The 54092-nt window shown below is 74.5% G+C and carries 57 protein-coding genes and 2 pseudogenes (1 of these 59 running past the window's edge); 36 read left to right on the forward strand and 23 right to left on the reverse strand.

Going from position 1 to position 54092, the window contains the following annotated elements:
* Together ADL22_RS34570 and gcl are read right to left on the reverse strand one after the other, a co-directional pair.
* Positions 1-95 (reverse strand): annotated as a pseudogene (locus ADL22_RS34570) (hydroxypyruvate isomerase); the annotation flags it as partial.
* A 137-nt stretch (positions 96-232) separates the two neighbouring features.
* A complete protein-coding gene (gene gcl / locus ADL22_RS07885) occupies positions 233-2014 on the reverse strand; it encodes a glyoxylate carboligase (RefSeq protein ID WP_107116246.1) in 1782 nt (593 codons plus the stop codon).
* A gap of 340 nt (positions 2015-2354) precedes the next feature.
* On the opposite strand from gcl, the gene ADL22_RS35680 reads away from it, so the two are divergent.
* Positions 2355-2528 (forward strand): hypothetical protein, encoded by a 174-nt coding sequence (locus ADL22_RS35680; RefSeq protein WP_199836243.1) that lies wholly within the window; start codon positions 2355-2357, stop codon positions 2526-2528.
* 87 nt (positions 2529-2615) lie between these two features.
* On the opposite strand, the gene ADL22_RS07890 is transcribed toward ADL22_RS35680, so the two are convergent.
* Positions 2616-3839: an acyl-CoA dehydrogenase family protein gene (locus ADL22_RS07890; RefSeq protein WP_066975136.1), complete on the reverse strand. Its 1224-nt coding sequence runs from the start codon at positions 3837-3839 to the stop codon at positions 2616-2618.
* Between the two features lie 187 nt (positions 3840-4026).
* Here ADL22_RS07890 and ADL22_RS07895 point away from each other — a divergent pair, with 187 nt between their 5' ends.
* On the forward strand, positions 4027-4725 hold the full coding sequence (locus tag ADL22_RS07895) for a TetR family transcriptional regulator (protein WP_066975138.1): 699 nt from the start codon (positions 4027-4029) through the stop codon (positions 4723-4725).
* Between the two features lie 15 nt (positions 4726-4740).
* Here the strand turns inward: ADL22_RS07895 and def are convergent, their stop codons facing one another.
* Positions 4741-5334 (reverse strand): peptide deformylase, encoded by a 594-nt coding sequence (gene def / locus ADL22_RS07900; RefSeq protein WP_066975140.1) that lies wholly within the window; start codon positions 5332-5334, stop codon positions 4741-4743.
* Positions 5335-5520: 186 nt separating this feature from the next.
* Here def and ADL22_RS07905 point away from each other — a divergent pair, with 186 nt between their 5' ends.
* From ADL22_RS07905 to ADL22_RS35685, 5 genes are all read left to right on the forward strand, one after another.
* On the forward strand, positions 5521-6759 hold the full coding sequence (locus ADL22_RS07905) for a MurT ligase domain-containing protein (RefSeq protein WP_066975142.1): 1239 nt from the start codon (positions 5521-5523) through the stop codon (positions 6757-6759).
* A gap of 39 nt (positions 6760-6798) precedes the next feature.
* Entirely contained in the window at positions 6799-7527 is a 729-nt protein-coding gene (locus ADL22_RS07910; RefSeq protein WP_066975144.1) for a type 1 glutamine amidotransferase, read from the forward strand.
* Between the two features lie 182 nt (positions 7528-7709).
* Positions 7710-8735, forward strand: coding sequence for a 6-phosphofructokinase (locus tag ADL22_RS07915; RefSeq protein ID WP_066975146.1), 1026 nt, complete (start codon positions 7710-7712; stop codon positions 8733-8735).
* A gap of 117 nt (positions 8736-8852) precedes the next feature.
* Positions 8853-9812, forward strand: coding sequence for a cytochrome c oxidase assembly protein (locus ADL22_RS07920; protein WP_066975148.1), 960 nt, complete (start codon positions 8853-8855; stop codon positions 9810-9812).
* 143 nt (positions 9813-9955) lie between these two features.
* Positions 9956-10114, forward strand: a complete 159-nt coding sequence (locus ADL22_RS35685; protein WP_199836244.1) for a hypothetical protein — start codon at positions 9956-9958, stop codon at positions 10112-10114.
* 31 nt (positions 10115-10145) lie between these two features.
* Here the strand turns inward: ADL22_RS35685 and ADL22_RS07925 are convergent, their stop codons facing one another.
* Positions 10146-10550 carry an SSI family serine proteinase inhibitor gene (locus tag ADL22_RS07925; protein ID WP_066975150.1) on the reverse strand — a complete coding sequence of 135 codons (405 nt, stop codon included), beginning with the start codon at positions 10548-10550 and terminating at the stop codon, positions 10146-10148.
* A gap of 213 nt (positions 10551-10763) precedes the next feature.
* Positions 10764-12371 (reverse strand): alpha/beta hydrolase, encoded by a 1608-nt coding sequence (locus ADL22_RS07930; protein ID WP_079063930.1) that lies wholly within the window; start codon positions 12369-12371, stop codon positions 10764-10766.
* A gap of 412 nt (positions 12372-12783) precedes the next feature.
* Between ADL22_RS07930 and ADL22_RS07935 the strand changes: the two genes are divergently transcribed.
* The 4 genes from ADL22_RS07935 (at position 12784) to ADL22_RS07950 (ending at position 14970) form a co-directional block, all read left to right on the forward strand.
* The gene (locus ADL22_RS07935; protein ID WP_066975154.1) at positions 12784-13167 is read left to right on the forward strand and encodes a hypothetical protein; all 384 of its coding nucleotides are present in this window, start codon (positions 12784-12786) and stop codon (positions 13165-13167) included.
* Positions 13168-13176: 9 nt separating this feature from the next.
* Positions 13177-14040: a hypothetical protein gene (locus ADL22_RS07940; protein ID WP_066975156.1), complete on the forward strand. Its 864-nt coding sequence runs from the start codon at positions 13177-13179 to the stop codon at positions 14038-14040.
* 70 nt (positions 14041-14110) lie between these two features.
* Complete coding sequence (locus tag ADL22_RS07945; RefSeq protein WP_066975158.1) at positions 14111-14512, forward strand: roadblock/LC7 domain-containing protein; 402 nt, start codon at positions 14111-14113, stop codon at positions 14510-14512.
* Positions 14513-14595: 83 nt separating this feature from the next.
* Positions 14596-14970: a hypothetical protein gene (locus ADL22_RS07950; protein ID WP_066975160.1), complete on the forward strand. Its 375-nt coding sequence runs from the start codon at positions 14596-14598 to the stop codon at positions 14968-14970.
* A gap of 16 nt (positions 14971-14986) precedes the next feature.
* On the opposite strand, the gene ADL22_RS07955 is transcribed toward ADL22_RS07950, so the two are convergent.
* The 6 genes from ADL22_RS07955 to ADL22_RS07980 form a co-directional block, all read right to left on the reverse strand.
* Positions 14987-15808: an urease accessory protein UreD gene (locus tag ADL22_RS07955; protein WP_066975162.1), complete on the reverse strand. Its 822-nt coding sequence runs from the start codon at positions 15806-15808 to the stop codon at positions 14987-14989.
* Positions 15805-16500 (reverse strand): urease accessory protein UreG, encoded by a 696-nt coding sequence (gene ureG / locus ADL22_RS07960; protein WP_066975164.1) that lies wholly within the window; start codon positions 16498-16500, stop codon positions 15805-15807. Before ureG ends, ADL22_RS07955 begins: the two co-directional genes overlap by 4 nt.
* Before the next feature lie 61 nt (positions 16501-16561).
* Positions 16562-17236: an urease accessory protein UreF gene (locus tag ADL22_RS07965; protein ID WP_066975166.1), complete on the reverse strand. Its 675-nt coding sequence runs from the start codon at positions 17234-17236 to the stop codon at positions 16562-16564.
* Positions 17237-17269: 33 nt separating this feature from the next.
* The gene (locus tag ADL22_RS07970; protein ID WP_066975168.1) at positions 17270-18991 is read right to left on the reverse strand and encodes an urease subunit alpha; all 1722 of its coding nucleotides are present in this window, start codon (positions 18989-18991) and stop codon (positions 17270-17272) included.
* The gene (locus ADL22_RS07975; protein ID WP_066975170.1) at positions 18984-19295 is read right to left on the reverse strand and encodes an urease subunit beta; all 312 of its coding nucleotides are present in this window, start codon (positions 19293-19295) and stop codon (positions 18984-18986) included. The genes ADL22_RS07970 and ADL22_RS07975 overlap by 8 nt, the downstream gene beginning before the upstream one ends.
* A gap of 17 nt (positions 19296-19312) precedes the next feature.
* The gene (locus ADL22_RS07980) at positions 19313-19615 is read right to left on the reverse strand and encodes an urease subunit gamma (RefSeq protein ID WP_026248132.1); all 303 of its coding nucleotides are present in this window, start codon (positions 19613-19615) and stop codon (positions 19313-19315) included.
* Between the two features lie 533 nt (positions 19616-20148).
* On the opposite strand from ADL22_RS07980, the gene ADL22_RS07985 reads away from it, so the two are divergent.
* A complete protein-coding gene (locus ADL22_RS07985) occupies positions 20149-21084 on the forward strand; it encodes a M28 family metallopeptidase (protein ID WP_066975172.1) in 936 nt (311 codons plus the stop codon).
* 61 nt (positions 21085-21145) lie between these two features.
* Here ADL22_RS07985 and ADL22_RS07990 read toward each other — a convergent pair whose 3' ends face one another.
* A complete protein-coding gene (locus ADL22_RS07990) occupies positions 21146-21460 on the reverse strand; it encodes a type II toxin-antitoxin system Phd/YefM family antitoxin (protein ID WP_066975174.1) in 315 nt (104 codons plus the stop codon).
* A 58-nt stretch (positions 21461-21518) separates the two neighbouring features.
* Between ADL22_RS07990 and ADL22_RS07995 the strand changes: the two genes are divergently transcribed.
* From ADL22_RS07995 to ADL22_RS08010, 4 genes are all read left to right on the forward strand, one after another.
* Entirely contained in the window at positions 21519-22154 is a 636-nt protein-coding gene (locus ADL22_RS07995) for an ATP-dependent Clp protease proteolytic subunit (protein ID WP_066975176.1), read from the forward strand.
* Between the two features lie 5 nt (positions 22155-22159).
* Positions 22160-22468 (forward strand): hypothetical protein, encoded by a 309-nt coding sequence (locus ADL22_RS08000; protein ID WP_066975178.1) that lies wholly within the window; start codon positions 22160-22162, stop codon positions 22466-22468.
* A 414-nt stretch (positions 22469-22882) separates the two neighbouring features.
* Positions 22883-23356, forward strand: coding sequence for a C40 family peptidase (locus ADL22_RS08005; protein ID WP_066975180.1), 474 nt, complete (start codon positions 22883-22885; stop codon positions 23354-23356).
* 145 nt (positions 23357-23501) lie between these two features.
* On the forward strand, positions 23502-24140 hold the full coding sequence (locus tag ADL22_RS08010) for a GNAT family N-acetyltransferase (RefSeq protein WP_066975182.1): 639 nt from the start codon (positions 23502-23504) through the stop codon (positions 24138-24140).
* A 97-nt stretch (positions 24141-24237) separates the two neighbouring features.
* Here ADL22_RS08010 and ADL22_RS08015 read toward each other — a convergent pair whose 3' ends face one another.
* Entirely contained in the window at positions 24238-25497 is a 1260-nt protein-coding gene (locus ADL22_RS08015) for an 8-amino-7-oxononanoate synthase (protein WP_079063931.1), read from the reverse strand.
* A gap of 256 nt (positions 25498-25753) precedes the next feature.
* On the opposite strand from ADL22_RS08015, the gene bioB reads away from it, so the two are divergent.
* The 4 genes from bioB to ADL22_RS08035 all read left to right on the forward strand — a co-directional run bounded on the left by bioB (position 25754) and on the right by ADL22_RS08035 (position 29863).
* On the forward strand, positions 25754-26935 hold the full coding sequence (gene bioB, locus ADL22_RS08020; RefSeq protein ID WP_066975184.1) for a biotin synthase BioB: 1182 nt from the start codon (positions 25754-25756) through the stop codon (positions 26933-26935).
* Positions 26928-28232: an adenosylmethionine--8-amino-7-oxononanoate transaminase gene (locus tag ADL22_RS08025; RefSeq protein WP_066975186.1), complete on the forward strand. Its 1305-nt coding sequence runs from the start codon at positions 26928-26930 to the stop codon at positions 28230-28232. Before bioB ends, ADL22_RS08025 begins: the two co-directional genes overlap by 8 nt.
* Positions 28233-28302: 70 nt before the next feature.
* Positions 28303-29016 (forward strand): dethiobiotin synthase, encoded by a 714-nt coding sequence (gene bioD, locus ADL22_RS08030; RefSeq protein WP_066975188.1) that lies wholly within the window; start codon positions 28303-28305, stop codon positions 29014-29016.
* Positions 29017-29101: 85 nt separating this feature from the next.
* Positions 29102-29863, forward strand: a complete 762-nt coding sequence (locus ADL22_RS08035) for a class I SAM-dependent methyltransferase (protein ID WP_066975189.1) — start codon at positions 29102-29104, stop codon at positions 29861-29863.
* Between the two features lie 37 nt (positions 29864-29900).
* Here the strand turns inward: ADL22_RS08035 and ADL22_RS08040 are convergent, their stop codons facing one another.
* From ADL22_RS08040 to ADL22_RS08050, 3 genes are read right to left on the reverse strand one after another with little or no spacing between them, the layout of a single operon-like run.
* Positions 29901-30272, reverse strand: a complete 372-nt coding sequence (locus ADL22_RS08040; RefSeq protein WP_066975192.1) for a fic family toxin-antitoxin system, toxin component — start codon at positions 30270-30272, stop codon at positions 29901-29903.
* A complete protein-coding gene (locus ADL22_RS08045; protein WP_066975290.1) occupies positions 30269-30550 on the reverse strand; it encodes a toxin-antitoxin system, antitoxin component in 282 nt (93 codons plus the stop codon). Before ADL22_RS08045 ends, ADL22_RS08040 begins: the two co-directional genes overlap by 4 nt.
* A 24-nt stretch (positions 30551-30574) precedes the next feature.
* Positions 30575-31534, reverse strand: a complete 960-nt coding sequence (locus tag ADL22_RS08050; protein WP_066975194.1) for a LysR family transcriptional regulator — start codon at positions 31532-31534, stop codon at positions 30575-30577.
* A gap of 273 nt (positions 31535-31807) precedes the next feature.
* On the opposite strand from ADL22_RS08050, the gene ADL22_RS08055 reads away from it, so the two are divergent.
* Positions 31808-33289 carry an APC family permease gene (locus ADL22_RS08055; RefSeq protein ID WP_066975197.1) on the forward strand — a complete coding sequence of 494 codons (1482 nt, stop codon included), beginning with the start codon at positions 31808-31810 and terminating at the stop codon, positions 33287-33289.
* Positions 33290-33298: 9 nt separating this feature from the next.
* On the opposite strand, the pseudogene ADL22_RS36010 reads toward ADL22_RS08055, so the two are convergent.
* Positions 33299-34195: pseudogene (locus ADL22_RS36010) on the reverse strand (multidrug resistance efflux transporter family protein); the annotation flags it as partial.
* Positions 34196-34258: 63 nt separating this feature from the next.
* On the opposite strand from ADL22_RS36010, the gene ADL22_RS08060 reads away from it, so the two are divergent.
* The 6 genes from ADL22_RS08060 to ADL22_RS08085 all read left to right on the forward strand — a co-directional run bounded on the left by ADL22_RS08060 (position 34259) and on the right by ADL22_RS08085 (position 40499).
* A complete protein-coding gene (locus tag ADL22_RS08060; protein ID WP_079063932.1) occupies positions 34259-34987 on the forward strand; it encodes a GntR family transcriptional regulator in 729 nt (242 codons plus the stop codon).
* A gap of 109 nt (positions 34988-35096) precedes the next feature.
* A complete protein-coding gene (locus ADL22_RS08065) occupies positions 35097-35987 on the forward strand; it encodes a TIGR03621 family F420-dependent LLM class oxidoreductase (RefSeq protein ID WP_066975198.1) in 891 nt (296 codons plus the stop codon).
* Positions 35988-36058: 71 nt separating this feature from the next.
* Positions 36059-36484, forward strand: coding sequence for a GNAT family N-acetyltransferase (locus ADL22_RS08070; protein WP_066975200.1), 426 nt, complete (start codon positions 36059-36061; stop codon positions 36482-36484).
* A gap of 218 nt (positions 36485-36702) precedes the next feature.
* A complete protein-coding gene (locus ADL22_RS08075) occupies positions 36703-38040 on the forward strand; it encodes a hemolysin family protein (protein ID WP_066975202.1) in 1338 nt (445 codons plus the stop codon).
* The gene (locus ADL22_RS08080) at positions 38037-39056 is read left to right on the forward strand and encodes a hemolysin family protein (RefSeq protein ID WP_066975204.1); all 1020 of its coding nucleotides are present in this window, start codon (positions 38037-38039) and stop codon (positions 39054-39056) included. The genes ADL22_RS08075 and ADL22_RS08080 overlap by 4 nt, the downstream gene beginning before the upstream one ends.
* 201 nt (positions 39057-39257) lie before the next feature.
* Positions 39258-40499 (forward strand): FAD-dependent oxidoreductase, encoded by a 1242-nt coding sequence (locus ADL22_RS08085; RefSeq protein ID WP_079063933.1) that lies wholly within the window; start codon positions 39258-39260, stop codon positions 40497-40499.
* On the opposite strand, the gene ADL22_RS08090 is transcribed toward ADL22_RS08085, so the two are convergent.
* Complete coding sequence (locus tag ADL22_RS08090) at positions 40474-41097, reverse strand: TetR/AcrR family transcriptional regulator (protein ID WP_066975206.1); 624 nt, start codon at positions 41095-41097, stop codon at positions 40474-40476. The genes ADL22_RS08085 and ADL22_RS08090 overlap by 26 nt on opposite strands.
* An 89-nt stretch (positions 41098-41186) precedes the next feature.
* Between ADL22_RS08090 and ADL22_RS08095 the strand changes: the two genes are divergently transcribed.
* Positions 41187-42047, forward strand: coding sequence for an SGNH/GDSL hydrolase family protein (locus tag ADL22_RS08095; protein WP_066975208.1), 861 nt, complete (start codon positions 41187-41189; stop codon positions 42045-42047).
* A gap of 38 nt (positions 42048-42085) precedes the next feature.
* Here ADL22_RS08095 and ADL22_RS08100 read toward each other — a convergent pair whose 3' ends face one another.
* Positions 42086-42781, reverse strand: a complete 696-nt coding sequence (locus tag ADL22_RS08100) for a TetR/AcrR family transcriptional regulator (RefSeq protein WP_079063934.1) — start codon at positions 42779-42781, stop codon at positions 42086-42088.
* A 159-nt stretch (positions 42782-42940) separates the two neighbouring features.
* Between ADL22_RS08100 and ADL22_RS08105 the strand changes: the two genes are divergently transcribed.
* From ADL22_RS08105 to mug, 6 genes are all read left to right on the forward strand, one after another.
* Positions 42941-43879: a hypothetical protein gene (locus ADL22_RS08105; protein WP_079063935.1), complete on the forward strand. Its 939-nt coding sequence runs from the start codon at positions 42941-42943 to the stop codon at positions 43877-43879.
* Positions 43876-45222 (forward strand): methyltransferase family protein, encoded by a 1347-nt coding sequence (locus ADL22_RS08110; protein WP_066975210.1) that lies wholly within the window; start codon positions 43876-43878, stop codon positions 45220-45222. Before ADL22_RS08105 ends, ADL22_RS08110 begins: the two co-directional genes overlap by 4 nt.
* Positions 45223-45454: 232 nt before the next feature.
* Positions 45455-46156 carry a hypothetical protein gene (locus ADL22_RS08115; RefSeq protein WP_234430589.1) on the forward strand — a complete coding sequence of 234 codons (702 nt, stop codon included), beginning with the start codon at positions 45455-45457 and terminating at the stop codon, positions 46154-46156.
* 709 nt (positions 46157-46865) lie between these two features.
* Positions 46866-47036, forward strand: coding sequence for a hypothetical protein (locus ADL22_RS35690; protein WP_199836245.1), 171 nt, complete (start codon positions 46866-46868; stop codon positions 47034-47036).
* Between the two features lie 124 nt (positions 47037-47160).
* Complete coding sequence (purB, locus tag ADL22_RS08120) at positions 47161-48594, forward strand: adenylosuccinate lyase (RefSeq protein ID WP_066975212.1); 1434 nt, start codon at positions 47161-47163, stop codon at positions 48592-48594.
* Positions 48595-48621: 27 nt separating this feature from the next.
* On the forward strand, positions 48622-49179 hold the full coding sequence (gene mug, locus ADL22_RS08125) for a G/U mismatch-specific DNA glycosylase (RefSeq protein ID WP_066975214.1): 558 nt from the start codon (positions 48622-48624) through the stop codon (positions 49177-49179).
* A 49-nt stretch (positions 49180-49228) separates the two neighbouring features.
* Here mug and ADL22_RS34580 read toward each other — a convergent pair whose 3' ends face one another.
* On the reverse strand, positions 49229-49903 hold the full coding sequence (locus ADL22_RS34580) for a hypothetical protein (protein ID WP_066975216.1): 675 nt from the start codon (positions 49901-49903) through the stop codon (positions 49229-49231).
* A gap of 217 nt (positions 49904-50120) precedes the next feature.
* Between ADL22_RS34580 and ADL22_RS08135 the strand changes: the two genes are divergently transcribed.
* Positions 50121-51278 carry an ROK family transcriptional regulator gene (locus ADL22_RS08135; RefSeq protein ID WP_079063938.1) on the forward strand — a complete coding sequence of 386 codons (1158 nt, stop codon included), beginning with the start codon at positions 50121-50123 and terminating at the stop codon, positions 51276-51278.
* Positions 51279-51436: 158 nt separating this feature from the next.
* On the opposite strand, the gene ADL22_RS08140 is transcribed toward ADL22_RS08135, so the two are convergent.
* Positions 51437-52192, reverse strand: coding sequence for a GntR family transcriptional regulator (locus tag ADL22_RS08140; RefSeq protein WP_066975219.1), 756 nt, complete (start codon positions 52190-52192; stop codon positions 51437-51439).
* Between the two features lie 338 nt (positions 52193-52530).
* Between ADL22_RS08140 and ADL22_RS08145 the strand changes: the two genes are divergently transcribed.
* Positions 52531-53181, forward strand: a complete 651-nt coding sequence (locus ADL22_RS08145) for an aspartate/glutamate racemase family protein (protein WP_066975221.1) — start codon at positions 52531-52533, stop codon at positions 53179-53181.
* 100 nt (positions 53182-53281) lie between these two features.
* Here the strand turns inward: ADL22_RS08145 and ADL22_RS08150 are convergent, their stop codons facing one another.
* Positions 53282-54092, reverse strand: the 3' portion of a protein-coding gene (locus ADL22_RS08150) for a DMT family transporter (protein WP_079063939.1). 242 nt of this gene lie beyond the right edge of the window; the window shows 811 of its 1053 coding nt (coding positions 243-1053); the start codon falls outside the window, past its right edge; it ends in the stop codon at positions 53282-53284.

Below are 54092 nucleotides of genomic sequence, written 5' to 3' on the forward strand. Positions count from 1 at the left end.
CCCGCCGCCTTCGCGGCCGCCGGCCGCTCCAGCAACGGAAGCTCGGTGAACAGGATCGACAGGTTGACGTTGAAGCGCGTGTCCGTGAAACCCATAGGGCCCGGCGCTCCTTCCGGATAGCGGATTTCGGTTTTTGCTTTACGGGATGGTGCGGGCGCCGGACGCGGCGGTCAAGCCGCGCCCGGCATCTGGCCGGAACGGGGCCGGAAACCGGCCCCGCCCGGCGCGGGCGTCAGACCTTCAGCGGCTTGATCGCGGTGGGGGCGTGGCCGGGCTCGGTGGCGAGCTCCTCCCACTCGTTGACCTTGTCGATCTCCGCGGCGGCCATCGAGATGTTGGTGATCCGCTCCAGGATCGCCTCGACGACGACCGGGACGCGGTGCTCGGCGGCCAGCTTCTTGGCCTCCTCGAAGGCCGCGCCCAGCTGGCTGGGGTCGGTGACCCGGATCGCCTTGCAGCCCAGGCCCTCGGCGACCTTGACGTGGTCCACGCCGTAGACGCCCAGCTCCGGCGAGTTGATGTTCTCGAACTCCAGGTTGACCTGGAAGTTGATGTCGAAGTTGCGCTGCGCCTGGCGGATCAGGCCCAGGTACGCGTTGTTCACCAGCACGTGGACGTAGGGGATCTTGTGCTGGGCGCCGACCGCCAGCTCCTCGATCATGAACTGGAAGTCGTAGTCGCCGGAGAGCGCGACGACCGGGGTCTCCGGGTCGGCCTTGGCGACGCCCAGGGCGGCCGGGATGGTCCAGCCGAGCGGGCCGGCCTGGCCGCAGTTGATCCAGTGGCGCGGCTTGTAGACGTGCAGCATCTGCGCGCCGGCGATCTGGGAGAGGCCGATGGTGGTGACGTAGCGGGTCTCCGGGCCGAACGCCTTGTTCATCTCCTCGTAGACGCGCTGCGGCTTCATCGGGATGTTGTCGAAGTGCGTACGGCGCTGGAGCTGGGCCTTGCGCTCCTGGGTGGAGGCGGCCCAGTCGCTGCGGTCGGGCAGCTTGCCGGCGGCCTTGAGCTCCTTGGCGACCTCGACGAACAGCTCCAGCGCCGCCTTGGCGTCGGAGGCGATGCCGTAGTCCGGGGCGAAGATCTTGCCGATCTGGGTCGGCTCGATGTCGACGTGGACGAACTTCCGGCCCTTGGTGTAGAGGTCCAGCTTGCCGGTGTGGCGGTTGGCCCAGCGGTTGCCGATACCGAGGACGAAGTCGGACTCCAGGAAGTTGGCGTTGCCGTAGCGGTGCGAGGTCTGCAGACCGACCATGCCGGCGTTCAGCTCGTGGTCGTCCGGGACGATGCCCCAGCCCATCAGGGTCGGGATGACCGGGGTGCCGGTCAGCTCGGCGAACTCGACCAGCAGGTCGGCGGCGTCGGCGTTGATGATGCCGCCGCCGGCCACGATCAGCGGCCGCTCGGACTCGTTGAGGAGCGTGATCGCCTTCTCGATCTGGGCGCGGGTGGCGGCCGGCTTGAAGGCGGGCAGCGGCGCGTAGGTCTCCGGGTCGAAGTCGATCTCGGTGAGCTGGACGTCGATCGGGAGGTCGATCAGGACCGGGCCGGGGCGGCCGGAGCGCATCAGGTGGAACGCCTGCTGGAAGACGCCGGGGACCTGGGCGGCCTCCATGACCGTGGTGGCGGCCTTGGTGACCGGCTTGGCGATCGAGGCGATGTCGACGGCCTGGAAGTCCTCCTTCTGCATCACCGCGGTCGGGGCCTGGCCGGTGATGCAGAGGATCGGGATCGAGTCGCCGGTGGCGGAGTAGAGGCCGGTGATCATGTCGGTGCCGGCCGGGCCGGAGGTGCCGATGCAGACGCCGATGTTGCCCGGGTGGGTCCGGGTGTAGCCCTCGGCCATGTGCGAGGCGCCCTCGACGTGGCGCGCCAGCGTGTGGTCGATCCCGCCCGCGGCCTTGAGCGCCGCGTAGAAGGGGTTGATGGCCGCGCCCGGCACTCCGAAGGCGTTGGTCACGCCCTCGCGCTTGAGGATCTCCACCGCAGCGCGGGCGGCTGTCATTCGAGGCATCGGTACTCCTGCGTCGACCTGTCACGGGCAAGTCCGGCCGAAGAGGCCGGGACCATCAATTCCGCATCATGGAATTAATGTTTTGCTTTATGGAAGGAACGTAGAGCGAGTCGTCCGACCCGTCAAGAGGTGTCCTGGCCAGTGGGCGGGTGGCGCTTGAAACGCGCGGAGGCGGAGGGATGCCGGGCGACCGGGCGGCGTCTCACCATGTGGACGTGGAACTGATCACATACGGGGCCTGGCATGGGCGGGTCATGATTGGGTAGTCGGGCGCGCGGCGGCGCGCGCCACCCGCTGGCCGCCGCCGCCGGCACAGACCGAAATTCTTCAGGAGTCCTCCATGCCCGCCCCCGTCCCAGCCCCCGCGCCCGCCCCGGCGAGCGGTTCACCGATCTACGAGAGCCTCGTCTCGGAACACGGCGACGTGCTCGCCGAGAGCCGCCGCGCCGCCCAGGAGACCCAGCGCGAGGCCGACCGGCTGCTGCACTTCGCCCCGCGCGACGGCAAGGACTGACGCCCGGCACGCGAAAGGGCGGGGGCGGGCTCTCGCCCTGCCCCCGCCCTCCGGCGCGGTGTCCTCGCGTTCCTTGACTTCCTTGCGTCAGCGGATCGGCATCCCCGACAGCGCGCGGGCGATGACCAGCCGCTGGATCTCGCTGGTGCCCTCGAAGATGGTGTAGATCGCCGCGTCGCGGTGCATCCGCTCGACCGGGTACTCCCGCGTGAAGCCGTTGCCGCCGAGGATCTGGATCGCCTGCGCGGTGACCTTCTTGGCGGTCTCACTGGCGAACAGCTTCGACATCGAGCCCTCGGCGTGCTCGAACTTCTTGCCCGTGGTGGCCATCCAGGACGCGCGCCACACCAGGAGCCGCGCGGCGTCGATCTGCGTGCGCATATCGGCCAGTTGGAAGGCCACGCCCTGGTTGTCGATGATCGGGCGGCCGAACTGCTCACGCGTCCTGGCGTACTCCAGCGCCTCCTCGTACGCCGCGCGGGCGGTGCCCACGGCCATCGCGCCGACGGCCGGCCGGGACGCCTCGAACGTCGCCATCGCGGCGTTCTTCACGCGCTCCCCGCCCTTGGCGCGCTCGCGGGCCCGGGCCAGCCGCTCGTCCAGCTTGTCCTTGCCGCCCAGCAGGCAGTGGCCGGGGACCCGGACGTCCTCCAGGACGACCTCGGCGGTGTGCGAGGCGCGGATGCCGTGCTTCTTGAACTTCTGGCCCTGGGAGAGGCCGGGGGTGCCCGGCGGGACGATGAACGAGGCGTGGCCCTTGGAGCCCAGCTCCGGGTCCACCACGGCGACCACGACGTGGACGTTGGCGATCCCGCCGTTGGTGGCCCAGGTCTTGGTGCCGTTGAGCACCCACTCGTCCTTGGCCTCGTCGTAGACCGCGCGGGTGCGCATCGCGGCGACGTCGGAGCCGGCGTCCGGCTCGGACGAGCAGAACGCGGCGACCTTGACGTCACTGGCGTCGCCGTACATCTGCGGGACCCAGGTGCCGATCTGCTCCTCCGTGCCGTTGGCTAGGACGCCGACGGCGGCCAGGCCGGTGCCCACGATGGACAGCGCGATCCCGGCGTCGCCCCAGAACAGCTCCTCCATGGTCATCGGGATGCCCAGGCCGGTGGGGTCGAAGAACTGCTGGGCGTAGAAGTCCAGGGAGTACAGGCCGATCTTGGCGGCCTCCTGGATGACCGGCCAGGGGGTCTCCTCGCGCTCGTCCCATTCGGCGGCGGCGGGGCGTATGACGTCCGCGGCGAAACCGTGGATCCAGTCGCGGACGTCCCTCTGCTCGTCGTTGAGCTCCATGGTGAACTCGGCCATGTCCCCTCCAGTGGTGCGTACAGCCAGCGATTACTTGCGGTAACACGCGCGGTGGCCCGAGTCTGTTACCCGCCAGTAAGGGATGTCAACTCCACCCGGGCCCGATCGCGCCGCGCGGTTCGGGAGACACCGAGCGGGGGTGTTACGTTGCGCGAGCGCCACGCATTCACAAGGGGGCACCACGAGCATGGACAGCATCGACCGCACCGGGCGGACCACCGGGCAGGCCGGCACCGAGCGGCACGGCACGGAAGGCGGCGACCGGCAGCGGTCCGCGACCGAGCGCAGACGGCGGGAGCTGCTGGAGGCAGCCGAACGCATCGTGCTGCGCGACGGCCCGGGCGCGTCGATGAACGCGATCGCCGCCGAGGCCGGGATCACCAAGCCGATCCTCTACCGGCACTTCGGCGACAAGGGCGGCCTCTACCGCGCGCTGGCCGTACGCCACACCGACGCCCTGCTGGCCAACCTCCGGGCCGCCCTGGACGGCCACCGGGTGCGCCGGGACCGGGTCGAGGCCACCCTCGACGCCTACCTGGCCGCCATCGAGGCCCGGCCCCAGGTCTACCGCTTCCTGATGCACCCGGCCGACGAGGACGTCCCCGCGGAGTCCGGTTTCGACGTGGGCCGGCACTCCGCCCCGCTGCTCCGCCGGCTCGGCGAGGAGCTGGCCGAGGTCATCTCCGAACGGCTCGACCTCGGGCCGGACGGCGCGGAGCGGGCCCGGGTGTGGGGGCACGGCATCGTCGGCATGATGCACGCGGCCGGCGACTGGTGGCTGCGCGAACGCCCCTGCTCCCGCGAGCAGTTGGTGCGCCATCTGACCGATCTGCTGTGGGGCCAGCTGGCCACCGTCAAGGACCTGGCGGGCGGTCCCGGCTTCTGACGCCGGGCGGCCGGGTCAGGCCGGCGCCGCGGCGCCGTCGGCGTCGTGCACGGCCTGGGCGTCCGGCCGGCCCGCCGCCCACGGGGCCCGGGCCGCCGCGCGCAGCGCCCGGCGGCGCCGCAGTCCGGTGAGGCGGTCGACGTACAGACCGCCTTCGAGGTGGTCGCACTCGTGCTGGAGGCAGCGGGCGAAGAAGCCGGTGCCGGTCACCGTCACCGGCTCCCCGGTGGCCGTGACGCCCGTCACCACGGCGCGGTCGTGGCGCGGGGTGCCGGCCTCGATACCGGGCAGCGACAGGCACCCCTCGGGGCCGCGGACCACCGGCCCGTCCACCTCCACCAGCCGGGGGTTGACGAGGTGGCCCAGATGCCGGCGGTCCTCGTCGTCGGGGCAGTCGTAGACGAACACCCGCAGCCCGGTGCCGATCTGGTTGGCGGCCAGGCCGACGCCGTTCGCGGCGTACATCGTCGCGAACATGTCCTCGATCAGCGCGGCCAGCTCGCCGTCGAAGGCGGTGACCTCCGCGCACGGGCGGGCCAGCACGGGATCGCCGTACAGACTCAGCGGGCGGGGGCGGCCGGAGCTGCCGGGGAGGGTGCGGTGGCGCATGCGCCCAGCGTACGGGCCGGACGGACCGGATGACGTCACACAGGTGGCGGAGTTCGGGCCGGGCGCCGGATCTCGATAGGCTGCACTCCGACCGAAGCCTCCGGCCGGTCGGCGGCCGCGGAGGAGGCGCTCCCCCGGCGGCCTTCGCGGGCAGGAGCGTGCCGGATGCAAGGAGGATCTAGGACGATGGCAGGCAACACGGAGCCGCTGTCGCCGCGGGCCAAGCTGGCCGTGACGGCCGGCAAGGCCGCGGCAGCGGTGTCGCGCGCGGCGGGACGCGGCAGCGGATCGGTGATCGGTGGCCGGGTGGCGCTCAAGCTCGACCCCGACCTGCTGGCCTCGCTGGCCAGGCACCTCGACGTGGTCCTGGTGTCCGCGACCAACGGCAAGACGACCACCACCCGGCTGATCGCCGAGGCGCTGCGGGCCAGCGGCCCGGTGGTCTCCAACGCGCTGGGCGCCAACATGCCCGCGGGCATCACCTCGGCGCTGGCCGGCGGCTCGGACGCCAAGTACGGCGTCATCGAGGTGGACGAGAAGTACCTGGCGACGGTGGCCCGGGACGTCACCCCCAAGGCCATAGCGCTGCTGAACCTCTCCCGGGACCAGCTCGACCGGGCCGCCGAGACCCGGATGCTGGCCGAGCGCTGGCGCGAGGGCCTGTCCGGCTCCAAGGCGCTGATCGTCGCCAACGCCGACGACCCGCTGATCGTCTGGGCGGCCTCGTCGTCCGCGAACGTGGTGTGGGTCGCGGCCGGCCAGGAGTGGAAGGACGACGCCTGGTCCTGCCCGTCGTGCGGCGGTGTGATGCAGCGGCCGGGCGACGACTGGTTCTGCGCCGAGTGCGGTTTCCGCCGCCCGACGCCGAGCTGGGCGCTCTCCGGCGACCACGTGCTGGACCCGCACGGCAGCGCCTGGCCGATCAAGCTCCAGCTGCCGGGCCGCGCCAACAAGGCCAACGCCACCACCTCCGCCGCGGTCGCGGCCGCCTTCGGGGTGCCGCCGCAGGTCGCCCTGGAGCGGATGTTCGCGGTCCAGGCGGTGGCCGGCCGGTACGACGTGGTGACGTTCCAGGAGCGCGAGCTGCGGCTGCTGCTGGCGAAGAACCCGGCCGGCTGGCTGGAGACCTTCTCGCTGATCGACGGACCGCCCACCCCGGTGATCATGTCGGTGAACGCGCGCGGCGCGGACGGCACCGACACCTCCTGGCTGTGGGACGTGGACTACACCCGGCTCGCCGGGCACCCGCTGTTCGTGCTGGGCGACCGCAAGCTGGACCTGGCCGTGCGCCTGGAGGTCGCCGGACTGGACTTCGAGGTGTGCGACACCCTCGACGACGCGGTGGCGATGGCCCCGCCCGGCCGCATCGAGGTCATCGCCAACTACACGGCCTTCCAGGACCTGCGCCGCCGGGTGGGCAACTGAGTGCGGTCCACCGACAGTCACGGACAAGGACGAGCGAGCATGAGTGACAACAGCCTGCGCGTGGTGTGGGTCTACCCGGACCTGCTCAGCACCTACGGCGACCAGGGCAACGTCCTGGTGGTGGAGCGGCGGGCGCGCCAGCGCCGCCTGGACGTCCAGCGCCTGGACGTCCGCTCCGACCAGCAGATCCCCACCTCCGGGGACATCTACCTGATCGGCGGCGGCGAGGACCGGCCGCAGCGGCTGGCGGCCGAGCGGCTGATCCGCGACGGCGGCCTGGAGCGCGCGGTCTCCAACGGCGCGATCGTCTTCTCGGTGTGCGCCGGCTACCAGATCCTCGGCCACGAGTTCATCAACGACCTCGGCGAGCGGCAGCAGGGCCTGGGGCTGCTGGACGTGGTCAGCACCCGCGGTGAGGGCGCCCGGTGCGTGGGCGACGTACTGGCCGATATCGACCCGCAGTTGGGGCTGCCGCCGCTGACCGGCTTCGAGAACCACCAGGGCGTGACGCACCTGGGCCAGAGCGCCCGGCCGTTCGCCAAGGTGCGGTTCGGCAACGGCAACGGCGTCGGCGACGGCTACGAGGGCGCGTGGAACGACACCGTCTTCGGGACGTACATGCACGGTCCGGTGATGGCCCGCAACCCGCACATCGCGGACCTGCTGATCAAGCTCGCGCTGGACGTCAACGCGCTGCCGCCGGCCGACGACCGGTGGTACGAGGCGCTGCGCCAGGAGCGGATCGCGGCGGCGACCGAGAACGCCTGACGGCCCGTGGGGAACGGCCGGATCCGGGTGCCCAGAGCCCGGATCCGGCCGTTTTCCGTGCGCGCGCGTCCGCACTGCGGGCGCCCGTGTGCCCGGGGGCGGCGCGCTTGTAGGCTGAGCGGCATCCAACCGGACGACGGGGTCCGGGCGTCCGGTTGAGTTTCGATGGGTTTGTACGAGCAATGCGCATTGGTGTCCTCACCTCCGGGGGCGACTGCCCCGGTCTGAACGCCGTCATCCGGTCCGTCGTCCACCGCGCCACCGCCGATCACGGGGATGAGGTGATCGGTTTCCGGGACGGCTGGAAGGGCCTGCTGGAAGGCGATCACCGCAAGCTCGACCTGGACGCCGTCGCCGGCATCCTGGCCCGCGGCGGCACCATCCTCGGGTCGTCCCGGGTGCAGCCGGCCCATCTGCGGGACGGTGTCGAGCGGGCCCGCGGCCACGTCGCCGAGCTGGGCCTGGACGCCGTCATCCCGATCGGCGGCGAGGGCACGCTGAAGGCGGCGCGGCTGCTGTCGGACGCCGGGCTGCCGATCGTCGGTGTGCCGAAGACCATCGACAACGACATCGCGGTCACCGACGTGACGTTCGGCTTCGACACCGCGGTGGGGGTCGCCACCGAGGCGCTGGACCGGCTGAAGACCACCGCCGAGTCGCACCAGCGGGTGATGATCGTCGAGGTGATGGGGCGGCACACCGGCTGGATCGCGCTGCACTCGGGGATGGCGGCCGGCGCGCACGCGATCGTGGTGCCGGAGCGGCCGTTCGACATCGACGAGCTGACCGCGCGGGTCGGCGCGCGGTTCGAGGCCGGCAAGAAGTTCGCGATCGTGGTGGCCGCCGAGGGCGCCAAACCGCGCGCCGGCACCATGCCGTTCGACGAGGGCGGCACGGACGTCTACGGGCACGAGCGGTTCGCCGGGGTGGCCCGGCAGCTGTCGGTGGAACTGGAGCGGCGGCTCGGCAAGGAGGCCCGCCCGGTCATCCTCGGCCACGTCCAGCGCGGCGGCACGCCGACCGCGTACGACCGTGTGCTCGCCACCCGCTTCGGCTGGCACGCGGTGGAGGCCGCGCACCGCGGCGAGTTCGGGATGATGACCGCGCTGCGCGGTACGGAGATCACGCTGGTGCCGCTGGCCGAGGCCGTGGAGAGCCTGAAGACGGTGCCGGCCGAGCGCTACGACGAGGCGGAGTGCGTGCTGTGAGCCGTTCGTAGCTCCCGCGGGACCCCGCGCGCGCGTCAGGCGCCCCCGGCCGATGCCCCGGCCGGGGGCGCCTCTACGCTTGTCGCCGGAGCATTGGTACGAATCAGGAGCGAGCGGATGCATCACAGCGGGCACGGCATGGACGGCATGAACATGGATCTGCCGCCGTTCACGCTGGGGCGGGGCCTCGCGTTCGGTGGTGATGCGTTCTTCCTGGTCGGCTGCGTGCTGGCGCTGGCGCTGTACGGCTGGGCGGTGGTCCGGCTGCGGCGGCGCGGCGACGCGTGGCCGGCGGGCCGGGTCGTGGCGTGGGCGCTGGGCGTGCTGACGGTGGCGGTGTCGATGTGCACCAAGCTGAACGACTACGGCATGGTGATGTTCAGCGTGCACATGGTCCAGCACATGATCGTCAGCATGCTGTCGCCGATCCTGCTGCTGCTCGGGGCGCCGGTGACGCTGGCGCTGCGGGCGCTGCCGGCCGCCGGGCGGGGCCGCAAGGGGCCGCGGGAGCTGCTGGTGGCGCTGCTGCACAGCCGCTACATGCGGGTGATCACGCACCCGGCGTTCACCATCCCGCTGTTCATCGCGAGCCTGTACGCGCTGTACTTCTCCCCGCTGTTCGACTTCCTGATGCAGTCGCGGGCCGGGCACATCGCGATGATGGTGCACTTCCTCGCGGTCGGCCTGGTCTTCTTCTGGCCGATCATGGGCGTGGACCCGGGTCCGCACCGGCCGGGCCACATCATGCGGATCCTGGAGCTCTTCGCGGGCATGCCGTTCCACGCGTTCTTCGGTATCGCGCTGATGATGGCGTCCGAGCCGATGGTCACCACGTTTCTGCACCCGCCGGCCTCGCTGGGCATCGAAGCGCTGGGCGATCAGCAGGCGGCGGGCGGTATCGCCTGGGCGTTCAGCGAGATCCCGTCGGTGGTGGTGCTGATCGCGCTGGTCTTCCAGTGGTACAAGTCCGAGGAGCGGGTCTCGCAGCGCGCCGACCGGGCCGCGGACCGCAACGGCGACAAGGAGCTGGCGGACTACAACGCCTATCTGGCGTCGCTCCACGCGCGGGGGCGGTAGGAAGGGCCCGCGCCGCCGCGGCCGGATCGGGCCGGGCGGTGCGGAAGGTGATCTGGCGGCACGGGCCGCGGCCGGGGACGATGGTCCCAGGCCGCGGCCCGTGGCGTTCGGTGGCGGCGGGCCGCCGTGAGGAGGTTGCGGGTATGCCCGGATCTGCCAGGACGATGGCCGTGTGCACGGTGGGCGCGCTGGTGGCGGCGACCGCCTACACCGTGGTGTTCGGGGGGAACGGCTGGGTGTGGTTCCTGTGGGTGGTGCTGGCGCTGGTGACCGCGGGGGTGGTGGCGGCGCGGCGGGCGTGACGGGGCTGGCCGGAACGGGTCAGAGCACGCGTCAGAAGCGGAAGACCGGTCCGGTGGCGGCGTCCAGGGTGCAGGCGTTGGGGTACTCCCGGTGCCAGTCGACGGGGAGGCCGCGCCAGCTGCCGGAGGCGGTGGCGGTCACCGGGTCGTACTCCCGGGTGCAGAGGTGCGGGTCGCCGGGCAGCGCGTCCGGGTCGCCCTGCGCGCGGGCCAGATCGGCGCAGGCGGCCGCGCCGTGCGGATGGGCGCCGCGGGTGTCCGGGCAGGTCAGCCGTACGCCGCGGAGCCAGCTGTCGCGGGCGCCGGAGACGGTCAGGAAGAGCGCGCCGGCGGGTTCCCCGGCGCGGGCGGCCGGGCCGAGGGCGGCGCACAGGGCCACGGCCGCGCCCGCCGCGGCGGCGGCACGGGAGGTACGGCGTCGGCGGCTCACGGGCATCGGGGCTCCTGGAACGCTCGGGGCGGTGGCGCCGGGGACGGCGCCCGGCGGCCCCAGGCCACTCCCCCGCGCCCCGGCGCACAAGCGGCCACGCCGGGCGGTCGCCCGTACGGACCGGCCGATTCGCGGGTCCGGCGGTACGGGCGGCCGCCCCCGGGTGCCCGTACCGCCGGGGGCGGCCGGAAGGTGCTCCCGGCCGTCCCCGGTGGTGGGTCAGCCGGCGGCCTTGACCGCCTTCTTCTGCGGGACGGGCGTGGCGTGCGGGGCGCAGGTGACGTCCGCCGCGTCCGTGGTGCCCTTCAGGAAGTACGCGTCGACCCGGTCGTTGATGCAGGGGTTGACCAGGCCGGTGACGCCGTGCGAACCGGCGTCCCGCTCGGTGATCAGGCGGGAGCCCGCGAGCCGCTTGTGCAGCTCGACGGCGCCGTCGTACGGGGTCGCCGCGTCACGGGTGCTCTGGACGATGAGCACCGGCGGCAGGCCCTTGCCGGTGCCGACCTCGACCGGGGTCTGCTGCTTGACCGGCCAGCTGGCGCAGGGGAGGTTCATCCAGGCGTTGGACCAGGTCATGAACGGCGCCTGGCGGTTGACCCGGGTGTTGTCGCGGTCCCAGGTCCGCCAGCTGGTGGGCCACTTGGTGTCGGTGCACTCGACGGCGGTGTAGACCGCGTTGCTGTTCTCGGCCTTGATGTTGCCGGCCGTGTCGGCGGGGTGCGGTCCGGCGTTGTCGATCAGCGGCTTGGCGTCGCCGGCCAGGTACGCGCTCCAGACCTGGGCGACCTCGGCCCAGGAGGAGTCGTAGTAGGGGGCGCTCTGGAAGAAGCCGGTCAGCTCGGCCGGGCCGACCACACCGCCGATGGGCTGCTTCTTGGCGGTGGCGCGCAGCTTCTCCCAGGCGGCCTGGACCTTCTCCGGGGTGTCGCCGATGTGGTAGGCCGCGTCGTTCTTGGCGACCCACTTCTTCCAGTCGCCCCAGCGGGTCTCGAAGGCGATGTCCTGGTCGAGGTTGGCCTGGTACCAGATCTTCTCGCGGGAGGGGTTGACGACGCTGTCGACCAGCATCCGGCGGACGTGGTCCGGGAAGAGCGTGGCGTAGACGGCGCCGAGGTAGGTGCCGTAGGAGACGCCGAGGTAGTTGAGCTTCTTCTCGCCGAGCGCGGCGCGGATCACGTCCAGGTCGCGGGCGGTGTTCGCGGTGGTCATCTGCGACAGCACGGTGCGGCCGGTGCGCTCCAGGCAGCCCTGGGCGTACGCGTAGGCGAGCTTGCGCTGGGCGCGCTTGTCGGCCTCGCTGTCCGGCACCGGGTCGGCCTTGGGGGCCTTGGTGAACTCCCGCGGGTCCTGGCAGGAGATGGGCGCCGAGTGGCCCACACCGCGCGGGTCGAAGCCCACGAAGTCGTACGCCTGGGCGGTCTTGGCCCACAGCGGGTTCTTGCCGGTGACGCGGGTCGGGAAGCGCATGCCCGAGCCGCCGGGGCCGCCGGGGTTGTAGACCAGGGCGCCCTGCCGCTGCTGCGGCGTGCCGGTGGCGGCGGCCCGGTCGACGGCGATCTTGAGGGTGCGGCCGTTGGGCTTGGCGTAGTCGACCGGGACGGTGACATAGCCGCACTGGATCGGGGCGGCCAGGCCCCAGTCGGCGGGGCAGTCCTGCCACTTGATGCCGGCCGCGGCGGCCCGGGCGGCGGCGATCGCCACCCCGCGCGCCTCGGTGGTGCCCCCGGGCCGGCGGTCTCCGGCGGCGGCGGGCGTGGCTATCGCGCCGGCGAGGAGCGCGCCGGTCACCAGGGTGCCGGCGGCGCCGAGCGCTGCTGTTCGTCTCACGTGGTTGATCCCCCTGCATGGTGCGCCGCTTGTGGCGGCGATGATCACAGAGCTACAGGGGGATCCTGTCGTGTACGGGCCAGGTTTGACCAGATCGGGCCGTAATTTCTTTATCAATCCGTAGGGTTGGCGCGCCGGCGGCCGGGAAGGAAGGCGGCCGCTCCGGCGCCCGGTAACGGGAGGGCCGGGAGCGCGCCCTGCCCCGGGACGGGCGGTCAACAGAGCGCCGACAACGGGCCGAGGAGAGGCGAGAACAGGTCATTCGGCCCCGGCCGGGCGCATATGCCGGTGCGGTCCGTACCAGCTTCAGTAACCTTCCGCGCAGGCTCTCCCACGCACCGCCATGTGGGGGAGCCTCCGCGTTGTGCCGTGCGCCGCCTGGTGCGGCGCGCCCACCGGAGGGAGATGTCAGGTGCCCGGTATCGACCAGGTGTTGGCCCGCGCGATGGGGATCCCCGGAGTCCTGGGGGCCGGGCTGACCGACTGGACCAGCGGTCTGACCCTGGGGACGGCCGGCCGCGCCCCGCACGGCGACCACGACGCGACCGCCGCGGACACCGCGGAGGTGGTGCAGGCGGTGGCCCGGAACGCCACGTTCGACACCGCCGGCCAGGGCGCCGGGCCGCTGGAGGACCTGATCGTGACGACCGGGGGCGGCTACCACCTGATCCGCCTGGTGCCCACCGCCTTCGACAGCCAGACGTGCCTGCACCTCTGGCTGGACCGCGAGCGGGCCAATCTGGCGCTCGCCCGGCTGCGGCTGCGCGAGCTGGCCGGCGAACTGGCGGGGAGCTGACGGCCCGTCATGACCTCGCTCTCCGCACCCGGCCCGGCCCGTCCGCCGGACGACGCCCCGGATCCCCTGGTCCGGTACGCCGCCGAGCGGGCCACCGGCGCGCTGCGCGGCCCGGACGGCTGCGTCTACCTCCACCAGGGCGCGGTGTACTGCGTCGAGTGCCCGGCGGCCCCGGGGCCCGGCGCCCGGCTCGCCGCGGCCGGGCGGCTGCCGGCGGAGTGCTGGCACCACGCCGAGGAGGCGGCCGGGGCGGACCGGCGGGGCGGGCAGTTCCTCGTCGGCCGGGGCTGGCTGAGCCGCGGCGAGCTGGAGCTGTGCCAGCTGACCGCGATGCTCGACGCGGCCTGCTTCGTGCTGCCGCCGGCGCCCGGCGGCGTGGCGTTCGCCCCGGGCGAGGCGCACTGGCTCGGCGTCGTACGGCCGGTGGGCGCCGGGGCGCTGCTGGCGGCGGTGGCCCGGCGGCGGGCGCAGCTGGACCGACTGGGCGCCTGGGCGGCGGCCGATGGCGCGCCGGTCGTGCCGGTGCCCCCGGAGGAGGCCGGGCGGCGGCCGCTCACCGGGCGGCAGCGGCGGCTGCTGGCGCACGCCGACGGGCGCCGCACACCGGGCCAACTCGCCCTGGCGCTCGGCCAGTCGGCGTTCCTGACCGTCCTGGAGGTGCGGCGGCTGGCCGCGGCCGGCCGGGTGCGGCTGCCCGCGCCGGCGGCGCTCCCCCGGCGGCGCCCGGGAGCGTTCCGGGACGGGCGGCCGGCGGCGGACGCCCCGGTGGGTCCCGCGGTGTGGCGGCTGCCGGACCCGGGCGTGCTGACCACCGCGGATCCGGACACCGCCCTGCTGGTCCGGCTGCGTACCGCACTGGAGGAGAACCTGTGAACCCCTGCGAACCCCGCCCATGAGGCACGTCTTCACCCCGCGTGCCAGGAGAAGGAGCGTCAGAAAGCCGATGACCAGGGAGACCGAGGCGATCGCCGCCGGCGTCCGGGAGGAGCTGCGCGCGCTGCGCGGCCACGTCCGGCAGCTGCACGGCGGGATGGTCGCCAGCGCCGACGGCATGGTGATCGCCCATGACCTGCCGGACATCGAACCGGACGGCCTGGCGGCGCTCACCGCCGCCGCGATCGGGGTGGCCACCCGGCTGACCGACGCGACCGGGCAGGGCGGCTTCGAGGAGTCGCTGACCCGGGGCAGCCGCGGCTATGTCGCGGCGTACGCGGCCGGGAACCGCGCGGTGCTCACCGCCGTGGCGGGCCCGGACACCAACGTCGGCCGGCTGCACCTCCAGGCCCGGCGCACCGCGGCCCGGATCGCGGCGCTGCTGGACACACCGGCCGCGCCGGGCCGCTGACCGCGCCGCGGCCGGACGTACGGGACCTAAAGACCACCGACCACCGCAGGACCACCCACCACCACGGAAAGGCCCCACCCCTCATGACGCAGATGGAAACCGCGCTGGCCGAGGCGATGTCGACGATCGAGGGCGCGATAGGCGTCGCGCTGGTCGACTACACCAGCGGGATGGCGCTGGCCACCCTGGGCGATCCGCAGACCTTCGACCTCAATGTCGCCGCGGCCGGCAACACCGACGTGGTGCGCGCCAAGCTGCGCACGATGGAGATGCTGGAACTCCAGGGGACGATCGAGGACATGCTGATCACCCTGACCTCGCAGTACCACCTCATCCGGCCGGTGACGGGCAAGAACGGCAGCGGCCTGTTCCTGTATCTGGTGCTGGACCGCAAGCGCGCCAACCTCGCGCTGGCGCGCCACCGCCTCGCCCGTCTGGAGACCGATCTGGAGGTGTGAGCCTCCGGCCCCCCGGTCAGCCGGCCGCGGCCTCGTCGAGCAGCCGGCGCAGCGCCAGGCCGTCCGGGGCGACCGCGGTGGCCAGTACGGCGGGTCCGGGGAGCGGCGCCAGGACGCCCTGGCCCCGGGCCGCGTCCTCGCCGGCGGCCGCGCCCAGCAGCCGTACGCCGGCCGGCTTGTCGCCGAACTCCGGCCCGGCGGCCAGGAATTGGCCGACGGCGCGGTGGCCGCCGAGGACGGCGGAGCTGTTCCAGCCCGGTGCGCCGGGGCCGTAGGAGGTCTCCTGGTCGAGCAGCGTCCGCCCGTCCTGACGGATCGTCAGGCGGCTGCGCAGCGCACCGGTCCGCTCGCCGCTGCGGCCCAGGACCTGCTCCTCGCGGAAGACCAGGCGGGCGGTGGGGGCGAGGTCGATGGTGGTGGTCATGCGCAGATCGCTGCCCTCGGCGGAGATCAGCGGTTCCGGCAGCCATTCGAGCCGGGCGCCGTCGCCGACGGTCAGGTGCACGTCGTAGGTGGCCTGGGCGCCGGTGCGGCCGGGCAGCGCGACGGTGGCCGCGGCGGCGGTGATGCGCAGTGAGGCGCCGGCCTCGGCGGTGGCCTCGATGCGCAGCCGGTCGCCGCCGATCGGGGCGCTCATGGCGCCGATCACGCAGACCCGGGCCTGGTCGGCGTGCGCCTGGATGCGGCGGAGCGCGAACGGGCCGGCGCCGTCCAGGACCGGCAGCCGGGTGGTGCCGCCGGCGTCGGCCCGGGCGGTGATACGGGCGGTGGCCCGCAGGCCGCCCGCCGGGAGGGCGGGGGCCTGCGGGGCGCCGGTGCGGAGCAGGGTGCCGGTCATGCCTGGGCCGCGGTCCAGTTCGCGAGCTGCGCCTTGACCCACTCGGCGACCGGCGCCACGCCGCCGGGCTGCTTGAGGGCGGTGAAGGCCACCGGGAGGTCGCCGCGCTGCGCCTTGGCGTCCCGGGCCATGCCCTCCAGGTCGACGCCGACGTAGGGGGCGAGGTCGGTCTTGTTGATGACGAGCAGGTCGGCGGTGGTGACGCCGGGGCCGCCCTTGCGCGGGATGTCGTCGCCGCCGGCGGTGTCGATGACGAAGATCTGGGCGTCCACCAGGCCCTTGGAGAAGGTGGCGGTGAGGTTGTCGCCGCCGGACTCGACCAGCACCAGGTCGAGCGGGCCGACGGTGTCCTCCAGGTCCTCGACGGCTTCGAGGTTGGCGGAGATGTCGTCGCGGATGGCGGTGTGCGGGCAGGCGCCGGTCTCCACCGCGGTGATCCGCTCGGTCGGCAGGACCGCCTCGCGGCGCAGGAACTCGGCGTCCTCGCGGGTGTAGATGTCGTTGGTGACGACGGCGATGGACAGCTCGTCGCGCAGCGCCCGGCACAGCGCGGCGACGGTGGCGGTCTTGCCGGTGCCGACCGGGCCGCCCAGGCCGATGCGCAGCGCGCGCCGGCGGCCGTCGGGGCGGACGGGCGACGCGGCGCTGTAGGTGTGGCGCTCGGGGAAGCCGTCCTGGTGGTCGAGGTGCATGGGTGCCTCCGGTGGGTCGTGCGGCCGCGGGGTGCGCGGCACGGTGGTGCGGGCGGGAAGGTCAGGACGCGAAGAGCCGGACCGGCCAGGCGGCGTGTGCTTCGGCGGCGATGTCGAGCAGCGGCGCGGAGGCGGCGGGCAGGGCGCCGAGTCCTTCGGTGGCGGCGCGTTGCGCGGCGTCGGCGGCCTGCTCGGCGACCTGTTCGAGGTCGCCGGTGAGGTGCGCGAGGACGGCGGTGGCGTCGAAGGGGTCCAGGCTCAGCAGGCGGACCGCGGCGGTGGCCGGGCCGCTGATGTTCTCGTACCCCACGGCGTACGCGGCGTCCAGCGGGGTCAGTCCGGCGGACCGGGCGGCCAGGCCGAGGACGACGGGCTGGTGGGCGCCGCGCGGGCGGGCCGCGGCGAGCGCGTCGAGTTCGGGGCCCGGCCAGGTGGCGCGGGCGGCCCGCATCATCTGCCGGCCGAGCCGGCGGGCGACGGCGCGCAGCGCCGGGACCGGGGTCCGGGCGTCGGCGGCGTCGTCGAGGAGGAGCGGGTCCAGGCCGGCCGCGGCCGCGGCGGCCAGTCCGGCCGCGACCAGTCCCGCGGTGTGCAGCCGCCCCCGGCAGAAGACTTCCAGGGTGGCGGCGTCCTTGATGTGTCCCGCGGTGACGGCCGGTTCGGCGCCGCCCGAGTGGGCGTGCCCTCCGGCGGGAAACCGGCCGTCGGCGAGGACGAGCAGCGCAGCGCGGCTCATCGATGGTGCTCCGGATCTTTCGGTGGCGGTACGTCAGAAGAGGAAGTACCGCTGGGCCATGGGCAGTTCGGTGGCGGGGCTGGGTTCGACCACCTCGCCGTCGATGGTCACCGTGAAGGTGTCCGGATCGACGTGGACGCGCGGCAGGGCATCGTTGTTGATCATGTCGGCCTTCTTGACGCCGCGGGTGGAGCGGATGGCCTCGAAGGACTTGGCCAGCGGGAGGCGCTCGGGGAGGTTGTCCTCGATGGCCTGCTGGGAGACGAAGTTGAACGAGTTGCTGCCCGGGGCCTTGCCGGTGGCGCCGAACATCGGGCGCGGCAGGACCGGCTGCGGGGTGGGGATGGACGCGTTGGCGTCGCCCATCTGCGCGTAGGCGATCTGGCCGCCCTTGATGACCAGCTGCGGCTTGACGCCGAAGAACGCCGGGTCCCACAGGACGAGGTCGGCGAGCTTGCCGCTCTCGACCGAGCCGACGAGGTGGTCGATGCCCTGGGCCAGGGCCGCGTTGATGGTGTACTTCGCGACGTAGCGGCGGGCGCGGTGGTTGTCCGCGCGGCCGTCGCCGGGCAGGGCGCCGCGGCGGCGCTTCATGACGTGGGCGGTCTGCCACGTCCGCATCACGACCTCGCCGATCCGGCCCATGGCCTGGGCGTCGGAGGACATGATCGAGATGGCGCCGAGGTCGTGCAGGATGTCCTCGGCGGCGATGGTGGAGGGCCGGATCCGGGACTCGGCGAAGGCCAGGTCCTCCGGGACGGCGGGGTTGAGGTGGTGGCAGACCATCAGCATGTCGAGGTGCTCCTCGACGGTGTTGACGGTGTGCGGCCGCGTGGGGTTGGTGGACGCGGGGAGCACGTTCGGCTCCGACACCATGGCGATCATGTCGGGGGCGTGGCCGCCGCCGGCGCCCTCGACGTGGAACGCGTGGATGGAGCGGCCGGCGATGGCGGCGACGGTGTCGCCGAGGAAGCCGGCCTCGTTGAGGGTGTCGGTGTGGATCGCGAGCTGGGCGCCGCTCTCCTCGCAGACCGACAGGCAGGCGTCGATGACGGCGGGGGTGGCGCCCCAGTCCTCGTGGATCTTGAAGCCGAGGATGCCGGCCCGCAGCTGGTCGCGCATCGACGGCAGGGACATGGTGTTGCCCTTGCCGAGCAGGCCGACGTTGACCGGGAAGTTGTCCATCCCCTCGAAGAGCCGGGCGACGTGCCAGGCGCCGGGGGTGATGGTGGTGGCCTTGCTGCCCTCGGCGGGGCCGGTGCCGCCGCCGATCATGGTGGTGATGCCCGCGGCCAGCGCCTCGTCCGCCTGCTGGGGGCAGATGAAGTGGACGTGGGTGTCGATACCGCCGGCGGTGAGGATCTTGCCGTTGCCGGCGATGACCTCGGTCTCCGGGCCGATCACCAGGTCGGGGTGGACGCCGTCCATGGTGTCGGGGTTGCCGGCCTTGCCCAGGGCGGTGATCCGGCCGTCGCGGATGCCGACGTCGGCCTTGACGATGCCCCAGTGGTCGATCACCACGGCGCCGGTGATGACGGTGTCCGGGGCGCCCTCGGCGCGGGTGGTCCGCGACTGGCCCATCGACTCGCGGATGACCTTGCCGCCGCCGAAGACGGCCTCGTCACCGGCGCGGCCGGGGCCGCCGGAGAGGTCCTCGGTGATCTCGACGACCAGGTCGGTGTCGGCGAGCCGGATGCGGTCGCCGGCCGTCGGGCCGAAGAGGTCGGCGTACTGCTGGCGGGTCAGTTCAGCCATCGAGGGGACCTCCGGTCTGGCCGCGCAGGCCCACGACGATCCGCTTGCCCCCGATGGGGATCAGCTCGACCTCGGTGGGGATGCCGGGCTCGAAGCGCACGGCGGTGCCGGCCGCGACGTTCAGCCGCTTGCCGTGCGCCGCGGCGCGGTCGAAGTCGAGGCCGGCGTTGGCCTCGGCGAAGTGGTAGTGGGAGCCGACCTGGACGGGGCGGTCGGCGGAGTTGAGGACGGTCATGCGCGTGAGGGGGTGGCCGTCGTTGAGGCGCACCGGCTCGTCGGCGTAGAGGATCTGTCCCGGGATCATGTCTTCTTCTCCCGTGGTCAGTTGATGGGTTCGTGAACGGTGACGAGCTTGGTGCCGTCGGGGAAGGTGGCTTCCACCTGGACGTCGTGGATCATCTCCGGGACGCCTTCCATGACGTCGTCGCGGGTGAGGACCTTCCGCCCGGAGGACATGAGCTCGGCGACGGTGCGGCCGTCCCGGGCCCCTTCGAGGATGTGCACCGTCAGCAGCGCGATGGCTTCGGGGTGGTTGAGCTTCACCCCGCGGGCCCGCCGCTTTTCGGCCACGTCTGCCGCCACATGAATCAACAACCGTTCCTGCTCATGCGGGGTCAGTTGCATACGTTCCACCTCACAGGTTTGCACCCGGGCGCATTTGCCCAGGTCACAGGCATGGACACACCTGTGACGTTAGATGTACCACACAATGTTTAAAGGGCCAGCAAAACAACTTTCAGCACTTGGCCATCAACTGCCCCACGCGCTCAGGCTAGTTCGGCGGGATTTCGACGCCGTTACGGGGGCGGTGTTTTCCGGCGGCCTTGCCGCGCCTGCCGTAACACACCGGAAATCACCGGCTGTTACCGGCCGGCGACCGGAATGGGAGCCTTCGCTTTCCGCTCCCGGCCACCGGGGTTGTACGGAATCGTGGTGGCGAATTCCACACCCTCAATCCCCTTCCGGAATACGGAAAAACGGCCGGGAACCTCCCAACCAAACGGAATATTCGCCATAAACCAGACGGCATTCCGCTGCACGGACGCGAGTGTCCGGTATCCGCTCTTGACACTTTTCAAACACCCTCGCAATCCTCATGCACGCGTCAATAATGTCCGCTCCGGGGCAACCCCCCACAACAGCATCGGAGCCCTTACGTGACCCGCTCCTCGCGTATCCGCCGCGCGGCCCTCGCCGCCGGCGCCTGCACCGCCGTCGCCGCCCTGCTGGGCACCGCGCCGGCCGCGCAGGCCACTCAGGCGGCGCCGGACATCCCGGTGGCCGCCGTCAAGGCGCACCTCGCCCAGCTCCAGTCCATAGCCGACGCCAACGGCGGCAACCGCGCCCACGGGCGGCCCGGCTACCGGGCGTCGGTGGACTACATCAAGGGCAAGCTGGACGCCGCCGGCTTCACCACCAGCCTCCAGCCGTTCACCAGCGGCGGCGCCACGGGCTACAACCTCATCGCCGACTGGCCGGGCGGCGCGGAGGACGCCACCGTCCTGACCGGCTCGCACCTGGACTCCGTCGACGCCGGCCCCGGCATCAACGACAACGGCTCCGGCTCGGCCGGCATCCTGGAGGTCGCGCTGGCCGTCTCGCGGGAGCACCTCAAGCCCGCCAAGCACCTGCGGTTCGCGTGGTGGGGCGACGAGGAGGACGGCATGGTCGGCTCCAGCCACTACGTCGACGCCCTCGGCGCCGACAGCTCCAAGATCTCCGCGTACCTGAACTTCGACATGATCGGCTCGCCGAACCCGGGCTACTTCGTCTACGACGACGACGCGAAGCTGGAGAAGGTCTTCAAGGACTGGTTCGCCGCCAAGAACATCGCCACCGAGCCGGAGACCGAGGGCGACGGCCGCTCCGACCACGCCCCCTTCAAGGACGCCGGCGTCCCGGTCGGCGGGCTCTTCTCCGGGGCGGACTACATCAAGACCGCCGCCCAGGCCAAGGCGTGGGGCGGCACCGCGGGCAAGGCGTTCGACGCCTGCTACCACCGCTCCTGCGACACGTCCCGGAACATCGACGACACCGCGCTGCACAACCACACCGACGCCATCGCCAACGCCGTCTGGCAGCTCAGCTCCTGACGCCCCGGCGGGGCGGGCGGCCGTCCGCCCCGCCCTCGTCCCCGTCTCCGTATCCGTTAGGTCACCTCTCCCGACCCGGTCGCCGATCCCCGGCGGCCGGGTCGCGGTGTTCCGCGGCGATGCCGAAGCGCCGGCGTTCGCCCGGAGCGGACGCCAGGGGGCGCACGGAGGAGACCGTGCTGATCACCTGCTCCTGCTCCGCGGCCTCCTCCTCCCGCCTCAAGTCCTCAAGTCGTTGCAGGTCAGCGGCGGACACCAGCGCCACGAGGGGTTTGCCGTGACGGGTGACGACCACCCGCTCGCCGCCGTAGACGACGCGGTTGATCAACTCCGCGAGCTCGGCCCGGGCTTGCGTCACCGGAATTTCGTAGGCCATGCTCCCATTCTAACGGGACGTACGTCCTGTACATTTTTTACAGAGGAAGGGAGCAGCCATGCTGCGGCCGACGGCGCGCTACGTCCTGCCCGAGTTCACCGAGCGCACCAGCTACGGGACCCGGACCATGGACCCGTACTCCAAGCTCCTCGACGAGCGGATCGTGTTCCTGGGCACGCCCATCGACGACGCGAGCGCCAACGACGTGATGGCGCAGCTCGTCCACCTCGAACACGCCGCGCCGGACCAGGACGTCTCGCTCTACATCAACTCCCCCGGCGGCTCGGTCACCGCGATGTGCGCGATCTACGACACGATGCGCTACATCTCCTGCGACGTGGCGACGGTCTGCCTGGGCCAGGCGGCCTCGGCGGCGGCGGTCCTGCTGGCCGCGGGCGCCCCGGGGAAGCGGATGGCGCTGCCGCACGCGCGGGTGATGATCCATCAGCCCTCGCTCTCCGAACCGGTCCGCGGCCAGGCCGACGACCTGCGGATCCAGGCGGAGGAGGTGCTGCGCACCCGCGATCTCCAGATCGACATGCTGGCCCGGCACACCGGGCAGTCCCCGGAGCGGATCGCCGCGGACAGCGAGCGGGACGCCTTCTTCGACGCGCCCGCCGCCCAGGAGTACGGCCTGATCGACGGGCTCACCCGGGGCCGCAAGCGGTCCGCCGTCCCGGTCGGCGGGCGGTGAGGGGCATGTGGCCGCCCGAACTCCCGCCGCTGCCCGCCCTGACCCGCGCCGAGGGTGAGCTGATCGACCGCTATCTGGAGGCACTTGACCTGCTCGGCCGGATCAACCCGGCCCGCGGCACCAGCACCTACGCCTCGCTGCGCGCCGCCCAGGCCCTGGTCCGCGCCTCCGCGGGACTGCGGGACGCCCTCGCGCTCATGCACAGCCGGGGCGAGAGCGAACTGCACACCGAGACCCTGGGCCGGGCGCTGCGCGTCCTGGACGGCGAGCGCCGGGCCCGGCGGGTGACGGTGCCGCCGCGGGAGGGCGCCTGACAGGCCGGCCGGGGGCTGCGGCCGCCGAACGGGGCCCGGGGCGGGGCGCGTCGCGGGGGTGCGCGCCGGTCCGTCCCGGGACACGTACGGCTCCGGAGTGCACAGACGGCGTAGCGTCCGCGGCTGCGGTAAGGGGGCGAGGAATTGCGCGGGTCGCCGGAGATTCCGGTGGTGCCGGGGTTTCGGCGCTGGTCCCGGCCGCGTGCGCACGCCGTTCACCGGCCCGATCCGGACGAATCCGCCCATTCGGCGCAAACGTGACCAATATCACAGACGGCATTTTCAGCTCGGAAATCGGGTGGGTGGTGCGTGACGATCCCTGGGACGACAAGACCCCGCCACAGCGACGGGGCGGTCCGGACGGACAGCTGCATCCCGCCGTCGTCCGGATCACCGGCTGACGAAGGGTTGCGCATGACCATGCGCGTGCAGATGCCGCATCTGCTGGCGCGTGCCGGCACCGTCTCCGCCCTCACCCTGGTCACCCTGGGAGGGCCCATACCGGCCCACGGGGCCGCCCCCGAGGCCGAATTGGCCTCCGTCTCCGCCAAGGCGCTGCGGATCGCCGCCTCCAAGCAGGGCGCGCCCTACAAGTACGGGGCGCAGGGGCCGAACAGCTTCGACTGCTCGGGGCTGACGCTGTACTCCTTCCGGCGCGCCGGGCGGGCCCTGCCGCGCACCGCGGCGCAGCAGTACCGGCACACCGAGCACGTCTCCCGGTCCGCCCGCAGGGGCGGCGATCTGGTCTTCTTCCATTCCGGCAGCGGCGTCTACCACGTCGGGATCTACGCGGGCGAGGACCGGATCTGGCACGCGCCCAAGGCCGGCGCGGTGGTCCGCCTGGAGCGGATCTGGAGCCGCGCGGTGTGGTACGGGCGGGTGCGGTGACCGGCGGGTTCGCCGCCTGGCGGGTCCGCTGACCGGCGGGCGGGCCGGCGGTACCCGCGGGCCCGCCCGGGGGCCTGTGGACGACGGCGGTCCGCCGGGCTGTGGACAACGGCCGGGTGTCAGTGGCGTTCGGTAACTTGGCGGTATGGACCGGGAACTGAGCAAGCTGCTGGCGGCCGCGGCGCGGGGCGCCTTCCCGCCCGCCGACGGCGCGGTGACGGTGCTGCCCGCACCGTCGCCGCGGGACGCCGGGGTGGTGTCCTTCACCGCCCACTCCGTGGTCTTCGCCGATGTGCCGCCCGCGTGGGTGCGCGAGCGGATACCGCCCGGCGATCTGGCGGCGCCGCTCAACCCGCCGTTCCTCAGCGCGCTGGGCGCCCGCACCGGCCGGGAGATCGGGTGCGTCGACCTCCTCACGGTCGCCGACGCGCTGCCCGGCCCGCCCCCGGTCGCACTGGCCGAGACGGCCGGTGCCGATCACCCGCGCATCGCCCGCGCGCTCCGGCACCGCGACGCGGTGCGCGCCTGGACCACCGGCGACGGCGGCACGGTGGTGATCGGCCGCGGGGTGGCCGGCCGCTGGGAGCTGGCCGTGGAGGTGGCCGACCCTGCCCGGGGCCGCGGCCTCGGCCGGGCCCTGGCCCGCGCCGCCCGCCATCTCATACCGGACGGCGACCTGCTCTGGGCCCAGGTCGCCCCGGGCAACGCCCGCAGCGTACGGGCCCTGTTGGCGGCCGGGTACCGCCCGGTGGGGGCGGAGGCGCTGCTGGTTCCGGCGGGTTGAGGGGTGTGCGTGCCGGTGGGGGCCGGCGTTCCCCGCGGGCGGGCCGGCCGAGCCGTGCCCGGACCGTGCCCCCGGAGCGGCCCGCCGCCCCGGGGCGTCAGCCCGTCAGCGTAGGCGCCGTGGCCACCACCGTGCGGACGGCATCGTTGAGCTGACGGCACGTCAGGTCGGCGCGGGCGGTCAGGCGCAGGCGGGAGACGCCGTCGGGTACGGACGGGGGGCGGAAGCAGCCGACGGCCAGGCCGGCCGCGCGGCAGTCGGCGGCCCAGCGCACGGCCGCGTCCGGCGAGGGCGCGCGGACGGAGATCACCGCGGCGTCCGGGCGGGCCGCGCTCAGGCCGGCCGCGGTGAGCCGGGCGTGCAGGTCCCGCGCCACCCGCCGGACCCGGGCCGCGCGGTACGGTTCCCGGCGCAGCAGCCGGAGCGCGGCGAGCGCGCCGCCGGCCGCGGCCGGCGCCAGCCCGGTGTCGAAGATGAACGACCGGGCGGTGTTGACCAGATGCTCGATGACCCGGGCCGGGCCGAGCACCGCGCCGCCCTGCGCGCCGAGGGACTTGGAGAGCGTCACGGTCGCCACCACATCGGCGTCCCCGGCCAGTCCGGCGGCCCGCAGCGCGCCGCGGCCGCCCTCGCCCAGGACGCCCAGCCCGTGCGCGTCGTCGACCAGCAGCGCCGCGTCCCGGGTGCGGCAGGCGTCGGCGAGGGCGGCCAGCGGCGCGGCGTCGCCGTCGACCGAGAAGACCGCGTCGGTGACCACCAGCGCCCGGCCGCCGTGGCCGGCCAGCGCGGCGCGGACGGCCGCCGGGTCGGCATGCGGGACGACCTCGGTGCGGGCCCGGGAGAGCCGGCAGCCGTCGATGAGCGAGGCGTGGTTGCCGGCGTCGGAGACGACCAGGGTGCCGGGGGCGGTGAGCGCGGTGACCGCGGCGAGGTTGGCGGCGTAGCCGGACGAGAGCACCAGCGCCGCCTCGAAGCCGCAGAACGCGGCCAGTTCGTCCTCCAGCGCGGCGTGGAGTTCGGTGCTGCCGGTGACCAGCCGGGAGCCGGTCGCGCCGGCGCCCCAGCGGTGCGCGGCCGCCGCCGCGCCGCGGGTGACCTCCGGGTGCCGGGCCAGCCCGAGGTAGTCGTTGCCGGCCAGGTCCAGCAGCGGGGAGTCGGCGGGCCGGGGCCGCAGGGTGCGCACCAGGCCGGCCCGCCGGCGCTCGGCACGGGCGGCGTCCAGCCAGTCGAACGCCGCGCCGGAGGCCGGCCGGAGGGCCGCGGCGGGCCGCCCGCCGGACGGCGCGGCGGTCGGCGCGGCGGTCGGCGCAGGCGGGGTGTCGTCGCGCGGCAGCGGCGGGGCGGAGTCCTGCGGCATCGGCGTCCTTCGTCGTCGGGCGGCACCGGGAGCGGTCCCGTACCGGGGCGGGATGCGGTCCCGTACCGGAGTGGCGTACGGTCCCGGGGGCGGCGCTTCCCGGCAACGGGCCCGCGGGGACCGGATTGTGGGCTGTCGATAGACGTTAGCGGTCGTTCCACACGGAGACGGTGTGGTGATGCACACACCCCGATTACCGGGCATTGGAGGATTCCTCCATGGTCGGCGGGGTGCGGCGTACGCGAGGATCAGCGCCATGGACCTGCTGAACACACTGGTGGACAAGGGACTGCGGCGCGAGGTGCCGACCCGCGAGGAAGCGCTCGCCGTCCTGGCGACGTCCGACGACGAACTGCTCGATGTGGTGGCCGCGGCGGGGAAGGTGCGCCGCGCGTGGTTCGGGCGGCGGGTCAAGCTCAACTACCTCGTCAACCTCAAGTCCGGCCTGTGCCCGGAGGACTGCTCGTACTGCTCGCAGCGGCTGGGCTCGAAGGCGGAGATCCTCAAGTACACCTGGCTGAAGCCGGATGACGCCTCGAAGGCGGCCGCGGCCGGGGTGGCCGGCGGCGCCAAGCGGGTCTGCCTGGTGGCCAGCGGCCGCGGCCCGACCGACAAGGACGTGGACCGGGTCTCGGAGACCATCTCCGCCATCAAGGAGCAGAACGAGGGCGTCGAGGTGTGCGCCTGCCTGGGGCTGCTCAGCGAGGGCCAGGCGGAGCGGCTGCGCGCGGCGGGCGCGGACGCCTACAACCACAACCTCAACACCTCGGAAGCCACCTACGGCGACATCTGCACCACGCACGACTTCGCGGACCGGGTGGAGACCGTCCAGCAGGCCCAGGCGGCGGGCATGTCCGCCTGCTCCGGGCTGATCGCCGGGATGGGCGAGACCGACGCCGACCTCGTGGACGTGGTGTTCGCGCTGCGCGAGCTGGACCCGGACTCGGTGCCGGTCAACTTCCTGATCCCGTTCGAGGGCACCCCGCTGGCCAAGGAGTGGAACCTCACCCCGCAGCGGTGCCTGCGCATCCTGGCGATGGTGCGGTTCGTCTGCCCGGACGTGGAGGTCCGGCTGGCCGGCGGCCGCGAGGTGCATCTGCGCAGCCTCCAGCCGCTCGCCCTGCACCTGGTCAACTCCATCTTCCTGGGCGACTACCTGACCAGCGAGGGCCAGGCCGGCAAGGACGATCTGGCGATGATCGCGGACGCCGGGTTCGAGGTGGAGGGCACCGACACCACCACGCTGCCGGCCCACCGCCGGGACGCGGCGCCCGCCCAGGACGCCCAGGACGCCCAGGACGCCCAGGACAGCCAGGACGCCCCGGACGCGGCGGACGCCACCCCGGCCGCCGTCCCCGCCCCCTCCGAGGAGGCCCGGCGCGATCTGGTCGCGGTGCGCCGCCGCGGCGCCGGCACCGACCTGCCGCCCAATGCCTGAGCCGCTCACCCCCGCCGAACTGCTCGCCCTCGACCGGGAGCACGTCTGGCACCCGTACGGGCCGATGCCCGGCCGCGGTGAGCCGCTGCTGGTCGAGTCGGCGGCCGGCGTCCGGCTGCGGCTGGGCCGGCCGGCCGAGGGCCGCACCGAGCTGGTGGACGGGATGGCGTCCTGGTGGTCGGCGGTGCACGGCTACAACCACCCGGTGCTCAACGACGCCGCGCGCGGCCAGCTGGAGCGGATGAGCCATGTGATGTTCGGCGGGCTCACCCACGAGCCCGCGGTCCGGCTCGCCAAGCGGCTGGTGGACATCACGCCCGAGCCGCTGCGCCACGTCTTCCTCGCCGACTCCGGTTCGGTGTCGGTCGAGGTGGCCGTCAAGATGTGCCTGCAGTACTGGCGTTCGCTGGGCAGACCGCGCAAGCGGCGGCTGCTGACCTGGCGCGGCGGCTACCACGGCGACACCTGGCAGCCGATGTCGGTCTGCGATCCGGACGGCGGAATGCACCACCTCTGGCAGGGCGTGCTGCCCCGGCAGATCTTCGCGGACCCGCCGCCGGCCGGTTTCGACGCGCCGCCGGACCCCGCGTACGCGGACCATCTGCGGGAGCTGATCGCCCGGCACGCCGACGAGCTGGCGGCGGTGATCGTGGAGCCGGTGGTGCAGGGCGCGGGCGGAATGGCGTTCCACTCCCCCGGCTATCTGCGGGTGCTGCGGGACGCCTGCGACGCCCACGGCGTGCTGCTGGTGTTCGACGAGATCGCCACCGGCTTCGGCCGGACCGGTGCGCTCTTCGCCGCCGGGCACGCCGCGGTCGCGCCCGATGTGATGTGCCTCGGCAAGGCGCTGACCGGCGGCTATCTCACCCTCGCGGCGACGCTGTGCACCGCGGAGGTCGCCAACGGGATCTCCCGCGGCGAGGTCCCGGTGCTGGCGCACGGCCCCACGTTCATGGGCAATCCGCTGGCCGCCGCGGTCGCGGACGCCTCGGTGGAGCTGCTGCTGTCCCAGGACTGGGCGCGCGAGGTCAAGCGGATCGAGGCCGGCCTGTGGGACGGGCTGGCGCCGGCCCGGGAGATCCCCGGCGTGCGCGACGTCCGGGTGCTGGGCGCGATCGGCGTGGTGCAGCTCGACCACCCGGTGGACATGGCGGCGGCGACCCGGGCCGCGGTCCGGGAGGGCGTCTGGCTGCGCCCGTTCCGGGACCTGATCTACACCATGCCGCCGTACATCACCGGCGACGAGGACGTGGCGCGGATCGCCGCCGCGGTGTGCGCCGCCGCCCGCGCGGGCTGACCCACCGGGGCGCCGGCCGCCCCCTTTTCCCTATTTCCCACCACCACTCGAGAGTTCGGAGGCACACCTCATGCCGGTGCTGTTCGTGACGGGCACGGGTACCGAGATCGGCAAGACCGTGACCACCGCCGCGATCGCCGCGGCGGAGCTCCGCCGGGGCCGCACGGTGGCGGTCCTCAAGGCCGCCCAGACCGGGGTCGGGCCGGACGAGCCGGGCGACGCGGCGGAGACCGCCCGGCTGGCCGGCCCGGCCACGATCAGCGAACTCGCGCGGTTCCCCGAGCCGTTGGCGCCCGCCACGGCCGCCCGGCGGTCCGGGCTGCCGCCGGTGGGCCCGCAGGAGATCGCCGAGGCCGCGGCGAAGCTGGCCGCCTCGCACGACCTGGTGCTGGTCGAGGGCGCCGGCGGTCTGCTGGTCCGGTTCGACGCGGCGGGGAACACCCTGGCCGACGCGGCGCGGATGGCCGGCGCCCCGGTCCTGGTCGTGGTCGAGGCCGGGCTCGGCACCCTCAACGCCACCGCGCTGACCGCGCTGGCGCTGCGCACCCACGGCCTGCGCTGCCCCGGCATCGTCATCGGCAGCTGGCCGGCCGAGCCCGGGCTCGCCGCCCGCTGCAACCTCGCCGAACTCCCCGACCACGCGGGCGTCCCGCTGCTCGGTGTGATCCCCGAGGGCTCCGGGTCGCTGCCGCCCGACGCCTTCCGGGCCGCGGCCCCCGGCTGGCTGGCCCCGGAACTGGGCGGCACGGGGCCGGCCCTCCCGGAGGGCGCCGGGGGCGCGTAGTTCCCTGGGGGGCGGGCGGCGCGTTATCGCCGCCCGGCACGTAACTCCCGTGCGGAAGACGCCCGTTGTCCCGGACACTGGCCCCATGGCCGACCACCCGACCACCGAGGCGGACCTCGCCGCCTGGTACGACGTGCTCAACCCCTGGGGCCCGGACAACGACTTCTACCTCGCGCCGGTCCTGGCCGCGGACGCCGTCCTCGACGTCGGCTGCGGTACGGGCACCCTGCTGCACCGGGCCCGGGAGGCCGGCCACACCGGCCGCCTCGCCGGGCTCGACCCGTCCCCGGCGATGCTCGACCGGGCCCGCCGCCGCGCGGACATCGAGTGGTTCCTGGCCGACGCCGGGTCCGCGAACGCGCCCGCCGTCGCCGGGACCGGCCCGGGCGCCGGCTTCGACCTGGTGGTGATGACCGGTCACGCCTTCCAGTGCCTCACCGCCGACGCGGACGTGGACGCCGCGCTGGCCGCGATCCGGGCGGCGCTGCGGGACGGTGGCCGGTTCGCGTTCGAGACCCGCAATCCGCTGGTGCGGCCCTGGGAGCGGTGGACGCCGGACCGGGCGGTGGCGGTGACCCGCCCCGACGGCCGCCGGGCGCGGGTGGCGCACCGGGTCGAGCTGCCGGTCGAGGGCGGCCTGGTGCGGTTCACCGAGACGTTCGACGGGCCGGGGTGGCGGGCGCCGGTGGTCAGCCGCGCGGCGCTGCGGTTCCTGGACGCGGCGGCGCTCGACGCCCGGCTGGCGGCGGCGGGCCTGGCTGTCGAGGCGCGCTACGGGGACTGGGACCGGCGGCCGTTCGCCCCGGACTCCCCCGAGATCATCACGGTCGCGCGGCCCCTGCCCTGAGCGGGTGCGCGGCGTCTGCCCTGACCGGGCGCGCGGGTCACTCCGTCCAGGTGCGCAGCTCGTCGGCGATGGCGCGGACGTCGGCGGTGCCGTCCTTGACCATGCGGGCCAGGTCGCGGACCTGTTCGGGCGAGGTGGTGACCTTCAGGCCGCTGGCGATGAGGAAGCCGTAGGCGACCGCGCTGGCGAACATCGCGTTGGAGCGCTCCAGCGCCGGTACGTGCAGCAGCAGTTGGAGCAGGGCGGCGGCGCGGTCCTGGGGTTCGGGGTAGACGGGGACGCCGAATATCTCGGCTTCGTGGCGGCCGACCGCGGCCATCAGGGCGCCCCAGTCGGTGACCTGCGGGTCTCCGGGGGTGTGCCGTTCGGCGATCAGGAGGAGCCAGGCGAGATCGATGCGCAGTGTCACGTCGTGCCCGGCTGTCCTTCCGCACCGCGCGGGTGCCGGTCGGCGGAGGGATGGCGGGCCGGGCCCGGGTCGGGCCCGAACTCCTCGGCGAAGACCCGTTCGTACTGCTTCATGAAGTCGGCGGCGGCCTCGACGAAGGTCTGGCCGACCTCGCCGGCGTCCTTGAGGACCAGCTCCTCGATATAGCGGTTCACGCTGACGCCCCGCTGGAGGGCGCGCTCCCGCGCCGCTTCGGCGGTGGCCTCGTCCACCCGGACGTTCAACTGGGTTTTCGCCACGTCCACCACGCTAGCGCGGTACCGCTAGCACCGGCAAGGGCGGTCCGCCGCGGCGGCGCCGAGGGGTTCCGCGCCGGGTTCCGCCGGGCGGTCCCGCAGTTCGCGCAGGACCGCGAGGAAGGCCCGTTCGGCGCGGGACGGCGGCCGGTCCCGGTGGCGGACGAGGCTGACCGGGCAGGACGGCGGGGCCGGGGTGACCGGCAGCGCGGTGAGCGTACCGGCGCGCAGCTCGCCGGCCACCGCGTGCTCCGGGAGCAGCGCCAGGCCCATCCCGGCCGCCGCGCACCGCTTGGCCGTCTCCGGCCCCCAGATGTCGGCCCGCGGCGCGCCGGCCAGGCCCCAGTCGGCCAGCGCCCGTTCCTGGCGGGCCCGGGCCGGCGAGCCCGGTTCGCGGAGCAGGAAGCGGGCGCCGGCGGCGGCCAGGTCGTGCGGGGTGACGGGGTCGGTGCCGGCCAGGGGATGATCGGGGGCGGCGATCAGCAGCAGCCGCTCGTCCAGCACCTGCTCCACGGCCAGCTGGTCGCCGGGCGGGCGGCCGGCCACCACGGCCAGCCCGATGCCGCCGGTGCGCAGCCGCTCGGTGACGGCCGTGGCGTCGCCGACGAACACCTCGCAGCCGACGTCCGGGTGGCGCCGCTGGTAGCGGGCGAGCAGGGCGGGCAGCAGATACGTGCCGACGGTCGTGGACCCGCCGACCAGGAGGCGCCCGGTGACCGGTTCGGCGGCCTCCTGGACGGCGGCCACCGCCTCGTCGGCGAGCCGGAGGACGCGTTCGCCGTACGCGGCGAGCAGGGCGCCCTCGGCGGTCGGCCGGACGCGGGTGCCGGTGCGGTCGATGAGGGTGACGCGGAGCGCCTGCTCCAGTCTGCGGACCTGGTTGGAGACCGCCGGCTGGCTCATGTAGAGCTTCTGCGCGGCGGCGGAGAAGCCCTGGTGCTCGATCACCTGCATGAAGATCCACAGTTGGTGGAGGTTGAGTTCCACGGCCCTCCCTCGGTCCTCGGCGCACGGCTGCGCGGGGCGCCGTGGGGGAAGCGCCATGATCGACTGCGCAGCCGACCCTAGCCGGGGAAGTCCGCGGGCGACAGGGCCGCCGGACGTGGCGGATCGCACTGCCCGCCCCGGCGCCGGGCCATCGGGGCGACCGGCGCCCGCCGCCCGCCGCGCCGCCGCCGGACGGCCGGGGCGGTGCCGCACGATGTGGTGCGGCCGGGCCGCCGGACCGCCCGGCCGCCCCGCCCCGGAGGAGCCAGCGCCGTGCCCGTGCCCGCCCCCGTCCCGCATCTGCGGCGCACGCTGCGCCGGTTCGACATCATGGCGATGGGTGTCGCCGCGGTGGTCTCGCTCGACGTCATCGGGCAGATCGCGGCGGGCGGCGGGCAGGCCGTCACCTGGACCGCGGCGCTGGCGGCGGCGTTCCTGCTGCCGTACGCGCTGCTGTTCGCCGAGACCGGCGCGGCCTTCCCGCAGGAGGGCGGCCCGTACGTGTGGGTGGACGTGGCCTTCGGGCGGCTGGCGGCCGCGCTGACCACGATCTTCTACTGGGTCACCAACCCGGTGTGGCTGGGCGGTTCGCTGGTCTACCTCGCGGCCGAAGCCTGGAACGGCTTCGTCTTCCCGCTCGGCTCCGGCACCCCCGCCGACTACGTCTTCAAGCTGGTCTTCATCTGGTCCGCGATCCTGACCGCGGTGGTCTCGCTGCGGCGCGGCAAGTGGATCACCACGGCGGGCGCCGCGGCGAAGGTGCTGGCGCTGGCGTTCTTCACCGCCACGGCGGTCGCGTACGGCATCCGGCACGGCTTCCGGGGGCTGGCGGAGGCGGACTTCGCGCCGAGCGGCGAGGGGTTCCTGACGCTGGTGCCGGTGCTGCTCTTCGCGTTCGTCGGGTTCGAGGCGCCGAACGCGGCGGGCGACGAGATGCGCGATCCGCAGCGCGACGTCCCGGTCGCGATCGGCGCGTCCGGTGCCATCGCCACCTGCTGCTATCTGCTGCCGGTGGCGGCGATCCTGTCGGCCGCGCCGCCCGGCCGGGTCACCGGGGTCGGCGGGTTCATGGACGCCGCGGCGCTGGTCTTCGAGGTCTACGGGAGCTGGCGGGGGCCGCTGCTGACCTGCGCCGCGGTGGTGTTCGCCGTGGCGCTGCTGACCCAGGGCAGCGCCTGGATGATCGTCGCGGACCGGATGCAGGCGATGGCGGCGGCCGACGGCGGGTTCTTCACCCGCGCGCTGGGCGCGTTCCACCCCAGGCTGGGCACCCCGGTGCGGATGAACCTGCTCTCCGGCGTCACCGCCACCGCCTTCATGCTCGCCGCCATGCACCTGGCGCACGGCGACGCCTCGGCGGTCTTCGGGGTGGTGCTGTCGGTGGCGATCACCACCCTGCTGCTGTCGTACCTCGCGGTGATCCCGGCGCTGCTGGCGCTCCGGCTGCGCCACCGCGAGGTGCCCCGGCCCTACGAAGTCCCGTTCGGCACAAGGGGGTTCACCGCGGCGGCGGTGCTGGTGTACGCGTGGATCCTGCTCGGCTCATGGGTGGCGCTGTTCCCCGGCACCCTGGAGGCGGCCGTCGGGATGCCGTACCACTTCCGGGCGGTCTGGGGCGTCTCCCGGCTCACCTTCGAGACGTTCACCCTGGGCACCGTCGTCCTGCTGCTGGCGGTCGGCGGCGCCGGGTACGTGACCCAGCGCGTGCGCGCACAGCCCGGCGACGATCAGGACCAGACCGGCCCAGCCCGATAGCGCGGGCGCCGCGACGCCCGCCAGCAGCGCCTCCCCGAGCAGGGTGAACGGCACCTCGGCCGCCTGGGTCGCCTCGACCGCGCCGAGCGCGGCGGGCTGGTGGCGCACCAGGTCGGTGGCGCGGAAGAAGAGGGTGGTGGCCACCACGCCGGACACCAGCGCGACCACCGCGGACCGCACCAGCTGGCCGCCGGGCGGCGGGCCCTGGGTGGCCGCGGCGGTCGCGGCCAGCGCCAGCCACAGCGGCAGCGAGCCGAGCGTCATGGCGAGCGTGCGCTGGACGCCGTCCAGGCCGTCGACGCCGAGCAGCCGGCGGTTGCCGAGCGGATAGGCGACCGCGGCGACCAGGACCGGCAGCACGACCCGCAGCGCGTCGCCCGCGCCGGTGCCCCCGGCGTCCCGCAGCTGGGTCAGGACGACGCCCAGCACGATCAGCGCGGACACCGCGAGGGTGCGCCGCGGGACCCGCTCGCCGCCGAGCGCGCCGAGGACGATGCCGGCGACGATCACCAGCTGCCAGGTGGCGGCCACCAGCCATCCGGCGCCGGCCGTCCCGGCCCAGGTCAGCGGCGCGTAGAAGAGGCCGAAGCCGACCGTGGACCACAGCAGCCAGCCGCCCGGCCGGGTCCGGAGGCTGCGCAGCACGGCGGGCAGTCCGCCGCGCGCCGCCACCAGGGCGAGCAGCGGGACGACCATGAAGAGGTAGCGCAGGCTCGCGCTCCACATCCAGGAGCCGCCGGACACGCTCATCACGCGGTTGAGGACGAAGGTGGTGGCGAAGCAGGCGGCGGCGAGCACGCCGAGCGCCATGGGGACGGCGGTGGTCCCTCGTTTCCCGCGCGCGGCTATCGGCACGGCTCTCCCTCGGTAGGACCGCTCCGGGAGGCACCTCCCGCGTACTGACATCTAAAATGTTAGTGGGCGGCTGGCCGACCCCGGCCGCCGGGTCCGTCCGCTTAGGATCAGGGCGTGACCGCACTGGAACCGGTGCCGAGACGGCTGCTGCGCGACAAGGCGTACGACGCGCTGCTGGAGGCGATCGTCTCCGGCGAGCTGCCGCCCGGGCAGAAACTCCACGACGGGGAGCTGGCCGAGCGGCTCGGCCTGTCCCGCGCGCCCGTCCGCCAGGCCCTGGCCCGGCTCGCCGCCGAGCGGCTGGTGGTCTCCAAACCGCAGAGCTACACCCGGGTCGCGCCGGTCGTGGCCCAGGAGATCAGGGACGCGCTGGCGGTCGTCCAGGCCATGCACGCGCTCGCGGTGCGGACCGCCGTCCCGGCGCTGACCGCGGAGCACCTGGCGCGGATGCGGGCGGCGAACGAGGCGTTCGTCCGCGCGCTGGACGCCGGGGACGCGTCCGCCGCGCTCGCCGCCGACGACGCGCTGCACGCCGTCCCGGTCGAGGTGTGCGGCAACGAGGCGCTGGCCGAGACGGTCCGCCGCTACACCCCGCTGCTGCGCCGGCTGGAGCGCCGCCGCTTCTCCAGCACCGCCGCCCGCGCCTCCGCCGCCCGCCACGACGCCCTGATCGACGCCTGCGCGGCGGGCGACACCGCGACCGCGGTGGCGCTGTCCGGGGAGATCTGGGGCGGGCTGGCGGCGGAGGCCGCGGCCGAGGAGGCGGCGGCCCGCGAGCCGGCGGACGCGGCGGCCGTACGGGCCGGCCGGCGGTCGCCGGGCGCCCGGCCCGCGAACGGCTGACCCGGCGGCCCGGGCCCGGCTTTCCCGCGTACGGCGGCCAACGCGCCGTGATTGCATGGCGGTTGACGGTTGCACGCCCGTACCCGACCACGGACCCCAGGAGGCCGCCATGCCACGTCCGTTCCGCTTCGGCGTCACGCTGCTCACCCTCGACACCGGCCCGGCCTGGCGCGCCACCTGCCGCCGCGCCGAGGAGCTGGGCTACGACGTCCTGCTCGTCCCGGACCACCTCGGGTGGCCGGCGCCGTTCCCCGCGCTGGTGGCCGCGGCGGAGGCGACCGAGCGCCCGCGCGTGGGCACCTTCGTCCTCAACGCCGGCTTCTTCAACCCCGCGCTGCTGGCCCGGGACGCGGCCACCACCGACCTGCTCACCGGCGGGCGGCTGGAGCTGGGCCTGGGCACCGGGTACGTCAAGGCCGAGCACGACGCGGCCGGGCTGCCGTTCGGGACGCCCGGGGAGCGGGTGGACCACCTGGAGCACACGGTGCGGGAGGTGGACCGGCTGCTCGGCGACCCGGAGCAGCTGCCCCGGCCGGCCCAGCGGCCCCGCCCGCCGCTGATGATCGGCGGCAACGGGCCGCGGGTGCTGCGGCTGGCCGCCCGGTACGCGGAGATCGCGGCGTTCACCGGCGGGCGCCAGGCCCCGGGCAAGCCCGAGGGCACGCTGGAGCTGCTGCCCGCTGAGCGGGTGGCGGAGGCGGTGGCCGCCTACCACTCGTACGCCGCGGAGCGGGCGGCGCCTGCCGAGCTGAACATCCTGGTGCAGCGGGTGCTGGTGACCGGCGACCGGCGGGCCGCCGCCCGGGAGTTCGCCGGCCACGGCGTCGGGGTGGACGAGGAGCAGGCGCTGGAGGTGCCGACGCTGCTGATCGGGACGCCGGCGCAGATGGCCGAGCAGCTGCGGGAACGCCGGGAGCGGTACGGCTTCTCCTACATCACGGTGCTGGAGACCGGTATGGAGGCGTTCGGGCCGGTCATCGAGGAGCTGAAGGGGAGCTGACCCCCGGAGAGCGGGGCCGGGGCGGCGCATCGTGGTCGACAGCGGGCGGGCGCCGGTGATGGGATCCCGGTATGAATGATCTTCAGGTCCGGGCCGCGACGCCGGCCGATCTCGACACCGTCCTGGCCTTCTGGAAGACGGCCGCCGAGGGCACCAGCATCAGCGACGACACCGACGGGGTGGCCCGGCTGGTGGCGCGCGATCCGGAGGCGCTGCTGCTGGCCGAGCGGGGCGGGGAGCTGGTGGGCACGGTGATCGCCGGGTTCGACGGCTGGCGCTGCCATCTGTACCGCCTCGCCGTCCACCCGGACCACCGGCGGCGCGGGATCGGCGGGGCGCTGCTGGCGGCGGCCGAGGAGCGGTTCGCCGCGCTCGGCGGCCGGCGCGCGGACGCGATGGTGCTGGACCGCAACGACCTCGCGCACCACGCCTGGCGGGCGGCCGGCTACGGGCCCGAGCCGCAGTGGACCCGCTGGGTGAAGCCGCTCACCGGCTGAGCGGCCGGCCGGGGTGGCGCCAGCCCGCGTGAGCTGCGCCACCCCGGCGCACTTTGCCGTGCCTTTACCCTGGAGTCCCCGGGTACACGGCCCGGGACCCGCTTCCGGTGAAAGGTGTGTGAGCGTCCGGCCATGGCCGAGCCTCCCAGTTGTCGAGCGTCCCTGCGACGGGGCGCGAACCTCCCGAACGTGTCCGACCATGGGACGGAGGTGACCCGATGACCGACCTGCTCCTGCTGGCCGTGGCGCTCGCGCTGACCCTGGCCTGCGGTGTCTTCGTCGCGGCGGAGTTCTCGCTGACGACCGTGGAGCGCGGCGACCTCGAACGGGCCGTGGCGCGCGGCGAGCGGGGCGCGGACAGCGCCCTGACGGCGGTCCGGAGCCTGACCTTCCAGCTCTCCGGCGCCCAGCTCGGCATCACGGTGACGGGCCTGCTCATCGGCATGCTCGCCAAACCCGCCATCGCCACGCTGCTGTCCGGGCCGCTGACCGCGATCGGGCTGTCCCGGTCGGCGGCGGACTCGGTCGCGCTGGTCCTGGGCACGGCGGTGTCCACCGTCGTCCTGATGGTCGTCGGCGAGCTGGTGCCCAAGAACTGGGCGATCTCCAGTCCGCTGGCCATCGCCAAGCGGGTGGCCACCGCCCAGCGCGCGTTCAGCGCCGCCTTCCGGCCGCTGATCCGGCATCTGAACAACACCGCCAACCGCACCGTCCGCCGGCTGGGCCTGGAGCCCGCCGAGGAACTGGCGTCGGCGCGCGGCCCGCAGGAGCTGGTGGCGCTGGCCCGGCACTCCGCGCGGGAGGGCGCCCTGGAGGCGGACACCGCCGAGTTGTTCGTCCGCACCCTCAACCTCGCCGACCTGACGGCGGAGAACGTCATGACCCCGCGGGTGCAGGTGATCGCGCTGGACGTGCAGTCCACCGCCGAGGACGTCGCCAACGCCACCCGGGCCACCGGCCTGTCCCGCTTCCCCGTCTACCGCGGCAGCCTCGACAGCGTCGTCGGTGTCGCGCACATCAAGGACGTCCTGGCCGTCCCGGCCGGGCTGCGCCCCCGCCACCCGGTCTCCGAGCTGCTGCGGGAGCCGCTGCTGGTGCCCGAGACGCTGACCGTCGACCGGCTGCTGGACCGGCTGTCCGGCCGGCGGACGATGGCGGTGGTCATCGACGAGTACGGCGGTACGGCCGGGGTGGCCACGCTGGAAGACATCGTCGAGGAGGTGGTCGGCGAGGTCCGCGACGAGCACGACCCGCTGGAGATCCCGGATCTGGCCCCGGCCGGCCGGGACGCCGAGGGGCGGGCGGTCTACCACGCCGACGGCGCCGCCCGCGCCGACCAGCTGGAGCGGATCGGCCTGCGGCTCCCCGAGGGCCCGTACGAGACGCTGGCCGGGCTGATCGCCACCGAGCTCGGCCGCATCCCGCGCCCCGGCGACAAGCTCCAGGTCGCGGGCTGGGCGCTGGACGTGCTGGACGCGTCCGGCCACCGCGCGGCCCGGGTGCTGCTGCACGCCCCGCCGGCCGGTACCGCGCAGGCCGAGGAGGCCCGCCGATGACCGCGATCCAGTTGCTGATCGGTCTGCTGACCCTGGTCGTCAACGCCTTCTTCGTGGGCGCCGAGTTCGCGCTGATCTCGGTGCGGCGCAGCCAGATCGAACCGCACGCGGAGGCCGGCGACCGCCGGGCGGGCCGGGTGCTGTGGGGGCTCCAGCACGTCTCGGCGCTGCTGGCCGCGGCCCAGCTGGGCATCACGCTGTGCACGCTGGTGCTGGGCGCGGTCGCCGAACCGGCCATCGCGCATCTGCTGACCCCGCTGTTCGACGCGGTGGGGCTGCCGGACGCGCTGATCCACCCGGTGTCGTTCGTGATCGCGCTGGCCGTGGCGACGTATCTGCACATGCTCTTCGGCGAGATGGTGCCGAAGAACGTGGCGCTGGCCGAGCCGGTGCGCAGCGCGCTGCTGCTGGGGCCGCCGCTGGTGGCGCTGGCCCGCGCCCTGCGCCCGGTGATCTTCGCGGTGAACGCGCTGGCCAACAGCGCGCTGCGGCTGCTGCGGGTGGAGACCCGGGACGAGGTCGCGGCCACCTTCTCGGACGCCCAGCTGGCCCAGATGGTGGAGGACTCGCGAGCCGCCGGACTGCTCGACGAGCGGGCCCAGGAGCGGCTGCGGGACGCCCTGGAGCTGGGCCGCCGCCCGGTGCGGGACGTGGTCCTGCCGGTGGATCAGGTGGTCTCGGCGCGGATCGGGATCACCGCGGAGGAGCTGGAGGAGCTGGCCGCCCGGTCCGGTTTCTCGCGCTTCCCGGTCGTCGACGACACCCGCCGGATCCTGGGCTATCTGCACGTCAAGGACGCGCTGGACGCCACCCGGCGGACCGCGCCGTTCCCGGTGTCGGCGCTGCGCCCGATCGCCCGGGTGCGGGCGGCGACGCCGCTGGACGACGTGCTGACCGCGATGCGCGGGTCGCGGACGCACCTGGCCGCGGCGATCGGCGACGACGGCAAGCTGGCCGGGCTGGTGACCATGGAGGACGTCCTGCGGGAACTGGTCCTCCAGCAGCAGACCGGCTGATCCGGTTCCGCCCGGCCGCCGCGGCCGGGCGGCGGGCGACCGGCCCCGAACGGCCCCGGAACGCCCCGGAAAGCGGCCCCCGGAAAACCCCTCACTGACCGATCGGTTAGATTGCTGACCGATCGGTCAGTCGCCTGCGCGTACCCCGCCGCGGCCGCCCGGTCACGCATCCGTACGCGTACGCGACGAGGGGGCAACACAATGGACCGCACGACATGCTGCGTGGTGGGCGGCGGCCCGGCCGGCATGATGCTCGGCCTGCTGCTGGCCAGGGCCGGGATCGAGGTGACCGTCCTGGAGAAGCACGGCGACTTCCTGCGCGACTTCCGCGGCGACACCGTCCACCCGTCCACCCTGAACCTCCTGGACGACCTCGGGCTGGGCGCCGCGTTCGCCCGGCTGCCGTTCCCGAAACTGGAGGAGATGCGCGTCCAGGTCGGCGGCACGACCGTGGTGATGGCCGATATGCGGCGCATCCCGGGCCGGCACAAGTACTTCGCGATGGTCCCGCAGTGGGACTTCCTCAACCTGCTGGCCGGCGCGGCCGCCCGGGAGCCGTCGTTCACCCTGCGGATGCGCACCCGGGCCACCGGGCTGCGCACCAGCGGCGGCCGGGTGACCGGCGTCCGCTTCACCGACGAGCACGGCGCGCCCGGGGAGCTGGCCGCGGACCTGGTCGTCGCCTGCGACGGCCGGGACTCGGCGATCCGGGCGGCCGCCGGGCTGCGGCAGCGGTCCTTCGACGTCCCGATGGACGTCTGGCAGATCCGGGTGGACGCGCCGGCCGACGCCCTCAAGGGCGGCCGGGTCTTCGGCCGGTTCGGCGGCGGCCAGGCCGCGGTCACCATGGACCGCGGGGACTACTTCCAGACCTCGTACCTGATCCCCAAGGGGCAGGACGCCGCGCTGCGCGGCCACGGCATCCAGTGGCTGCGCGACCGGCTGGGCACGCTGTTCGGCTGGGACGCCGGGGTGACCGGCACCATCGGCTCCTGGGACGAGGTCAAGCTGCTGGAGGTGACGTTCGGGCGGCTGCCGCGCTGGCACCGGCCCGGCCTGCTGTGCCTCGGGGACGCCGCGCACACCATGTCGCCGGTCGGCGGCGTCGGCGTCAACCTCGCGCTCCAGGACGCGGTGGCCGCCGCCCGGATCCTGGCCGGGCCGCTGCGCCGCGGCACGGTCGGCGACGCGGACCTGGCCCGGGTGCAGCGGCGCCGGGAGTGGCCGATGGCGGTGGTCCAGGCGTCGCAGCGGGGCGAGCACGCGATGATCAAGTCCGCGCTCGACGGCACCCTGCGCGGCGACCGGCTGCCGGTGCCGATGCGGCTGCTGCGGCGGGTGCCCCCGCTGCGGACCGTCACCGGCTACCTCGGCGGGATCGGCATCCGGCCCGAGCCGACCCCCGACTTCGCCCGGGTCAGCCCCGGGGCGCGACCGCGTTGAGGGTGAAGGTCTCCAGTTCCGCGGCGGCGGCGTCCAGGTCGAGGTCCGGGTGGACGAGCCAGTGGCTGATCACCCCGTCGATCGCGCCGCCGATCGCCAGCGCCACCGTGCGGGTGTCGAACTCCCGCAGCACACCCGCCTCCTGACCCTCCGTCAGGAGTGCGGCGAGGCCCTGCCAGCGGTCGTGGGTGTCGTGCGAGCCGGGCGTCTTCAGGCGGGTGCCGCCGTCGTCGTCGAGCAGCATCTCGGTGATCACCCGGACGTGGCGGCGGTGGTCCCGCTGGTAGCCGATCATCGCGCGGACGTACGCGAGGAGCGCGGCCAGCGGGTCCGGGGCGCGCTCCACCCGCTCGCGGACGTAGCCGGAGAACTCCGCCATGACCTGCGTCAGCGCGGCGCGGGTGAGGTTGTCCTTCGAGGTGAAGTGGTAGAGCACCGCGGCCTTGGACACCCCGGCGCGCTCGGCGATCGCGGAGAGCGAGGTGGCCGGATAGCCGCGGGTGGAGATCAGATCGATGGTGCACTCGATCAACTGCTGCCGCCGGGCCCGCTCGGTGAACGTCGCCGCCTCCGGGTCCGCGCTCCGCCGGGGACTCATCCCACGCCCACCTCTGCCTTTCCGTACCGCTCCTCGGCCCGCACTCCGGCCGCAGACGACCGTACACCGCGGGATAGGATCACCGCGCCATGGAGAAGATTGTGCGGTACACGAGTTTCGTCGCGGTGGGCGACAGCTTCACCGAAGGCATGTCGGACGGCCTCCCGGACGGCTCCTACCGGGGCTGGGCGGACCTGCTCGCCGCCCGCCTCGCGGCCCTCCCCCGGCCCTCGGACGACGTCGCCGCGCCCGCCTTCCGGTACGCCAATCTCGCGGTGCGCGGCAAGCTCATCGACCAGATCGCCGACGAGCAGTGCGGCCCGGCCGCCGCGATGGGCGCGGACCTGGTGACGCTGGTCGGCGGGCTCAACGACGTACTGCGCCCGAAGTGCGATGTGGAGCGGGTGTGCGCCCGGCTGGCGGACTGCGCGGAGGTGCTGGCGCGCGGCGGCGGGCAGCTGGTGCTGATGCGCAGCCCCGGGCGGCGCGGGCCGGTGCTGGAGCGCGTCCGGCCCCGGATGGAGCGGCTGTTCGCCCGGATCGACGAGCTGGCCGCCCGGCACGGCGCCGTCGTGGTGGACCTGTACGCCTCCGAGGCGCTGGCCGACCCGCGGCTGTGGGCCGACGACCGGCTGCATCTGAACACCGAGGGGCACCGCCGGGTCGCCGAGGCGGTCTGGCAGGCCCTGGGGCTGCCCGCCGAATCCGACTGGAACGCCCCGCTGCCGCCCGCGGCCCCGCCCCGCTGGGCCGCCCGCCGCGCCGCCGACCTGCGCTTCGCCCGGGAGCACCTGATCCCGTGGATCGGCCGCCGGATCACCGGCCGCTCTTCCGGCGACGGCCGCACCGGCGCCCAGGTGAGCCCGGACCTGGGCGTGCCGTTCTGGATAAGCCCGGCGGAGGGGGCGGCGCCCGGGCCGGTCACGGGGTGGCGGGCGCTGACGCCGTGATACCGGGGCGCTGACGCCGTGACCCAAAGGCCCGTCGGCTACTCCCCCGTCCGGGGGCGCCGCCGCGGCATCCGCACGGTGAGCAGTTTCGCGCGCGGCGCGAGCCGGCGGGCCATCGCGAACACCGAGTCCGTCCGCGACCGGTCGGCGTCCAGCACGGTGAAGAGGTTGACGCCCAGGTAGAAGGTGATCGCCGCGTTCGCCAGATCGCGGGGCGGTGTCAGACGGGCCAGCGGGGTGCCGCCGATCACGCGGTCGAGCGTCTCCTCGATGAAGCGCAGCCACGGCTCGGCCCGTTCCGACAGCGGCTCCCGCAGCTCCGGCTTGGCCACCGCGGCGGCCACCAGCTCCGAGAACAGCGTGATGTGGCCGCCGTCGAGGTCGTCGCGATAGACGCGGGTGGCGGCCTCGGCCAGCTCCTCCAGGGTGCGGACCCCGGCGACCGTGGCGCGGTGCCGCGCCATCCGCTCGGCGGACGAGCGGTCCAGCGCCGCGAGCAGCAGCGGGTCCACCCCGCCGAAGTGGTAGAAGACCAGCGCCGAGTTGACCCCGGCCTCCTTGGCGATCGTCCGGGCGCTGGTCCCGGCGTAGCCCTGCTCCTTCAGGACCGCGGTGGCCGCCGCGATCAGCCGGTCCTTGGTGTCCGCGGCCCCGCCGCCCGCCCGCTGCCGCTTCCCGGCCCCGGAATCCTTCGTTCCGTCAGGGCCCTTGCCACCACTGCGCTCCGCCGTCATCGACCGTCCTTTCGCCGAGCCCTCATCATACGGTTTAATCAAGTGGTTAAATCGCTCGATGAAACAGCCGGAGCGGTCGATGCGCCACCGGTACGCCCGGTGCGCGGACGAACGGAAGCAGGGGTGGGGACGATGGACGGGACCGAAGGACGCCGGCCCATGACACGGGCGCGCCGGCAGCTGGTCTGGTTCCTGGCGGCGCTCTTCGCGGCGATGCTGGTCTACAAGGTGCTGCACGCCGGCCATCTGGAGCAGACCGCGCTGTTCTACGTGGGCCTGCCCGCGGTCATCGCCCTGGCGGTGGCCATCGGGTCCCGGCCCAAGAGCGTCACCGGCACCGCCCTGGCCGCCGTGACCATCGGGCTCGCGCTCGCCGGGCCGCTGCTCGACGAGGGCGTGGTGTGCCTGATCATGGCGGCGCCGCTGTTCTACCTCATGGCCGTGCTGATCGCCGCGCCGGTGGACTGGGCGGCCCGCCGCGCGCGCCGCGGCCAGAGCGGCGGCGGGCGGGCGCACGCCTTCGCCACCGTGCCGCTGATCGCGCTGCTCGCCCTGGAGGGCAGCGGCGCGTACGACCTGCCGCGCGACGGCGCGGCGTCGGTGACCCGGACCGTGGCGATGAGCCCCGGGGAGTTCGAGCGGGCCCTGGCCGCGCCGCCGCGCTTCGCCGCGCCCGAACCGGTCTTCCTCCAGATCCCCTTCCCGCGCCCGCAGCGCTCCGAGGGCGCGGGCCTGGCCCCCGGGGACCACCGGCAGATCACCTTCAACCCGCACCGCTCCCTGGGCATCGGGTCGCACCCGACCCCGCGCGGGATGCGCCTGGTGGTCGCCGAGCACACCCCCGGCCGGGCCGTCTTCACCGTCGCCCGGGACACCACGCTGGCCCGCTGGCTCGACCTCCGGTCGGCCGCGGTGACCTGGCGGCCCGCCGCCTCCGGACGCACCGAGGTCACCTGGACCCTGCGCTACCGCCGCACCTTCGACCCCGGCTGGTACTTCGGCCCGCTCCAGCAGTACGGGATGGAGCAGGCCGCGGCCTACCTCTCCGACACCTTCTCCCGCCCCGCCGCTGCGCCCGCCGGCCCGGTCGCGCGATGACCGCCGGCCCCGGTGGCGACCCCGCGCTCATCCGCGCCGTCTGCCTCTTCGGCCCGCTCCTCGCCACCGGGGCCGCGGCGCTGCGGCGGCCCCCGGACCGGCGCACGCTCGCCGCCGCGCTCCTGGCGTCCTCCTGGAACGCGGTCGGGCTGCCGGCCGTCAACCTCCTCGCCACCGCGTGCGGCTGGTGGACCTTCCACGCCGACGGCGGTACGGCCGCCGGGCTCCCCGTGGACCTGCTGCTGGGCTGGGCGCTGCTGTGGGGCGCGCTGCCCGTCCTGGCCGGCGCCGACCGGTTCGGGCTGCCGCTGCTGGCCGCGGCGCTGGCGTGGTTCGACCTGGCGGCCATGCCGCTGGCCGCGCCGGTCGTCCGGCTCGGCGGCGGCTGGCTCGCCGGGGAGGCGGTCGCGGTGGCGCTGGTGCTCGTCCCCGGGCTGCTGCTCGCCCGCTGGACGGTGCGCGATCGCCACCTGGCCCTGCGCGCGGGCGCGCAGCTGCTGCTCAGCGGCGCCCTGATGCTCGCCCTGCCGCTCGCGCTCGTCCGGCCCGCGCTGCCCGGCGGCCGGGCCGGCTGGGCGCTCACCGCCCAGCTCCTCGCCGTACCGCTGCTGCTCGGGGCGGTCGCCGTCCGGGAGTTCGTCCAGCGCGGCGGCGGCACCCCGCTGCCCTACGATCCGCCGCGCCGGCTCGTCACCAGCGGTCCCTACGCCTACGTCCGCAACCCCATGCAGCTCTCCATCGTCCTCTCCTACCTCCTGCTCGGCCTGCTGGCGCGCGATCTCCGGCTGCTCGCCGGGGCCGCCGCGGCGTTCGCGTACGGCGCCGGGCTCGCCGCCTGGCACGAGGGCGGCCGGATGCGGGCGGTCCACGGCGCGCCCTGGGCCGCCTACCGCGCCGCCGTGCCCGCCTGGCTGCCCCGGCTCCGGCCCTGGAGCGGCAGCGCCCCCGCCCGGCTGTACGTCGCCGAGAGCTGCGGTCCGTGCAGCGAGTTCGGCCGCTGGGTGGCACGCCGGCGGCCGGTCGCGCTGGAACTCGTCCCCGCCGAGCACCACCCGCGCCCCCTGCGCCGGATGACCTACGAGACGGCCGACGGCACCGTCCGCGCCGAGGGCATCGCCGCGCTGGGCCGGCTGCTCGGCCATCTCCACCTGGGGTGGGCGGTCCTGGGCTGGCTGCTCGTGATCCCAGGACTGCGATGGTTCGTCCAGCTCTGCACCGACGCCCTGGGAGCGGGGCCGCGGGACCTCGGGGCGGAGCCGCGCGAGCTCCGGGCGGAGCCGAGCAATCTCTGGGCGGGAGGCCGCGATCTGCCGCAGGGGGCGAGCCGGGGTGCCGACGGCTGACGCGGCAGCCGAACGCGCGCCGAGCACACTTCCCAGCGACGATCACCCGCTCCCCGGCCTTACGGCCGCCTGCTGCGGGGCCGGGCACACCGAACAACTCCAAGAACAATTCCAAGCGAACGGCAACCCCAACTGCCCAACCGCCTCTCACCGCTGAGCCCGTCCGCCCCACAGCGCACACCACCTCACTAATGCGGTGCACTCGCGATCGAGCCCCCGCTAGCCTGCCCGTGTGCAGGAAGCGGATGAGGTACGAGACCTTCCCGGCTGGCGGGTGCTCGTCATCGGGGGCGCGTCGGGGATGGGCAAGACCGGTGTCGGGCGGGCGCTGGCGCGGCGGTACGGCGTCCCCGTCGTGGAGGTCGACGACATCGTGGAGGCCCTCCTCGCGGTGACCTCGCCCGAACACCTGCCGGAGGTCCACTTCTGGCGCACTCACCCGGAGGCCGCCCACCAGGCGCCCGAGTCGGTGGTCGAGCGGCAGATCGCGATCGCCCGGGCGCTGGCGCCCGCGGTCGAGGCGGTGGTGGCCAACCACGTGAGCACCGACACCCCGGTGATCCTTGAGGGTGACTACATCCTGCCCAGCCCGGCGACGCCCCACGGCCCGGTCCGTGCCGTCTTCCTTCACGAAGACGACGAGGACCAGGTGGCAGCCAACTACCTTCACCGCGAACCGGAAGCCGGACCGCAGCGCCACCGGGCGCGCGTGAGCGTGCTGTACGGCCGATGGCTCGCCGCCCAGGCACGCGCGGCCGGCGTACCGGTCACTCACCCCCGCCCGTGGCAAGACCTGCCCGACCGCGCCGCCAAGGCAGTGGAGGGCGCGGCACACCACCTGCCGTCCTTCCCCATACCTACGACACGTCCCCGAAGCAGCAGCCAGCAGCCCTGCCAGGACGAGCGTGGAACCCTTCGTGGGGAGTGGTTCTGAACAACTGCTCAGCAAGGCGTGCTCGAGCTGGGCTACGGGTTCCGCATCGGGATCTTCGGATCAGCCCCCCCACGGCTGCGGTCGCCAGGGAATCGTCGACGTTCTGCCGTCCTATAGGGATGGAGTCCTTCCCCATGCCTCCAGGGTCCGGCGGTGATCGGTCCGCCTTCATCCACGGACCGGATCGGGCGGCATCAGCGGCTCGATCCGATGCCACATCACATCAGTGATCACCGAATCGTTGATGAGCTTCGGCGCACTACGGCCCCCTTCCGCAAGACCACCCCCTCCACACGGGGCGACAGCTGCCGCGATGACGGCGCGGCCGCAGCGGTCTGCGCGTGACGCGGCCCGATGATCCGACCGCGATCCTCGGAGAGGTATGAGCCAGTGGTGGCCGTTTGGCATGCCACGCACCGGGATGGCCAGGTCAGATGTCGCTTGCCGCCGGTCAGGCGGTGTGGGTGAGCGCCGGACAAACCCTGACCCCGCAGCGCGTGGTTGCGCTCGTGGGCGCGTACGTAGCCGCGCGGCTGGTTTGAGGCGGTCTGTACCATTTCTTGTCGGCGCCCGGCCAAGGCTCCGGTGCACCCCGGAGGGGCCCTTGAGCAGCGTGTTCGCCACTCATCGGGCGTGGCCGGTACCGCCCCTCCCTCCCGGCGTTACGCTCGTCCTAGCGGCGAAATGTCCCGATCGTACGGAGGCGGCGATGAGCCAGTACGACGAGTACACGACCCCGTCCCAGGCCGAGGGCGAGCGGCTGGACGAGGACCGGGATCCGGCCGAGCAGCGGCACCCGGAGACCATGCGCACCCAGCCGTCCCAGGCGGAGGGCGAGCGGCTGCCGGAGGACGACGAGGACGTCCCGCGGAAGACGTGATTCCGCCGGCGCCCGGCGACCGTCCCCCGGGCCGGGGCCCGGCCCGCGGCCTGGAGGAACGCACAACCGGCACCGGGGCGCTGGCCTGCGCGAACCGCCAGTAGACTCTCCCCACGTGACTGCTGTGTCTGCGAAGCCTCGCATCCCCAATGTCCTGGCCGGCCGCTACGCCTCCGCGCAGCTGGCCGTGCTGTGGTCCCCCGAGTACAAGGTCAAGCTGGAGCGGAAGCTGTGGCTGGCGGTGCTGCGCGCCCAGAAGGACCTGGGGGTGGACGTCCCCGAGCAGGCGCTCGCCGACTACGAACGCGTCCTGGAGACCGTCGACCTGGCCTCGATCGCCGAGCGGGAGAAGGTCACCCGGCACGACGTCAAGGCCCGGATCGAGGAGTTCAACGCCCTGGCCGGGCACGAGCAGATCCACAAGGGCATGACCTCCCGCGATCTGACCGAGAACGTCGAGCAGCTCCAGGTGCGGCTGTCGCTGGAGCTGGTGCGGGACCGCACCGTCGCGGTGCTGGCCCGTCTCGGCTCGCTGGCCGCCCAGCACACCGAGCTGGTCATGGCCGGCCGCTCGCACAACGTCGCCGCCCAGGCCACCACCCTGGGCAAGCGCTTCGCGACCGCCGCCGACGAGCTGCTGGTCGCCGTCGCCCGGGTCGAGGAGCTGCTCACCCGCTATCCGCTGCGCGGCATCAAGGGCCCGGTCGGCACCGCCCAGGACATGCTCGACCTGCTCGGCGGCGACGCGGCCAAGCTCGCCGAGCTGGAGCAGCGGATCGCCGCCCACCTCGGCTTCGGCCAGGCGTTCACCTCCGTCGGCCAGGTCTACCCGCGGTCCCTGGACTACGAGGTGGTGACCTCGCTGGTGCAGCTGGCCGCCGCGCCCTCGTCGCTGGCGAAGACCATCCGGCTGATGGCCGGGCACGAGCTGGTCACCGAGGGCTTCAAGCCCGGCCAGGTCGGCTCCTCGGCGATGCCGCACAAGATGAACACCCGCTCCTGCGAGCGCGTCAACGGCCTGGTGGTCATCCTGCGCGGCTACGCCTCGATGGCCGGCGAGCTGGCCGGCGACCAGTGGAACGAGGGCGATGTGTCCTGCTCGGTGGTGCGCCGGGTCGCGCTGCCGGATTCGTTCTTCGCGCTGGACGGCCTGCTGGAGACCTTCCTGACGGTGCTCGACGAGTTCGGTGCCTTCCCCGCCGTGGTCGCCCGCGAACTGGACCGCTACCTCCCCTTCCTGGCCACGACCAAGGTGCTCATGGGCGCCGTCCGCGCCGGTGTGGGCCGCGAGGAGGCGCACGAGGCGATCAAGGAGAACGCGGTCGCCTCGGCGCTGGCCATGCGCGAGCAGGGCGTGGAGCGCAACGAGCTGCTGGACAAGCTGGCCGCCGACTCCCGCATCCCGCTGGACAAGGCGCAGCTGGAGGCCCTGATGGCGGACAAGCTGTCCTTCACCGGCGCGGCCGGCGACCAGGTGGCGGCCGTCGTCGCCCGGATCGAGGAGCTCGCCAAGCGCCACCCCGAGGCCGCGGCCTACACCCCCGGCGCGATCCTCTGACGCGTCCTCCTCCGCATCGGAACCGGTATGCGCTTCACGCCTGAGCAACTGGAGGCCGCCCGCGACCGCGTCGTCCCCGACGTCGTCGCGGGCGGGCTGCGGGTGCTGTTCTGCGGGATCAACCCCGGGCTGATGACGGCCGCCACCGGGCACCACTTCGCCCGGCCCGGCAACCGCTTCTGGCCCGTCCTGCACGCCGCCGGCTTCACCCCGCGGCGCTTCCACCCCGCCGAGCAGGCCGAACTCCTCGACCACGGGCTGGGCATCACCAATGTCGTGGCCCGGCCGACCGCCCGGGCCGACGAGCTGACCCCGGAGGAATTCCGCGAGGGCGGCCGGATACTGGCCGAGAAGGTGGCCCGGCTGCGGCCGCGCTGGCTCGCGGTCGCCGGCGTCACGGCCTACCGCGTCGCGTTCGGCGACAAGCACGCCGCGATCGGCCCCCAGGAACGCACCCTGGGCGAGACCCGCATCTGGGCCCTGCCCAACCCCAGTGGCCTGAACGCCCATTGGTCGCTCACCACGATGGCGGAGGAGTACGGGCGGCTGCGGGCCGCGGCGTTCGGGGCGGGCACGGCGGACTGAGGGCTTCCGGCGGGCGGGGCGGGAACGGCGGCGGGCCGGTGGCAGGGCGCTACGGGGCGGGTATTTTGCCGCCCGGTGGTGCCGCCGCGACCGCCGCCACCACTTGGCACGGCCCTGTCGCGTACCCCTCCAGGCCGACCTGATCCTCACCGGCGCGGTCGGCTCCGGCCTCGCCCTCGCCGACGCGGTCGGCTCCGGCCTGGTCCGCGCCGAGGGCGAGCCAGCGGCCGGTGTCGTCCCGCCAGGCGTACACCCGCGGCACCAGCGCGCTCAGCACGTCCAGCGGCGCGGGCACCGGCAGGCCCATCGCACCGCGCTCCAACGCCTCCGCGAGGTCGTGCACGACCGGCTCGCCCCACCGCGCGGCCGCCTGGGCCACCAGCGCGGCGAGCTGCGCCACGCACTCCTCGCGGGCCGCCGCCACATCCGCCGGATCGGCCTCCCAGAGCGGTCCGCTCGTCCACACCGGGGCCACGTGGAACCCGGGGCCGCTCTCGCCGTCCGCCGTCCGCTCCCGCCGCGCGGGGAAGGCCCGGGCGCGTAAGGCGTCGAGCGCGGCGAGGGCGGTGCGGCCGGGGGGCGGCCCGCCGCGCGGCTCGGGCAGGGCCGGCGCGGGGGCCGAGGTGGGGGTCGGCGCGGGGTCGGGCGCGGAGTCGGGTGTGGGGTCAGGCGCCGTGGTCGTCCGGATGGTCTGCCGCGGTCCATGCCGCTGTTCGTTCGTCATACCGTCAGTAAACCGCTGGGGTCTGACAATTGGCCGTGCGGCGGCCCTCGCGGGCCTTCCGCCGGCCTTCCGCCGGCCTTCCACCCGGCCGTCCGCCGCGGTCCGCACCCGCCGCCGCGCGGCCGCCACTGCCCCGCCGCCCGCCCCCGCCCGGGGCTCGCCGCACACCCGCTGACCGGCTACGATCCGCCAGACAGGCGAGGCGAGGAGACGGACGTTGGGTCGGCTCACCGGCGGGGACCCCTCCCTGCTGCGACGGATCAACTCCGCGGTGGTGCTGCACGCGCTGCGCGCCGCGGACTCCCCCACGCTCACCGATCTCGTCCAGGTGACCGGCCTGTCCCGGCCAACGGTCGAGGGCGTGATCGAGGGGCTCATCGAGGGCGGCCTGGTGGCCGAGGCGGCCGCCGAGGAGGGCGAGATCCGGCGCCAGGGGCGGCCGGCCCGCCGGTTCCGCTTCCGTACCGAGGCCGGGCACCTGCTGGGCATCGAGATCGGCCCGCACCGGGTCGCGGCGCTGCTCTCCGACCTCGGCGGCCGGGTGCTGGACTCCGCGCAGCGCACCGTGGCGGAGACCGCGCCGGCCGACGAACGGCTGGACCGGGTACGGGCGTTGGTGGCCGATCTGCTGCGCCGGGCGGGGGTGGCCCGCGATTCGCTGCGGGCGGTCGGGGTGGCGGGCCCCGGGATCGTGGAGGCGGACGGCACCGTACGGCTGTGCACCGCGCTCCCCGGGTGGACGGGACTGCCGCTGGGCGAGCGGCTGCGGCGGTCGTTCCGGTGCCCGGTGCTGGTGGAGAACGACGCCAACGCCGCGGCGGTGGCCGAGCACTGGCAGGGCGCGGCGACCGGCTCCGGCGATGTGGTGTTCGTCCTGGCGGGCCTGAGTCCGGGGGCGGGGTCGCTGATCGGGGGGCGGCTGCACCGGGGCTTCGGCGGCGCGGCGGGCGAGATCGGGGCGCTGCACCTGCTGGGCCGGGAGGCGGCCCCGGAGACGCTGCTGTCGACCACCGGGGAGCCGCTGCACCCGCTGGACGAGGCGCAGGTCGCGGCGGTGTTCGCGGCGGCCCGGGACGGCGACGCGCATGCGCGCGAGGCGGTGGGCCGCTTCATCCGGCGGCTGGTGCACGATGTCGCGGCCCTGGTCCTGGCCCTCGACCCGGAGCTGGTGGTGGTCGGCGGCTGGGCCTCCGGGCTGGCGGGCGTCCTGCCGCCGCTGCGCCGGGAGCTGGCCCGCTACTGCCTCCGGCCGCCGGAGGTCGTCCTGTCGGAACTGGGGCAGGCGGCGATCGCCACCGGGGCGCTGCGGCTGGCCCTGGACCACGTGGAGGGCGAACTCTTCGCGGTGGAGGGGACGGTGACGGGGCGGGGGTGAAGGGCCGCGGCGGGCGCGCCCCCGGTGGGCGTGCCCCCGCTTGCCCGCCGCCCTGGTCGGCCCGCCCCGGTGGGCCCGCCTCGGTGGGCCCGCCCCGGAGCCGGCCGGCCCGCCCCGGGGGGCGGGCCACGCGGCAGCTGTCCGCGGGCGGCGGGGCGTCAGCCGGCGAGTGCCGGCTGGGGCTCCTCCACCGCGCTCTCCCCGAAGGTGAGCCGGCAGGTGTCCGCCCGGTAGGTGGAGACCGCGACGGCGGTGGGCCGGCCGCCGGAGACGTAGCGGGTGGTGACGACGAGAACGGGCGCACCGGGCAGCCGGTCCAGCTGCCTGGCGTCCTCGGCACTGGCCGAACCCAGTTCGACGGTGCGGTCCTGGCCGTCCAGGTCCAGCGCCTGAAGGGCGCGCAGCACCGCGCGGGCGCGCGCGGCGGGGTCGCCGGCGGCCGCGGCGGCGCATCCGGGGAGCGCGTCGGCCCGGACGTAGAGAAGCTCGGCGGCGACCGGCCGGCCCGCCGAGACGCGGCTGCGGCGCACGACGTGGACCGGCTCCCCGGGGGCGCTCTCCAGGAGGCGGGCCACCGGGGACGGCACCGTGTCGGCCTCCTCGGCGGCGACCGGCTGCCAGTCGTCACCCGCGGCACCGGGCCACGTATGCCGGGCGGGGTCGACGGCGACGCCGACCCGGGGCGGTGCGACGGTGGTGCCCACACCGCGGCGGCGCTGCAGTCTGCCTTCCAGTTCGAGCTGCTCCAGCGCCTGCCGGAGCGTGGCCCGGGCAACCCCGAAACGGGCCGCCAGATCCCGCTCGTTGGGCAGGATCTCGCCGACCGAGAACTCCGTGTCCAGCGCGTCGCTGAGCACGGTTTTGAGATGCCAGTACTTGGGCTCCGGAGCCGTTTCGAGCTGCGTCGTCCCCACCCCCAAGGCCGCGGGCCCGCCCCGGGCCCGATGATCGATGGACCCGCATCCGGGTCCGCTGGCTGCCGGGCCCGCCCTACGGGCCCGCGCTCCCCCGGATCCCCCGGGGCCGGCGGCCACCGGCTCCACCCGGATCCGAATAATGAGCGGTTCTTTATTAAAGGTTGTTGCAGTATCCCGACGATATGACCGACCCCACCCTTGGTCAAGACCAATGCCCCATCCGTTTCCGGCCGCTCACCGCGCCGCCGCACCGCGCCCACCCCGCCGCCGGTCTGGCTCGACCTTGGCAGCGGCCCTGGAGCGGCCCGCCCCTTCCGGGGCGTTACGCTCGCCGGATGCTGGCCCTCCTGCACACCTCGCCCGTCCACGTCCCGGTCTTCGACGCCCTGCGCGACGGCGAGGCGCCCGGACTGCGCCTGCGCCATCTCGTACGACCGGAACTCCTGGCAGCGGCACGGGAATTGGGGCCCGAAGGGGTCGCGGAGGAGGTCGCCGGGGCGCTCGGCGAGGTGGTGCGCGCCGGGGCGCGGGCGGCGCTGTGCACCTGCTCCACGCTCGGCCCGGTAGCCGAGGCGGCCGGACCCGCCCTGGGTGTACCGGTGCTGCGGGTGGACCGCCCGATGGCCGCGGCCGCGGTCGCGGCCGGCCCCCGGATCGCGGTACTCGCCGCCGTGGCGAGCACCCTCGCGCCCACCGGGGAACTGATCGCCGAGGAGGCCCACCGGGCCGGACGCCGCGCCGAGGTCCGCACGCTGCTCGTACCGCACGCCTGGGAGCGCTTCGAGTCCGGCGACCAGGAGGGCTATCTGGCCGCGGTGGCCGACGCGGCCCGCCGGCTGCGCGCCGCCGGCGGCCTGGACGCCCTGGTCCTCGCCCAGGCGTCCATGGCGCCCGCCGCCGACCTGCTCGGGGACGACGACGGCGCTCCGGTACTCACCAGCCCCCGAACCGGCCTGGTTGCCGCCGCCCAACTGGCGAGCGGCTGAGGAGAGTCAGGCCAGGGAACGGCCCACGGGGAAGGCCGGGAACCCGGGAGGCCCCTGGCACCAGGCCCGGCGCCGCCAGGCAAGACGGGCAGCCGCCTCCTCACCCTCCCCGGTTGGCACGCGGGAACCGCCCTCCGCCCCCGGGGCGCCCGCCCGCCACGGCCGGGTGCGCCCCGGATTGCCGCTCCCCCGCGTCGGGGCGGCCTCCAGGACGCCGTTCCGCCGCGTCCGCGTCCCGGCCCCCTCCCGCCTCCGTAACCCCAACGGCCACCCGCTTCCGTCCCCGCCGGAGCACTCCCGAACCGAGGGCGACCCCCGCGCCCACCAAGAGGCTGCCGCCCAGTTGGCCCGCCCCGTAAGCGCCCGTGCCCGCCAACGGGGCGGTGAGCGCCGCGGAGACCGGGATCAGGCCGGAGAACAGCGCGGCCCGTTCGGCGCCGATGCGCTGGATGCCCGCGTACCAGCAGACGAAGCCGGCGACGGTCACCACGACGGCCTGCCAGGCCAGCGCGGCGGCCTCCACGGGCCCCGGCAGCCGCAGCCAGTCCGTGCCCTGCGCCACGAGCCCGAGGACGGCGGCCTCGGCGGCGGCGAGGGCGCAGGCCACCGCGGAGAGCAGCCGCGGGCCGAGCGGGGGCAGGACGGGGACGGCGAGCAGACCGAAGCCCACCTCGCCGCAGAGCGCCGCCGCCGACCAGAGCAGCCCCTGACCGTCGGTGCGGCCCCAGCCCTGGACGGCGAAGGCCCCCACGGCGACCAGGAGGGCCCCGTGGACGACCGCGGGGCGCGGACGGCGTCCGGCGAGCGCGGGGGCCAGGACGGCGACGACGACCGGCGCACAGCCGACGACCACACCGGGCACCGCCGGTTCCGCGGTGCGTTCGGCGGCCAGGATGGCGAGGTTGAAGCCG

It is taken from the genome of Streptomyces sp. NRRL F-4489 (assembly GCF_001509485.1).
Lineage (GTDB): Bacteria > Actinomycetota > Actinomycetes > Streptomycetales > Streptomycetaceae > Streptomyces.

What these genes read in the sequence shown, in the direction of transcription:
- ureG (WP_066975164.1), bottom strand. Translation starts at nt 16,500, where the DNA reads ATGCACCTCGACCACCAGGACGGCTTCCCCGAGCGCCACACCTACAGC.
- ADL22_RS07920 (WP_066975148.1), top strand. Translation starts at nt 8,853, where the DNA reads ATGCATCACAGCGGGCACGGCATGGACGGCATGAACATGGATCTGCCG.
- ADL22_RS07980 (WP_026248132.1), bottom strand. Translation starts at nt 19,615, where the DNA reads ATGCAACTGACCCCGCATGAGCAGGAACGGTTGTTGATTCATGTGGCG.
- ADL22_RS07965 (WP_066975166.1), bottom strand. Translation starts at nt 17,236, where the DNA reads ATGAGCCGCGCTGCGCTGCTCGTCCTCGCCGACGGCCGGTTTCCCGCC.
- ADL22_RS35685 (WP_199836244.1), top strand. Translation starts at nt 9,956, where the DNA reads ATGCCCGGATCTGCCAGGACGATGGCCGTGTGCACGGTGGGCGCGCTG.
- ADL22_RS07890 (WP_066975136.1), bottom strand. Translation starts at nt 3,839, where the DNA reads ATGGCCGAGTTCACCATGGAGCTCAACGACGAGCAGAGGGACGTCCGC.
- ADL22_RS08065 (WP_066975198.1), top strand. Translation starts at nt 35,097, where the DNA reads ATGCCACGTCCGTTCCGCTTCGGCGTCACGCTGCTCACCCTCGACACC.
- ADL22_RS07955 (WP_066975162.1), bottom strand. Translation starts at nt 15,808, where the DNA reads ATGACCGGCACCCTGCTCCGCACCGGCGCCCCGCAGGCCCCCGCCCTC.
- ADL22_RS08025 (WP_066975186.1), top strand. Translation starts at nt 26,928, where the DNA reads ATGCCTGAGCCGCTCACCCCCGCCGAACTGCTCGCCCTCGACCGGGAG.
- ADL22_RS07995 (WP_066975176.1), top strand. Translation starts at nt 21,519, where the DNA reads ATGCTGCGGCCGACGGCGCGCTACGTCCTGCCCGAGTTCACCGAGCGC.
- ADL22_RS07945 (WP_066975158.1), top strand. Translation starts at nt 14,111, where the DNA reads ATGACCAGGGAGACCGAGGCGATCGCCGCCGGCGTCCGGGAGGAGCTG.
- ADL22_RS07905 (WP_066975142.1), top strand. Translation starts at nt 5,521, where the DNA reads ATGGCAGGCAACACGGAGCCGCTGTCGCCGCGGGCCAAGCTGGCCGTG.
- ADL22_RS08010 (WP_066975182.1), top strand. Translation starts at nt 23,502, where the DNA reads ATGGACCGGGAACTGAGCAAGCTGCTGGCGGCCGCGGCGCGGGGCGCC.
- ADL22_RS08080 (WP_066975204.1), top strand. Translation starts at nt 38,037, where the DNA reads ATGACCGCGATCCAGTTGCTGATCGGTCTGCTGACCCTGGTCGTCAAC.
- ADL22_RS08000 (WP_066975178.1), top strand. Translation starts at nt 22,160, where the DNA reads ATGTGGCCGCCCGAACTCCCGCCGCTGCCCGCCCTGACCCGCGCCGAG.
- ADL22_RS08015 (WP_079063931.1), bottom strand. Translation starts at nt 25,497, where the DNA reads ATGCCGCAGGACTCCGCCCCGCCGCTGCCGCGCGACGACACCCCGCCT.
- def (WP_066975140.1), bottom strand. Translation starts at nt 5,334, where the DNA reads ATGCGCCACCGCACCCTCCCCGGCAGCTCCGGCCGCCCCCGCCCGCTG.
- bioB (WP_066975184.1), top strand. Translation starts at nt 25,754, where the DNA reads ATGGACCTGCTGAACACACTGGTGGACAAGGGACTGCGGCGCGAGGTG.
- ADL22_RS08070 (WP_066975200.1), top strand. Translation starts at nt 36,059, where the DNA reads ATGAATGATCTTCAGGTCCGGGCCGCGACGCCGGCCGATCTCGACACC.
- ADL22_RS08145 (WP_066975221.1), top strand. Translation starts at nt 52,531, where the DNA reads ATGCTGGCCCTCCTGCACACCTCGCCCGTCCACGTCCCGGTCTTCGAC.
- ADL22_RS07915 (WP_066975146.1), top strand. Translation starts at nt 7,710, where the DNA reads ATGCGCATTGGTGTCCTCACCTCCGGGGGCGACTGCCCCGGTCTGAAC.
- ADL22_RS07990 (WP_066975174.1), bottom strand. Translation starts at nt 21,460, where the DNA reads ATGGCCTACGAAATTCCGGTGACGCAAGCCCGGGCCGAGCTCGCGGAG.
- ADL22_RS07925 (WP_066975150.1), bottom strand. Translation starts at nt 10,550, where the DNA reads ATGCCCGTGAGCCGCCGACGCCGTACCTCCCGTGCCGCCGCCGCGGCG.
- ADL22_RS07910 (WP_066975144.1), top strand. Translation starts at nt 6,799, where the DNA reads ATGAGTGACAACAGCCTGCGCGTGGTGTGGGTCTACCCGGACCTGCTC.
- ADL22_RS07895 (WP_066975138.1), top strand. Translation starts at nt 4,027, where the DNA reads ATGGACAGCATCGACCGCACCGGGCGGACCACCGGGCAGGCCGGCACC.
- ADL22_RS08110 (WP_066975210.1), top strand. Translation starts at nt 43,876, where the DNA reads ATGACCGCCGGCCCCGGTGGCGACCCCGCGCTCATCCGCGCCGTCTGC.
- ADL22_RS07950 (WP_066975160.1), top strand. Translation starts at nt 14,596, where the DNA reads ATGACGCAGATGGAAACCGCGCTGGCCGAGGCGATGTCGACGATCGAG.
- ADL22_RS08105 (WP_079063935.1), top strand. Translation starts at nt 42,941, where the DNA reads ATGACACGGGCGCGCCGGCAGCTGGTCTGGTTCCTGGCGGCGCTCTTC.
- ADL22_RS08100 (WP_079063934.1), bottom strand. Translation starts at nt 42,781, where the DNA reads ATGACGGCGGAGCGCAGTGGTGGCAAGGGCCCTGACGGAACGAAGGAT.
- ADL22_RS35680 (WP_199836243.1), top strand. Translation starts at nt 2,355, where the DNA reads ATGCCCGCCCCCGTCCCAGCCCCCGCGCCCGCCCCGGCGAGCGGTTCA.
- ADL22_RS34580 (WP_066975216.1), bottom strand. Translation starts at nt 49,903, where the DNA reads ATGACGAACGAACAGCGGCATGGACCGCGGCAGACCATCCGGACGACC.
- ADL22_RS08095 (WP_066975208.1), top strand. Translation starts at nt 41,187, where the DNA reads ATGGAGAAGATTGTGCGGTACACGAGTTTCGTCGCGGTGGGCGACAGC.
- ADL22_RS35690 (WP_199836245.1), top strand. Translation starts at nt 46,866, where the DNA reads ATGAGCCAGTACGACGAGTACACGACCCCGTCCCAGGCCGAGGGCGAG.
- ADL22_RS08005 (WP_066975180.1), top strand. Translation starts at nt 22,883, where the DNA reads ATGACCATGCGCGTGCAGATGCCGCATCTGCTGGCGCGTGCCGGCACC.
- ADL22_RS07970 (WP_066975168.1), bottom strand. Translation starts at nt 18,991, where the DNA reads ATGGCTGAACTGACCCGCCAGCAGTACGCCGACCTCTTCGGCCCGACG.
- ADL22_RS08090 (WP_066975206.1), bottom strand. Translation starts at nt 41,097, where the DNA reads ATGAGTCCCCGGCGGAGCGCGGACCCGGAGGCGGCGACGTTCACCGAG.
- ADL22_RS07940 (WP_066975156.1), top strand. Translation starts at nt 13,177, where the DNA reads ATGACCTCGCTCTCCGCACCCGGCCCGGCCCGTCCGCCGGACGACGCC.
- ADL22_RS08085 (WP_079063933.1), top strand. Translation starts at nt 39,258, where the DNA reads ATGGACCGCACGACATGCTGCGTGGTGGGCGGCGGCCCGGCCGGCATG.
- ADL22_RS08075 (WP_066975202.1), top strand. Translation starts at nt 36,703, where the DNA reads ATGACCGACCTGCTCCTGCTGGCCGTGGCGCTCGCGCTGACCCTGGCC.
- ADL22_RS07975 (WP_066975170.1), bottom strand. Translation starts at nt 19,295, where the DNA reads ATGATCCCGGGACAGATCCTCTACGCCGACGAGCCGGTGCGCCTCAAC.
- bioD (WP_066975188.1), top strand. Translation starts at nt 28,303, where the DNA reads ATGCCGGTGCTGTTCGTGACGGGCACGGGTACCGAGATCGGCAAGACC.
- mug (WP_066975214.1), top strand. Translation starts at nt 48,622, where the DNA reads ATGCGCTTCACGCCTGAGCAACTGGAGGCCGCCCGCGACCGCGTCGTC.
- gcl (WP_107116246.1), bottom strand. Translation starts at nt 2,014, where the DNA reads ATGCCTCGAATGACAGCCGCCCGCGCTGCGGTGGAGATCCTCAAGCGC.
- ADL22_RS08035 (WP_066975189.1), top strand. Translation starts at nt 29,102, where the DNA reads ATGGCCGACCACCCGACCACCGAGGCGGACCTCGCCGCCTGGTACGAC.